The sequence below is a fragment of the Ruegeria sp. AL1 genome (assembly GCF_056540905.1).
This window is the reverse complement of record NZ_JBQFXP010000011.1, coordinates 57,672-114,087: the sequence shown is the minus strand read 5'-3', so window position 1 is coordinate 114,087 and position 56,416 is coordinate 57,672. Positions and strand designations below refer to the sequence as shown.

Annotated in this window: 51 protein-coding genes and 2 tRNA genes (2 of these 53 only partly in view); 25 read left to right on the top strand and 28 right to left on the bottom strand. The window is 58.5% G+C overall.

Annotated elements, in window-relative coordinates; genetic code table 11:
• From ACRZ9X_RS17510 to ACRZ9X_RS17485, 6 genes are all read right to left on the bottom strand, one after another.
• Window positions 1-746, bottom strand: the 5' portion of a protein-coding gene (locus ACRZ9X_RS17510) for a CaiB/BaiF CoA transferase family protein (protein ID WP_480521184.1). Its footprint begins 436 nt before the window's first position; 746 of the gene's 1,182 nt are visible here — the first part of the coding sequence; the start codon lies at window positions 744-746; the stop codon falls past the left edge of the window.
• A gap of 88 nt (window positions 747-834) precedes the next feature.
• The gene (locus tag ACRZ9X_RS17505) at window positions 835-1,740 is read right to left on the bottom strand and encodes a LysR substrate-binding domain-containing protein (RefSeq protein WP_480521182.1); all 906 of its coding nucleotides are present in this window, start codon (window positions 1,738-1,740) and stop codon (window positions 835-837) included.
• Between the two features lie 100 nt (window positions 1,741-1,840).
• Window positions 1,841-3,571 (bottom strand): GMC family oxidoreductase, encoded by a 1,731-nt coding sequence (locus tag ACRZ9X_RS17500; RefSeq protein WP_480521180.1) that lies wholly within the window; start codon window positions 3,569-3,571, stop codon window positions 1,841-1,843.
• Window positions 3,572-3,670: 99 nt separating this feature from the next.
• Window positions 3,671-4,618 (bottom strand): AraC-like ligand-binding domain-containing protein, encoded by a 948-nt coding sequence (locus ACRZ9X_RS17495; protein ID WP_480521178.1) that lies wholly within the window; start codon window positions 4,616-4,618, stop codon window positions 3,671-3,673.
• A gap of 143 nt (window positions 4,619-4,761) precedes the next feature.
• On the bottom strand, window positions 4,762-5,883 hold the full coding sequence (locus tag ACRZ9X_RS17490) for a hypothetical protein (RefSeq protein ID WP_480521177.1): 1,122 nt from the start codon (window positions 5,881-5,883) through the stop codon (window positions 4,762-4,764).
• Between the two features lie 44 nt (window positions 5,884-5,927).
• Window positions 5,928-8,210 carry an adenosylcobalamin-dependent ribonucleoside-diphosphate reductase gene (locus ACRZ9X_RS17485; RefSeq protein WP_480521175.1) on the bottom strand — a complete coding sequence of 761 codons (2,283 nt, stop codon included), beginning with the start codon at window positions 8,208-8,210 and terminating at the stop codon, window positions 5,928-5,930.
• 129 nt (window positions 8,211-8,339) lie between these two features.
• On the opposite strand from ACRZ9X_RS17485, the gene ACRZ9X_RS17480 reads away from it, so the two are divergent.
• Entirely contained in the window at window positions 8,340-8,771 is a 432-nt protein-coding gene (locus ACRZ9X_RS17480; protein WP_480521173.1) for a DUF1489 family protein, read from the top strand.
• Here the strand turns inward: ACRZ9X_RS17480 and hisG are convergent.
• The 3 genes from hisG to hisS are packed head-to-tail and all read right to left on the bottom strand — an operon-like array spanning window position 8,768 to window position 12,033.
• Window positions 8,768-9,457, bottom strand: coding sequence for an ATP phosphoribosyltransferase (gene hisG / locus ACRZ9X_RS17475; protein ID WP_480521171.1), 690 nt, complete (start codon window positions 9,455-9,457; stop codon window positions 8,768-8,770). The two genes, ACRZ9X_RS17480 and hisG, sit on opposite strands and share 4 nt — an antisense overlap.
• Window positions 9,454-10,542: an ATP phosphoribosyltransferase regulatory subunit gene (locus tag ACRZ9X_RS17470; protein ID WP_480521169.1), complete on the bottom strand. Its 1,089-nt coding sequence runs from the start codon at window positions 10,540-10,542 to the stop codon at window positions 9,454-9,456. Before ACRZ9X_RS17470 ends, hisG begins: the two co-directional genes overlap by 4 nt.
• A gap of 3 nt (window positions 10,543-10,545) precedes the next feature.
• Window positions 10,546-12,033 carry a histidine--tRNA ligase gene (gene hisS / locus ACRZ9X_RS17465; protein ID WP_480521167.1) on the bottom strand — a complete coding sequence of 496 codons (1,488 nt, stop codon included), beginning with the start codon at window positions 12,031-12,033 and terminating at the stop codon, window positions 10,546-10,548.
• A 126-nt stretch (window positions 12,034-12,159) separates the two neighbouring features.
• Here hisS and ACRZ9X_RS17460 point away from each other — a divergent pair, with 126 nt between their 5' ends.
• Window positions 12,160-12,354: a SlyX family protein gene (locus ACRZ9X_RS17460; RefSeq protein ID WP_480521165.1), complete on the top strand. Its 195-nt coding sequence runs from the start codon at window positions 12,160-12,162 to the stop codon at window positions 12,352-12,354.
• 4 nt (window positions 12,355-12,358) lie between these two features.
• Here the strand turns inward: ACRZ9X_RS17460 and ACRZ9X_RS17455 are convergent, their stop codons facing one another.
• From ACRZ9X_RS17455 to dnaE, 3 genes are all read right to left on the bottom strand, one after another.
• The gene (locus ACRZ9X_RS17455; protein ID WP_480521163.1) at window positions 12,359-12,727 is read right to left on the bottom strand and encodes a hypothetical protein; all 369 of its coding nucleotides are present in this window, start codon (window positions 12,725-12,727) and stop codon (window positions 12,359-12,361) included.
• 5 nt (window positions 12,728-12,732) lie between these two features.
• Window positions 12,733-12,951, bottom strand: coding sequence for a YMGG-like glycine zipper-containing protein (locus ACRZ9X_RS17450; RefSeq protein WP_480521161.1), 219 nt, complete (start codon window positions 12,949-12,951; stop codon window positions 12,733-12,735).
• A 90-nt stretch (window positions 12,952-13,041) separates the two neighbouring features.
• On the bottom strand, window positions 13,042-16,542 hold the full coding sequence (gene dnaE, locus ACRZ9X_RS17445) for a DNA polymerase III subunit alpha (protein WP_480521159.1): 3,501 nt from the start codon (window positions 16,540-16,542) through the stop codon (window positions 13,042-13,044).
• A gap of 342 nt (window positions 16,543-16,884) precedes the next feature.
• Between dnaE and xdhA the strand changes: the two genes are divergently transcribed.
• The 7 genes from xdhA (at window position 16,885) to ACRZ9X_RS17410 (ending at window position 26,303) form a co-directional block, all read left to right on the top strand.
• Window positions 16,885-18,282, top strand: coding sequence for a xanthine dehydrogenase small subunit (xdhA, locus tag ACRZ9X_RS17440; RefSeq protein WP_480521157.1), 1,398 nt, complete (start codon window positions 16,885-16,887; stop codon window positions 18,280-18,282).
• Window positions 18,279-20,681 (top strand): xanthine dehydrogenase molybdopterin binding subunit, encoded by a 2,403-nt coding sequence (gene xdhB / locus ACRZ9X_RS17435; protein ID WP_480521155.1) that lies wholly within the window; start codon window positions 18,279-18,281, stop codon window positions 20,679-20,681. The genes xdhA and xdhB overlap by 4 nt, the downstream gene beginning before the upstream one ends.
• Window positions 20,681-21,616, top strand: coding sequence for a xanthine dehydrogenase accessory protein XdhC (gene xdhC, locus ACRZ9X_RS17430; RefSeq protein ID WP_480521153.1), 936 nt, complete (start codon window positions 20,681-20,683; stop codon window positions 21,614-21,616). Before xdhB ends, xdhC begins: the two co-directional genes overlap by 1 nt.
• On the top strand, window positions 21,613-23,130 hold the full coding sequence (locus ACRZ9X_RS17425; protein WP_480521151.1) for an ABC transporter ATP-binding protein: 1,518 nt from the start codon (window positions 21,613-21,615) through the stop codon (window positions 23,128-23,130). The genes xdhC and ACRZ9X_RS17425 overlap by 4 nt, the downstream gene beginning before the upstream one ends.
• 63 nt (window positions 23,131-23,193) lie before the next feature.
• On the top strand, window positions 23,194-24,276 hold the full coding sequence (locus ACRZ9X_RS17420; RefSeq protein ID WP_480521149.1) for an ABC transporter permease: 1,083 nt from the start codon (window positions 23,194-23,196) through the stop codon (window positions 24,274-24,276).
• 1 nt (window position 24,277) lies between these two features.
• Window positions 24,278-25,198, top strand: a complete 921-nt coding sequence (locus ACRZ9X_RS17415; protein WP_480521147.1) for an ABC transporter permease — start codon at window positions 24,278-24,280, stop codon at window positions 25,196-25,198.
• 31 nt (window positions 25,199-25,229) lie between these two features.
• Entirely contained in the window at window positions 25,230-26,303 is a 1,074-nt protein-coding gene (locus ACRZ9X_RS17410; RefSeq protein WP_480521145.1) for a BMP family ABC transporter substrate-binding protein, read from the top strand.
• A gap of 101 nt (window positions 26,304-26,404) precedes the next feature.
• Here ACRZ9X_RS17410 and ACRZ9X_RS17405 read toward each other — a convergent pair whose 3' ends face one another.
• The 3 genes from ACRZ9X_RS17405 to ACRZ9X_RS17395 are packed head-to-tail and all read right to left on the bottom strand — an operon-like array spanning window position 26,405 to window position 28,614.
• Window positions 26,405-26,944, bottom strand: a complete 540-nt coding sequence (locus ACRZ9X_RS17405) for a GNAT family N-acetyltransferase (protein WP_480521143.1) — start codon at window positions 26,942-26,944, stop codon at window positions 26,405-26,407.
• Window positions 26,945-26,979: 35 nt separating this feature from the next.
• Entirely contained in the window at window positions 26,980-28,215 is a 1,236-nt protein-coding gene (locus ACRZ9X_RS17400) for an HlyD family secretion protein (protein ID WP_480521141.1), read from the bottom strand.
• Window positions 28,216-28,218: 3 nt separating this feature from the next.
• Complete coding sequence (locus tag ACRZ9X_RS17395) at window positions 28,219-28,614, bottom strand: hypothetical protein (protein ID WP_480521383.1); 396 nt, start codon at window positions 28,612-28,614, stop codon at window positions 28,219-28,221.
• Window positions 28,615-28,815: 201 nt separating this feature from the next.
• On the opposite strand from ACRZ9X_RS17395, the gene ACRZ9X_RS17390 reads away from it, so the two are divergent.
• The 3 genes from ACRZ9X_RS17390 to ACRZ9X_RS17380 all read left to right on the top strand — a co-directional run bounded on the left by ACRZ9X_RS17390 (window position 28,816) and on the right by ACRZ9X_RS17380 (window position 30,947).
• Window positions 28,816-29,883 (top strand): NAD(P)/FAD-dependent oxidoreductase, encoded by a 1,068-nt coding sequence (locus ACRZ9X_RS17390; RefSeq protein ID WP_480521139.1) that lies wholly within the window; start codon window positions 28,816-28,818, stop codon window positions 29,881-29,883.
• Window positions 29,880-30,533 (top strand): DUF938 domain-containing protein, encoded by a 654-nt coding sequence (locus tag ACRZ9X_RS17385; RefSeq protein ID WP_480521137.1) that lies wholly within the window; start codon window positions 29,880-29,882, stop codon window positions 30,531-30,533. Before ACRZ9X_RS17390 ends, ACRZ9X_RS17385 begins: the two co-directional genes overlap by 4 nt.
• A gap of 69 nt (window positions 30,534-30,602) precedes the next feature.
• A complete protein-coding gene (locus tag ACRZ9X_RS17380; protein WP_480521135.1) occupies window positions 30,603-30,947 on the top strand; it encodes a carboxymuconolactone decarboxylase family protein in 345 nt (114 codons plus the stop codon).
• A 272-nt stretch (window positions 30,948-31,219) separates the two neighbouring features.
• Here ACRZ9X_RS17380 and ACRZ9X_RS17375 read toward each other — a convergent pair whose 3' ends face one another.
• From ACRZ9X_RS17375 to ACRZ9X_RS17360, 4 genes are all read right to left on the bottom strand, one after another.
• Window positions 31,220-33,727, bottom strand: a complete 2,508-nt coding sequence (locus tag ACRZ9X_RS17375; RefSeq protein ID WP_480521133.1) for a GcvT family protein — start codon at window positions 33,725-33,727, stop codon at window positions 31,220-31,222.
• A gap of 136 nt (window positions 33,728-33,863) precedes the next feature.
• The gene (locus ACRZ9X_RS17370; protein WP_480521131.1) at window positions 33,864-35,117 is read right to left on the bottom strand and encodes a hypothetical protein; all 1,254 of its coding nucleotides are present in this window, start codon (window positions 35,115-35,117) and stop codon (window positions 33,864-33,866) included.
• A gap of 109 nt (window positions 35,118-35,226) precedes the next feature.
• Complete coding sequence (locus ACRZ9X_RS17365) at window positions 35,227-36,624, bottom strand: FAD-binding oxidoreductase (RefSeq protein ID WP_480521129.1); 1,398 nt, start codon at window positions 36,622-36,624, stop codon at window positions 35,227-35,229.
• 33 nt (window positions 36,625-36,657) lie between these two features.
• Complete coding sequence (locus ACRZ9X_RS17360; RefSeq protein ID WP_480521127.1) at window positions 36,658-37,644, bottom strand: 2-hydroxyacid dehydrogenase; 987 nt, start codon at window positions 37,642-37,644, stop codon at window positions 36,658-36,660.
• A gap of 171 nt (window positions 37,645-37,815) precedes the next feature.
• Between ACRZ9X_RS17360 and ACRZ9X_RS17355 the strand changes: the two genes are divergently transcribed.
• From ACRZ9X_RS17355 to ACRZ9X_RS17345, 3 genes are all read left to right on the top strand, one after another.
• Window positions 37,816-38,304: an SH3 domain-containing protein gene (locus tag ACRZ9X_RS17355; RefSeq protein WP_480521381.1), complete on the top strand. Its 489-nt coding sequence runs from the start codon at window positions 37,816-37,818 to the stop codon at window positions 38,302-38,304.
• A gap of 181 nt (window positions 38,305-38,485) precedes the next feature.
• Window positions 38,486-38,560, top strand: a tRNA-Gln gene (locus ACRZ9X_RS17350).
• A gap of 218 nt (window positions 38,561-38,778) precedes the next feature.
• Window positions 38,779-39,057, top strand: a complete 279-nt coding sequence (locus tag ACRZ9X_RS17345; protein ID WP_480521125.1) for a hypothetical protein — start codon at window positions 38,779-38,781, stop codon at window positions 39,055-39,057.
• A gap of 354 nt (window positions 39,058-39,411) precedes the next feature.
• On the opposite strand, the gene ACRZ9X_RS17340 is transcribed toward ACRZ9X_RS17345, so the two are convergent.
• From ACRZ9X_RS17340 to ACRZ9X_RS17325, 4 genes are all read right to left on the bottom strand, one after another.
• Window positions 39,412-40,530, bottom strand: coding sequence for a linear amide C-N hydrolase (locus ACRZ9X_RS17340; RefSeq protein ID WP_480521123.1), 1,119 nt, complete (start codon window positions 40,528-40,530; stop codon window positions 39,412-39,414).
• A 966-nt stretch (window positions 40,531-41,496) separates the two neighbouring features.
• Window positions 41,497-41,958 carry a site-specific integrase gene (locus ACRZ9X_RS17335; RefSeq protein WP_480521121.1) on the bottom strand — a complete coding sequence of 154 codons (462 nt, stop codon included), beginning with the start codon at window positions 41,956-41,958 and terminating at the stop codon, window positions 41,497-41,499.
• A 116-nt stretch (window positions 41,959-42,074) separates the two neighbouring features.
• A tRNA-Ala gene (locus ACRZ9X_RS17330) sits at window positions 42,075-42,150 on the bottom strand.
• Between the two features lie 138 nt (window positions 42,151-42,288).
• On the bottom strand, window positions 42,289-42,615 hold the full coding sequence (locus ACRZ9X_RS17325) for a TIGR02300 family protein (protein WP_480521119.1): 327 nt from the start codon (window positions 42,613-42,615) through the stop codon (window positions 42,289-42,291).
• Between the two features lie 100 nt (window positions 42,616-42,715).
• Here ACRZ9X_RS17325 and ACRZ9X_RS17320 point away from each other — a divergent pair, with 100 nt between their 5' ends.
• The 3 genes from ACRZ9X_RS17320 (at window position 42,716) to ACRZ9X_RS17310 (ending at window position 45,340) form a co-directional block, all read left to right on the top strand.
• On the top strand, window positions 42,716-43,408 hold the full coding sequence (locus tag ACRZ9X_RS17320; RefSeq protein ID WP_480521117.1) for a M48 family metallopeptidase: 693 nt from the start codon (window positions 42,716-42,718) through the stop codon (window positions 43,406-43,408).
• 30 nt (window positions 43,409-43,438) lie between these two features.
• Window positions 43,439-44,086 carry a GntR family transcriptional regulator gene (locus ACRZ9X_RS17315; protein WP_480521115.1) on the top strand — a complete coding sequence of 216 codons (648 nt, stop codon included), beginning with the start codon at window positions 43,439-43,441 and terminating at the stop codon, window positions 44,084-44,086.
• A gap of 123 nt (window positions 44,087-44,209) precedes the next feature.
• Window positions 44,210-45,340, top strand: coding sequence for a lytic murein transglycosylase (locus tag ACRZ9X_RS17310; protein WP_480521113.1), 1,131 nt, complete (start codon window positions 44,210-44,212; stop codon window positions 45,338-45,340).
• A 4-nt stretch (window positions 45,341-45,344) separates the two neighbouring features.
• Here ACRZ9X_RS17310 and ACRZ9X_RS17305 read toward each other — a convergent pair whose 3' ends face one another.
• Window positions 45,345-46,307: an acetyl-CoA carboxylase carboxyltransferase subunit alpha gene (locus ACRZ9X_RS17305; RefSeq protein ID WP_480521112.1), complete on the bottom strand. Its 963-nt coding sequence runs from the start codon at window positions 46,305-46,307 to the stop codon at window positions 45,345-45,347.
• Between the two features lie 360 nt (window positions 46,308-46,667).
• Here ACRZ9X_RS17305 and ACRZ9X_RS17300 point away from each other — a divergent pair, with 360 nt between their 5' ends.
• Complete coding sequence (locus ACRZ9X_RS17300; protein ID WP_480521110.1) at window positions 46,668-47,246, top strand: PA14 domain-containing protein; 579 nt, start codon at window positions 46,668-46,670, stop codon at window positions 47,244-47,246.
• A gap of 27 nt (window positions 47,247-47,273) precedes the next feature.
• Here ACRZ9X_RS17300 and ACRZ9X_RS17295 read toward each other — a convergent pair whose 3' ends face one another.
• Window positions 47,274-48,236: an L-malyl-CoA/beta-methylmalyl-CoA lyase gene (locus ACRZ9X_RS17295; RefSeq protein ID WP_480521108.1), complete on the bottom strand. Its 963-nt coding sequence runs from the start codon at window positions 48,234-48,236 to the stop codon at window positions 47,274-47,276.
• A 295-nt stretch (window positions 48,237-48,531) separates the two neighbouring features.
• Between ACRZ9X_RS17295 and dgcN the strand changes: the two genes are divergently transcribed.
• The 3 genes from dgcN to ACRZ9X_RS17280 all read left to right on the top strand — a co-directional run bounded on the left by dgcN (window position 48,532) and on the right by ACRZ9X_RS17280 (window position 51,455).
• Window positions 48,532-49,533: an N-acetyltransferase DgcN gene (gene dgcN, locus ACRZ9X_RS17290; protein WP_480521107.1), complete on the top strand. Its 1,002-nt coding sequence runs from the start codon at window positions 48,532-48,534 to the stop codon at window positions 49,531-49,533.
• Window positions 49,534-49,599: 66 nt separating this feature from the next.
• Window positions 49,600-50,565 carry an N-acetyl-D-Glu racemase DgcA gene (dgcA, locus tag ACRZ9X_RS17285; protein WP_480521105.1) on the top strand — a complete coding sequence of 322 codons (966 nt, stop codon included), beginning with the start codon at window positions 49,600-49,602 and terminating at the stop codon, window positions 50,563-50,565.
• Between the two features lie 29 nt (window positions 50,566-50,594).
• A complete protein-coding gene (locus ACRZ9X_RS17280) occupies window positions 50,595-51,455 on the top strand; it encodes a D-amino-acid transaminase (RefSeq protein ID WP_480521103.1) in 861 nt (286 codons plus the stop codon).
• Between the two features lie 41 nt (window positions 51,456-51,496).
• On the opposite strand, the gene ACRZ9X_RS17275 is transcribed toward ACRZ9X_RS17280, so the two are convergent.
• The 3 genes from ACRZ9X_RS17275 to ACRZ9X_RS17265 all read right to left on the bottom strand — a co-directional run bounded on the left by ACRZ9X_RS17275 (window position 51,497) and on the right by ACRZ9X_RS17265 (window position 52,925).
• The gene (locus ACRZ9X_RS17275; protein WP_480521101.1) at window positions 51,497-51,811 is read right to left on the bottom strand and encodes a DUF1244 domain-containing protein; all 315 of its coding nucleotides are present in this window, start codon (window positions 51,809-51,811) and stop codon (window positions 51,497-51,499) included.
• Between the two features lie 77 nt (window positions 51,812-51,888).
• Window positions 51,889-52,128: a DUF6868 family protein gene (locus ACRZ9X_RS17270; RefSeq protein WP_480521099.1), complete on the bottom strand. Its 240-nt coding sequence runs from the start codon at window positions 52,126-52,128 to the stop codon at window positions 51,889-51,891.
• A gap of 59 nt (window positions 52,129-52,187) precedes the next feature.
• Complete coding sequence (locus ACRZ9X_RS17265) at window positions 52,188-52,925, bottom strand: N-formylglutamate amidohydrolase (RefSeq protein ID WP_480521097.1); 738 nt, start codon at window positions 52,923-52,925, stop codon at window positions 52,188-52,190.
• A gap of 143 nt (window positions 52,926-53,068) precedes the next feature.
• Between ACRZ9X_RS17265 and pyk the strand changes: the two genes are divergently transcribed.
• From pyk to ACRZ9X_RS17250, 3 genes are all read left to right on the top strand, one after another.
• The gene (gene pyk, locus ACRZ9X_RS17260; protein ID WP_480521095.1) at window positions 53,069-54,514 is read left to right on the top strand and encodes a pyruvate kinase; all 1,446 of its coding nucleotides are present in this window, start codon (window positions 53,069-53,071) and stop codon (window positions 54,512-54,514) included.
• 231 nt (window positions 54,515-54,745) lie between these two features.
• Window positions 54,746-55,183 (top strand): universal stress protein, encoded by a 438-nt coding sequence (locus ACRZ9X_RS17255; protein WP_480521093.1) that lies wholly within the window; start codon window positions 54,746-54,748, stop codon window positions 55,181-55,183.
• Between the two features lie 14 nt (window positions 55,184-55,197).
• Window positions 55,198-56,416, top strand: partial view of an alanine/glycine:cation symporter family protein gene (locus tag ACRZ9X_RS17250; RefSeq protein ID WP_480521091.1) — the 5' portion only. The gene runs 332 nt beyond the window's last position; 1,219 of the gene's 1,551 nt are visible here — the first part of the coding sequence; the start codon lies at window positions 55,198-55,200; its stop codon lies off the right edge, out of view.

Below are 56,416 nucleotides of genomic sequence, written 5' to 3'. Positions count from 1 at the left end.
TATCCGCCCTTCACTTGATAGATCAGATCGTGAAAGGACTGGCTTTCTTCCTTCTCCATCTCATCGCCCACAAAGGTGTGCCCGTTCATGTCCGACGCCCACAGGAATGCGGCCACGGTATCCAGCATCGACAATGTCACCTTTTGCCCCTTGCCCGTGCGTTCACGTGCAAATAGCGCGGCCGTCACGGCCTGACTGGCCTGAACCGCCGTCAGCTTGTCGGGCAGGATGGTGCGCACCAGCCTTGGGCGTTCTTCATCTGATCCCGCCTGCACGGTTGTCAGCGCCGAGAGCGCCTGAATTAACGGGTCATAAACCGGTTTGCCGGACAGCGGCCCGTCAAACCCAAAACCCGAGATGGACATGTAAACCAAACGAGGGTTCAGCGCGCTCAGCACTTCATAGCTCAGGCCCAGACGGTCCGCGACGCCGGGGCGAAAGTTCTGGATGAACACATCGGCCCCTTCGACCAGTTTCTTGATCATCGCGATGTCGTCAGGGTCTTTCAGGTTCGCCACAACCGAGCGTTTGTTGCGGTTGTTGTTGAGATATGACGCCGAGTGCCCACCGCGCCGGGTGGCCACATGGCGTGTGAAATCGCCGTCAGCGCGTTCAATCTTGATCACATCTGCGCCTTGATCGGCCAGAATCATGGTGCTCATCGGACCGGAAACGACTGCGGTCAGGTCAATGACCCGTACACCTGACAGGGGTCCGCTGCGCTGAAAGCCGCTGTGTTGTGTCATCACCACTCTCCTGTTGCCTGTCTTTGAAAGCTAGGCCGCAGCAGGGAGTTGGGGTAGTGCAAAATTCTCAGGAAGAGTTGAAAAAAATTCAGCTCGCGTGGCCCCTCAACCACTCATAAAAGCGCTTCAGGTCGGACCGGATCGGCCCGTCTGGCCGGACCACGTAATACGCGATATTGTCCGCGTCAGGTACGTCAAACGGAGCCACCAATGCGCCGACCGACAACAGTGTATCCACCAGCGGACGCCGCCCAAGGGCAATTCCCAGCCCGTCCTGAGCCGCCTGAATTGTCAGCTCATAGGTCTCCAGACTGTAGCGTTGTTCTGCCGCTGGGGCCAGCAGGCCGCGCGCGTCACACCAGCGGTTCCATTCATCGTTCACCGTTGTGTTGACAAGAACCCGCTGCGTTTCCAGTGCCTGTGAAATAGGCATCCCCCGGATTTGCGCGGCAAGCGCGGGCGACATCACGGGCACGATGGTCTCGGACAACAACTGGGATGACACCGTTCCCGGCCAATCCCCCATCCCGCGCCGGATCGCAAGGTCGACATTTTCCCGCTCCAGATCGACCACACGTGTCGTGGTCACAAGATTAACCTCTAGATCCGGGTGGGTGCGCTCAAGATCGACCAGACGCGGCAGCAACCAGCCTGCGGCAAAAGATGGCGTCAGTGTCAGCGACACGCGCTTGCGGCCGGGCATGGACCGGATCGCTTCGGTTGCGCTGAGAATCTCGGACATGGGCCCTTTGATGCGGTCAAAAAACTGCCGGCCATCGGTGGTGAGGTACAGGCGGCCTTTTCGGTTTTCGATCAACCGCACACCCAGTTCAGCCTCGAGCGATTTGACCTGATGACTGATTGAGGACGCCGAGACATTCAACCGTTCCGCCGCCTGCACCGCACTTCCGGTCAAGGCAACTTCGTAAAAGGATTTCAACCCGCCGAAGGGCGGGAAATAGTCGTGCTTTCCGGTCAGGCGCGATCTGGACATGTCCTGACCCTAGCGTCGGATGATCACAAATGGCAGTCCCGGATTGAACGGTAGGATGCCACGCCCCCAAGATCGGGATCGGCGACGCGGCACTCAGACCTTATCCGATCAAAATATCTGCCATCCGTTCGCCGATAATAACGGTTGGGGCCATCGTATTACCGGTCGAGACGCGCGGCATAACGGATGCATCCGCGATAGACAGCCCCTCAAGCCCGTGCACGGACAGGTTGCCATCGACGACCGACATGTCATCCTGCCCCATTTTGCAGGTGCAGCTTTGGTGGAAATAGGTGCCTGCCGCGTTCCGCGCAAAATCTTTCAGGCTGGCCCCGTCCAGCGCGCCCGGCATAACCTCGCGCTTGGCATATTCGGCCATCGGCGCGGCGTTCCCGATCTCGCGGCACAGTTCAATACATGTGGTCAGTGCAGTCAGGTCGGCCTCTTCCCGCAGGAACCCGCCATCAATCGACAGTGGAGCGTTCACATCCGCGCTGGTCAATCGCACGCTGCCCCGGCTTTGCGGGCGCACCAAACCCGGCGCGATCGTCCACGACCCTGGCGGAACCTCCGTCTGCGCCCCGGTGACTTCCGAGGCATAAGGCACTTCGATATGGAAAGGTTGCAGATCAGGCGTATCCAGCGCAGCGTCGGACTTCCAGAAGAACGTGGCCTCGGCTGCGCTGTTGGCGGGCGGCAGAGGGGTGTTGTATTCCCAGATACACCCTGCAGCCAGAATGTGATCCTGAAAGTTCTGGCCAACGCCCTGAAGGTTATGCCTGACGTCGATCCCCAGCGGTTCAAGATCCTGTGCCCGGCCGATTCCGGACTGCATCAATATACGTGGTGAGTTGATCGCGCCTGCCGACAAAATGACCCTGGATCCGGCAGCAACCGTTTGCAATTCCCCATCCTTCTCAAACGTGACGCCGGTTACCTTGCTGCCGTCCATCGTCAGATTGTGTACCGTGGCCCCGGTCAGCAGCGTGATGTTGGGCTGCGACAGTGTCTCCCACAGGTAGGATGCGGGCAGGTTCAAACGCTGGCCATCGCGGATGCGTACATTGGCCAGTGCCGCACCGCCGTCGCCTTCCATCATGGCGCCGTTCATGTCGTCATAAGCGGGGATGCCGACAGTTTCACAGGCGTCGACAAAGGACTGCGCCGACGGGTTGAAGCCGCGAACCTGATCCACATAAAGGCGTCCACCGCTTCCGCGCCGGTCTGGGTCAGGCGCGCCGTGCCAGTCTTCGATCCGTTTGTAGATCTCAAGCACCGAGTCATAGCTCCACGCGTCATCCCCGGTCTCGGATGCCCAGAAATCAAAGTCATTCTTGTGGCCGCGCGCCCAGATCATCACGTTGATCGACGACCCCCCGCCTACGACCTTGCCCATCGGCAGGATCAGAGACCGCCCGTTGACGGCCTCATTGGCATCCGCCGAATAGCCCCAATCCCGCTCGGACCGGATGTTGGTGGGCCACAGCAAAGGATTGAGCACCGCGTCAATCTGATCAGTTCCCCCGGCCTCGAGCACCAGAACCGTCGCATCCGTCTCGGCGGCCAACCGACCGGCGACAACAGCCCCACCCGACCCTGATCCAATGACGATATAGTCATACTGCGCGGCCAATGCCTGCGCGTTGTAGCGCTGGGTAATGGCTGCATCGCCCAGAGTTTGCGCCGCAGCCTTGACCGCCAGCGCACTGGCTCCTGTCGCAAGGGCCAACTGAACGAACCTGCGGCGACTGATCCGACCGTGCAGCAATCCCGCCTGCAATGCGTTGAATTTATCTCCGGCCAATAGGTCCAAAGTTGGCTTTAGGTGCATCTTTTTCTTCCTCTTTCCATCAATCTGTCGCAACACACCGATACCGCCTGTCGGTCCGGTTACAGGACCCGGCCCAGAACGGCGCAGGCCAGGTTCGGATCAGGCCCGCCGCTTCCGGTAGTCGCGGGGCGTGGTCCCGTACTGAGATCGGAAGTTCCGTGTCAGGCTTTGGTGATGCCCAAAGCCCCACCGCAGGGCAATTTCGCTGATGGACATACGCGCGTATCGCGGATCTCGCAGGTCGTCGGCTATGCGCGCCAGCCGCATTTTGCGAATGGTGGACGAGATCGACCTGTTATCATTGCCATAGATTTCCGTCAGCCGACGCACGGACATACCCATGCGCGCCGCCAAGGCATTCCGGTCAAAGGCAGGGTCATCCAGATTGGCCTGAATCGCAGAATCCGCACGCAGCAGAATTTGCTGCTCGGGTTTTGACAGCTCAAAAGAGGCATCTCCGACCGAGGCCAACCCGGCCACGAACAAATCGAGGATTGCGGCCTGCATCGCATTCCGTACGGGTTCGGTGGCGTCGTCTATTGTTTGCACCAGTTGAACGACACTCGCGCCGGTCGCACGTCCGATCGCACTGTTGCCGGGCACGGTGATGCCTGTGAACTGATCCGCGTTGGGCAAATGGCCAAGCAGATCGTTGCGGGGAATCTGGACAACCAGTTGCTGAAACCCGTCCTGCAAATCGATGCTGTACCGATCCGTACTGCTGTACAGAGTGAAATCACCTGGCGTTAAATGAGCCACCCGCCCGCATTGGCTGATCGTGCCCTGCCTGGCGGTTTGCAAGCTGATAAGAAAGCTCTCTTCTGTAGCGCGGGATACATCTTTCTGTCGGCGTCGCACCAGTTGCTGGCTACCGGTCACGAATGACGTCGATAGGCGCGACATGCGATTCAACGAGATTTCGCCATTGAAATCGTCGGGTTGGTCGCATTGGCAATCAAGCATCACATAAGCATCGCAAACCGCCTCGCGCCAGAATGCAAACCTGTCTTTTTGCCGGATGCTTTTCGTGCTCAGCAATGAAGTCATCGTAAAAAACCCGCCTCCCGCAGTTTTTCTATCACGAAACTGTTGTTTCAAAAAACCTAGCGGGTGCGTCGCTCAATCTGAACGATCTTTCCGCCCGTATTGAGAAACCGGCTGGGCTGACGACAATGACCGAAATAACTGCGCTAGCCGCGAATGGCTTTCAGGCCTTTGCGAACTTGACGCTTCAGGAATTTTCGGACACCTGCCGTTTCGCACAATTCACGAATGGTTTCGGCGACCAATAGGTCCCTTAGCTTGGGGTCGACATTCAAAAGCTGCTCAAGGTCGGCCTGTTCCAAATCCAGAGATGGTGGCACATCCAAAGCGCCATAATCGATGTCCTGAAACTCCAGACCTTGCTCGTCCCGCACCCAGCGCAGGTCGTCCCGATTGTGATATAGCACAGCCGCGGAAGCCTCTGGTCGCAACGTGGCGCGCGGTAAGCCCAGCTTGGCTGAAGCCTGCGCAAGCGCCACGTTTAATTGTCTGTTCGCACCTTTGAAAACGCCGTCCAGATCACGAAAGGCGCGGCTTCTGATCCAATATTGCGCGGCCGTCAGCTCTGCCGGGCCGGAAACGTTCGCATTTACCTGCTTGACGGCTTTCGCGGCGGCCTCACTCAGGCCGGCAAAATGCAGCATGTCCGCAACCACATCCCCCCGCGCAAGCTGAGCACGGTCGAACAGCCGAATAAATACCGCCTCGCCGAAGACAGCTGAATAGTTGTCATAAACCCGAGAAATCGAACGGGCCGGGTCCCCGAAGCTGCGGGAACTTCCGGATGCTTTCATTTGTTGCTGAATGCGAGCCAGATAGCCTGCGACGGGGTTGCGATAGTAACACAACACCCGAAATTCCGCATCGATGGGTGCAAACAGGGCCTTCAACCGTCCGATCGCTTCCCGATCCAGAAAGCTGAAGGATTCCGATGAAATTATAACGTGTTCAGCTTTGGACCGCTGTATCTTTGCAATGATGCGATCCAGACCGCTTTGCGCGGCTGCTATGGTTTTTGCCGCCTCTGCCGCTTTGTTCTTGAAACGCGTGGATCGGGGCCACTTGTCGCGATCCGGTTCGATCAGAGGCACCAGCCAGCGGTGGTTCTTCTTGAGCCGCACCAGCTGCATCAGCGCGCTGGTCGACGGCGTGTCCAGAGGGTACAGTACGCCACTGCGCTCCAGCATCCGCCGGTTCGCAGCCAGAGTGTCCTGAATCGACGTACTGCCGGTTTTCGGGTTACCGATATGCAGGGTGATGGTTTTCATGATGCCGTGGCTGCGCCTGCGCTGCTATGCATGATCCTCGCGGTTCATCCGCATTTGGAATGCCCGCAACTGCGGCAGGTCATGCATCCTTCGATCATGACCATGTCGAACTGACCGCAGGACGGGCACGCCTTCCCGCGTGGCGCGTCCATGTTCACCACTTGTGCTTGTGGGTCGGATTTCAGCCCCATGCCTTCGCCCTCAAGAAAACCGATATTGACCATGTGCTGTTCGATCACCCCACCAATTGCGGCGAGTATGGACGGGATATACTTGCCCTTGACCCAGGCCCCACCGCGCGGATCAAACACGGCTTTCAACTCTTCGACAACAAAGGACACATCCCCACCCCGACGGAACACCGCCGAAATCATGCGGGTCAAAGCGAGCGTCCAGGCGTAATGCTCCATGTTCTTCGAGTTGATGAACACCTCGAACGGACGCCGCCGCCCGCCGATGACGATATCGTTGATCGTCAGGTAAATCGCATGTTCACTGTCTGGCCATTTCAGCTTGTAGGTTGACCCTTCCAGCGCCTGTGGGCGATCCAGAGGCTCGGACATATAGACCACCTCGCCTCCGTCCACCTCATGCGGGGCAGCAGCGCTTTCGCCGGGGGCGGTATCTGCGCTCTCGGATACAGTCAGGACCGAGCCGGTCACGTCATTCGGGCGATAAGTGGTGCAGCCTTTGCAGCCCTGATCCCAGGCCTGCATGTAGACATCCTTGAAGGCGTCAAAGCTGATATCCTCGGGGCAGTTGATCGTCTTGGAAATCGAGCTGTCGATCCATTTCTGCGCCGCAGCCTGCATCTTGACGTGGTCGGACGGGGTCAGCGTTTGCGCGTTGACGAAATACTCCGGCAACTCGGAGTCACCAAACTTGTCGCGCCACATCTGCACGGCATAGTCCACAACTTCTTCCTCGGTGCGAGAGCCGTCCTTCTGCAGCACTTTGCGCGTGTAGGCATAGGCAAAGACCGGCTCGATCCCGGAAGACACGTTGCCCGCATACAAGGAAATCGTGCCTGTCGGCGCTATCGAGGTCAGCAGCGCGTTGCGGATGCCATGTTCACGGATCGCATCGCGTACATCCTCGTCCATCTGCTGCATAGTCCCGCTGGCCAGATACTTGTCAGCGTCAAACAGGGGAAACGCGCCCTTCTCGCGTGCCAAATCGACCGACGCCAGATACGCGGCGCGGGCGATACTGTGCAACCAGCGCTCGGTCTGACGCGCCGCCTCGTCGGACCCATAGCGCAGACCCAGCATCAGCAGAGCATCGGCCAGACCTGTCACGCCCAGCCCAATACGGCGCTTGTCCTGCGCTTCGGCCTCTTGTTCCGCCAGCGGGAATTTCGACGCGTCCACCACGTTGTCCATCATGCGCACGGCAGTGGCGACCAGCTCTTGCAAGGCCGCCTCGTCCAGATGCGCCGCATCTTCGAACGGGTCCGCGACCAGTCGCGCCAGATTGATCGACCCCAGCAGGCACGCCCCGTAGGGCGGCAGAGGCTGCTCACCACACGGGTTGGTGGCCGCGATGGTTTCCACATAGCTCAGGTTGTTGGCCTTGTTGATCCTGTCGATGAAGATCACGCCGGGCTCGGCATAGTCATAGGTGGCCTGCATGATCTTGTTCCAAAGATCACGGGCCTGAACCGTGTGATAAATCTTGCCGTCGAACACCAACTCCCACGGGCCATCGGCCTTGACCGCCTCCATGAACGGATCTGTCACCAGCACCGACATGTTGAACATGCGCAGCCGCGCCGGGTCGGATTTTGCGGTGATGAACTGTTCGATATCGGGGTGATCGCAGCGCATGGTCGCCATCATCGCCCCGCGTCGTGAGCCTGCGGACATGATCGTGCGACACATGGCGTCCCAGACATCCATAAAGCTCAGCGGTCCGGATGCATCCGCCGCGACCCCTTTTACATCGGCACCGCGTGGACGGATGGTCGAGAAATCATAGCCGATCCCGCCACCCTGCTGCATGGTCAGTGCGGCCTCTTTCAGCATGTCGAAAATGCCGCCCATGCTGTCGGGCACGGTGCCCATGACGAAACAGTTGAACAGCGTCACCTGCCGCGCGGTACCGGCGCCCGCGGTGATGCGCCCGGCGGGCAGGTATTTGAAATCCTCCAGCGCGCTGTAGAATTTTTCTTCCCAATGCGCCGGGTCCTGTTCCACCCGCGCCAGATCGCGGGCGATGCGCCGCCAACTGTCCTCGACCGTCTGATCGATGGGTGTGCCATCCGCCTTTTTAAAGCGGTATTTCATGTCCCAGATCTGCTCGGCGATGGGGGCGGCAAAGCGGCTCATTGGTGATTCCCTGTGCTGAAAGAGATATGAATACTAGACCGGATCACATCTAAACCACAACACCTTGATGACAAGCCGCAGAAGGCTACAATATAGGGACCCGCCATGGGACGACTCTGTGGGAAAGCTGTGGATAAGTACGTAAATCTCATCAAACTGTCCGTCGGATCGGAAAGCGTTGACACGCTGATGGCGTGGCAGGACGGTCGCAGGCCGCTCTATGAGGATGGATGCCCGCGTCACGTCACCCGCATGTGGCCCAAGCGCGAGGCCGAGATTCTGAATGGCGGATCAATCTATTGGGTGATCAAGGGCGTCGTGCAATGCCGTCAGCGCATCCTGCGACTGGACGAAGTACGCGGCGAGGACGGCATCCGCCGCTGCGCCATTGTGCTGGACCCCGAGGTGCATCGCACGCAGAACGCCCTCAAGCGCCCGTTTCAGGGCTGGCGCTATCTGAAACCCGAAGACGCACCCGCCGATCTACCGAAAGGGCGCGAGCAGGACGATGCGTTGCCTGACGATCTGAACCGTGCATTGGCCGATATCGGCGTGCTTTAACCCAGCCGGTCCAGCAGGTCGTTCAAAACTGCTTTTTCACCCATGTCGTATTTCGCCACCCGACTGCGCCACAAAGTCGCCTGTGACTGCAAAATCTGCCCATCCGTCAGGATTTTCAGGTGGTTCGCCCGCAACGTCTCGCCGGTCGAGGTGATATCGGCGATGGCCTCGGCGGTTTCGTTCACCACCGTCCCCTCGGTCGCGCCCTGACTGTCGACCAGCGTATAATCGGCCACGCCTGCATCCGTCAGGAACTCGCGCACCAGCCGGTGGTACTTGGTCGCGATGCGCAGGCGGTGGCCGTGCGACTTACGAAAAGCCGCGGCCGCCGCATCCAGATCATCCAGCGTATCCACATCGACCCAGCAGGCCGGTGTTGCGATGATCAGATCGGCCTTGCCAAACCCCAGCTGTGATACTTCTTCCAACTGCTGTTCCCACCGTGGCAGTTTCTCATGCACCAGATCGATGCCGGTGACGCCCAGATGAATCCGCCCTGCCGCCAGTTCGCGCGGAATTTCCCCGGCAGATAACAGGATCAGCGACACACCGTCGATCCCTTCGACCTTGCCCGCATATTCCCGGTCCGATCCGCTGCGCGAGAGGGTGATACCGCGCTTTTCGAACCACGAGAACGTCTTGTCCATCAACCGGCCCTTCGAGGGCACGCCCAGTTTCAGGCTCATTGCGCGCCCTCCTCGATCTCGAGCATCAGGTCAGGACGCAGCACGCCGCCCACTGCGGGGATTTCTGCGCCGCCACCCAGTTGCCGGGTCAACGCATCATAGCGCCCGCCGGTGGCGATCGGCGGCAGGTCCGCGCGGCCTTCGGCGTAAAAGCCAAAGACAAAACCGTCATAATACTCCATCGACGTACGGCCATAGGAGGCTTCGAAATCCAACCGCTCGACATCGACGCCCCGCGCCTGCAGCGCGGAGATACGGCCTTCCAGCCGATCCAGCGCGGGGGTGATCTGGGGCAGGTCCACTGCGACATCGCGCAGTTGTTCCAAAGCAAAAGGCATGGTTTCGCGCACGTTCAGCAACGTTTCCAGCCCCACCAGTTCACTATCCGAAATGGGCGGGGTATCCCGGTCCTCTCGCAGGGCGGCGATGCGCGCCTCAATCTCAGAGGCGCGGCGCTTGCCGATCATGGGCGCGTCAATTGCCAGAGGGTCCGCTGCGTCCAGCAGGGCGTCACGCCCCTCGGGACCCGGCTTGCGGCCTGCAAAGCGATCCAGCAACACCCGGAACCGGCGAGGACGCCACAGATGCCGCATTAGCGCGGCTTTGCGCCGGTCAGTGGTTTTCAGCCCGGCAACGGCGGCGGTCAGGATGCCAATATCCCCCGTCGCCGCGCGCAACGGTATCCCGCGCAGTTGAAGGGCAAACAACGAGAATACTTCGGCATCGGCCCCGGCGGCATCACTGCGGTCAAAGACTTCATACCCGACCTGAATGTACTCGTTCGAGCGATCCGGGTCATGTTCCTGCCGCCGGAAAACCTCGCCAGAATAGGTGTACCGCGCAGGCTCGGCCCCGTCAGACATGTGCATCTGCACCACCGGCAGGGTGAAATCCGGGCGCAGCATCTGCTCGCCGCGCAGCGCGTCCGAGGTCACATAGGCACGGGCGCGGATATCCTCACCATAGAGGTCCAGAAGAGTGTCAGCAGGTTGCAGCAGCGGCGTATCCACCACCTGCGCGCCCGCTGCCTCGAACCGGACGCGCATCATCGCGGCGCGGGCCTGTATCTGGGAACGGTTGGGCATCGCTCAGTCCTGACTGTCCAGAATTTCGCGCACCTTGGCGACCAGATCGCCCCGAGGAACTTCGAACTGGCTGGGACGTTCTTTCCACTCCTCCAGCGTGGCGCTTTCGGCAATCTTCGCGCCAAGGATCAGGTCCTTGATCTGCACAATCCCGTTGGCCTTCTCGTCACCGCCTTCGATCACCGCAATGGGTGAGTTCCGCTTGTCCGCGTATTTCAGCTGATTGCCAAAATTCTTGGGGTTGCCCAGATAAACTTCTGCCCGGATACCAGCATTGCGCAACTCGGCCACCATCGCCTGATAATCGGCCATCCGGTCACGGTCCATCACCGTGACGACCACGGGGCCTTTGGATTGCGCGCCGATCCGGCCCTTTTCGCGCAGGGCAGCCAGCAGGCGGTCCACACCAATGGAGATGCCTGTTGCAGGCACTTCCTGCCCGGTAAACCGCTTGACCAGATCGTCATAGCGACCACCACCCGAGACCGAGCCGAACTGCCGCTTGCGGCCTTTCTCATCGAAAATTTCAAAGGTCAGTTCGGCCTCATAGACCGGCCCGGTGTAATAGCCGAGGCCACGCACGACCGAGGGGTCAATCTCAATCCGGTCCGAGCCATAGCCGCCCGCATCCAGCAGCGCTCCGATCTGTTCCAATTCGGCGATCCCGTCGGTCCCGATTTTGCTGGCGCCAACAGCTGCACGCAGGTTGGCCAGCGTCCCGGCGGTATCGGCGGCCTTGGAGGTCAGAAAGGCAATCACCGGCTCGGCCTGATCGTCGCTGAGGCCCACGCCATCGATAAACGCGCCCGACGCGTCCAGGCGGCCCTTGGTCAACAACTCGCGCACACCGGTTTCACCTACCTTGTCGAACTTGTCGATGGTGCGCAGGACATTGTCGCGGGCAGCGACGTCATCGCCCAGCCCCATCGCCTCAAGCACGCCGTTCAAAACCTTACGGTTATTCACCCGCACCAGATAGTCGCCGCGTGGAATGCCGACGGTCTCCAGCGTATCCGAAAGCATCGCGCAGATCTCGGCGTCGGCGGCCATCGAGGCTGTTCCCACCGTATCCGCATCACATTGATAAAACTGACGATACCGCCCCGGCCCCGGCTTCTCATTCCGCCAGACCGGGCCCATCGCATAGCGGCGATAGGGCGTGGGCAGGTCGTTGCGGTGCTGCGCATAGACCCGGGCCAGAGGCGCTGTCAGGTCATAGCGCAGGGCCATCCAGTCGCCCTTGTCGTTTTCGTCAACTTCCTGCCACGCAAACACGCCCTCGTTCGGGCGATCCACATCGGGCAGGAACTTGCCCAGCGCCTCGACCGTTTCGACCGCGCTGCTTTCCAACGCGTCGAACCCATAGCGATGATAGACGCCCGCAATCGTCCGCAGCATCTCGGTGCGCTGCGAGACTTCCTGGCCGAAATAATCGCGGAACCCTTTCGGCGTGACGGCCTTGGGGCGGGGCTGTTTCTTTGGCTTGGCCATGTGGGGCGTCCTTGGGGCTTAGTGTTCCGCGCGCGGTCTATCCCATGGCCCGCATCGGGGCAAGGCGGGGTTTCTCTGGCCATGGGCCAATCGCGTCGTTATGACCACCGGCAAAGGAGTTCCCCAATGCAGCATCTGGAAGAACAGATCGCCCATCTGACCCGCACGGTCGAAGACCTGAACGCCGTCGTCACCGCGCAACAATCCGAGATCGACCGCCTGACCCGCCGAGTCGAGATGCTGTTCCAGCGCGAGGCTGAACGCGCGCAGGAAGGATCAGGCGGTATCGTCTACGGAGACGAACGCCCGCCGCATTATTGACCAATCACAGCCCCAGCGTCGATTTCACCGCATTATCGACCACGCCGCCCAAAAGGGCATCCTTGTCCGCAGCGCAGCCATCGGACAGCGCGGCGATGAAGGTTTCTCGCAGTTGGGCTTTTTCCTCGTCAGTGGTCGCGTGTTCTTCGATATTGATCTGACGGTTATACAGCGACAGGGCCGCCATTTTCCTGACGACGGTTACAACAAATTCTTCGTCACCGTCTGCCTCTTCCGCGATCGAGGCGCAGGTATAATGCATAACAGGTAGTGCGTCCTGCACCATCTGATCTGCCGCCTCATCCGCAAGTGCAAGCGAGGGGCCACCAAGAAGCACGGCACACGCCGCCAATTTGAACGCAGTATTTCTCATCACACTCACTTCCAGTTATGCCCGATAACGGCCCCGGCCACACCACCGATTGCCGCGCCTTTGCCGTCGCCGATCAAAGCCCCGACGCCAGCACCTATGAGCGCGCCTTCGATGGTCTTCTTTTTCTTTTTGTCATCCGCCAAACTCACCGATGCGGAAACCAGTACCAGCCCCGCAGTTGCCGCAAAGACCAGCTTTCGCATTGAAAAACATTTCGTTGTCATTTGGATCGCCTCCCAAGGTCTATCCCACTCAAACGGTCTAAGGATCAGCCTAACCGGGCGCATGGGTCGTGGCAACATTCGGGTGCGTGGTCAAAATTCCTCGACCGACATCACCCCATCCAACGACTTGATCGCACCCTTGATCTGAGGATTGATGGGGAAGGACTGGCCAAGGTCCATCTCGACCTCGCCGGGCAGGGACGGGTCCAGCAGGCACAGCTGAACCGGGCCGCGTGACGCGCCCTTGGCAGCTGCTTTGGCGTCCTCCAGAACCTTGGAAATGATCGGCAACACCTCGGCCTCGTCAACGAACACCCGCAGCCCGGACGCACCTGCATCCGCCACAACCGCATCCACCGGACCAACCGACCGACCCAGCAGCTTAAGCTGATCGGCTTCCATCGTGGCCTCGACATTGATGACCACCTGAGCACCCGTTTCCAAAAACTCTCGGCATTTCTCAAGCGTGTCCGAGAACAGCGTCACTTCGTAAGCACCGGTCGGGTCCGATAACTGAGCAAAGGCAAAACGGTTACCGCGCGCTGATTTCCGTTCCTGCCGCCCGGCGACGACACCGGCCATCTGGGCCAAATGCGGACCGGACCGGGCCTTTTCCGTTACCTCATCCAACGTCATCACCTTTTTGCGTTTCAACGCCGGCATGTAGTCGTCCAACGGGTGACCGGACAGATAAAAGCCAATGGCTTTGAATTCCTCGCTCAGCCGTTCGGCAGGCAGCCAGTCTGGTGACAGGGACAAGCGGGGTTCGGGCAGATCATCGCCCGCTTCGCCAAACAACGAGACCTGATTGGAGTTTCTTTGTTCATGGATCGCGGCCGAATACTGCACCAGTGGATCAAGGCTTTCAAAGACGCGGCGGCGGTTGCTGTCCAACTGATCAAACGCCCCGGCCCGCGCCAGCATCTCAAGCGGGCGCTTGCCGACCTTTTTCAGATCGACCCGGCGGGCGAAGTCAAAAAGGTTCACGAATGGTTTGTCACCACGTCCCTCAACCACAAGGTTCATCGCCTCGACACCTACGTTTTTCAACGCACCCAGCGCATAGACCAGTTCACCGTTCACCACATCGAACGTCGCCAGAGACCGGTTCACGCAGGGCGGCACATAGGGTAGCTCCAACCCTTTGCGGACCTCTTCGAAATAAACCGCCAGCTTGTCGGTCAGGTGGATATCGCAGTTCATGACACCGGCCATGAACTCGACCGGATGGTTCGCTTTCAGCCAACCGGTCTGATAGCTGACGACCGCATAGGCCGCCGCGTGGGATTTGTTGAAGCCATAGTTGGCGAATTTGTCCAACAGGTTCCAGACCTCGGTCGCCTTGGCCTCGTCCACATCGTTTTCGGCGGCACCTTTGAGGAATTTGGGCCGCTCGGCGTCCATCGCCTCTTGAATCTTCTTACCCATCGCGCGGCGCAGCAGGTCCGCGCCCCCAAGGCTGTAGCCCGCCATTTCCTGCGCGATCTGCATCACCTGTTCCTGATAGACGATGATGCCCTGGGTCTCGTCCAGAATATGGTCGATGGACGGGTGCAGCGTGTCGCGTTCGCTGAGCTTATTCTTGACCTCGCAGAACTTGGGGATGTTCTCCATAGGGCCGGGACGATACAGCGCGACGAGGGCGATGATATCCTCGATACAGTCCGGCTTCATCCGCTTGAGGGCATCCATCATGCCCGAGCTTTCCACCTGGAACACCGCAACCGTCTTGGCCGCGGAATAGAGCTTGTACGTCGCCTCATCATCCAGCGGGATGGCGTTGATCTCATTCACCGCCCCTTCGGCGGGTTCATAAAGCTCGGTCCCATCGGGTGCGGTGTGAAGATCGCGCCCGGATTTGAAGATCAAATCCATCGCGTTCTGGATCACCGTCAGGGTTTTCAAACCCAGAAAGTCGAACTTCACCAGCCCGGCCTGCTCGACCCATTTCATGTTGAACTGGGTTGCGGGCATGTCCGAGCGCGGGTCCTGATAAATCGGCACCAGCGCATCCAGTGGCCGATCCCCGATCACCACCCCAGCCGCGTGCGTTGAGGCGTTGCGCAACAGCCCCTCGACCTGCTGGCCATAGGTCAGCAACCGGTCGACGACCTCTTCACTGCGCGCCTCTTCCCGCAGGCGGGGTTCGTCTTTCAGCGCCTTTTCGATGGAGACAGGTTTGACCCCCTCAACCGGGATCATCTTCGACAGGCGATCCACCTGCCCGTAGGGCATCTGCAAGACCCGCCCGATATCGCGCACGGCGGCCTTCGACAGCAACGCACCAAAGGTGATGATCTGCCCCACCTTGTCGCGCCCGTACTTCTGCTGCACGTAGCGGATCACCTCTTCCCGGCGGTCCATGCAGAAGTCGATATCGAAGTCGGGCATCGAAACCCGCTCAGGGTTCAAAAACCGTTCGAACAGCAGAGAATAGCGCAGCGGGTCAAGGTCGGTGATCGTCAGCGCATAGGCCACCAGAGAGCCAGCACCCGAGCCCCGCCCCGGCCCCACCGGAATGTCGTGATCCTTGGCCCATTGGATAAAGTCGGCAACGATCAGGAAATAGCCGGGAAACCCCATGCCCTCAATAATGCCAAGTTCGAAATCCAGCCGTTCCTGGTATTCCTCGGGCGTCACTGCATGGGGGATGACCGCAAGACGCTTTTGCAGGCCTTCATTGGCGATGCGCCGCAGTTCGGCAACCTCATCATCGGCAAATTTCGGCAAGATCGGATCGCGGCGATAGGCCATGAAAGCGCAGCGGCGCGCGATTTCAACCGTATTCTCCACAGCCTCAGGCAAGTCAGCGAACAGAGTGACCATTTCCTGCTGTGACTTAAAATAGTGCTGCGCGGTCAGGCGGCGGCGGCCTTCTTGTTGGTCGACATAAGCCCCCTCGGCAATACAGATCAGCGCATCATGCGCTTCATACATATCCGAAGTCGGGAAATAAACGTCGTTAGTGGCGACCAGCGGCAGGTTCTTGGCATAAGCCATCTCAACATGGCCGCGCTCAGTCAGGCGTTCGACCTCAGGCTGGCCATCTTCGCCGGGATGACGCTGCAACTCGATATACAGACGATCCGGGAACATCCCCGCCAACCGATCCACCAGAGCCTCGGCCGCAGGCCACTGTCCCTGCTGCAACAGCATCCCCACCGGCCCATCCGGCCCGCCGGTGAGACAGATCAGACCATCCGACCGCTCCGCCAACTCGTCCAAAGTGACCTGCGGCAACTGCCCGCCCTTGTCCACATAGAGGCACGAGCTGAGCTTCATCAGGTTCTCATACCCGGCCTCGGACTGCGCCAGCAGTACTAGCGGCGCGGGCGCTTTCGGCTTCTCACCGGGCTGCGCCTGCACAAACGCCAAATCAACCTGACATCCCATGATCGGCTGAATACCCGCACCACTGGCGGTCACGGAAAACTCCAACGCCGAGAACATCGAATTGGTGTCCGTCACCGCAACGGCAGGCATCTCGGCCTTCTCGCACAGACCCGGCAGCTTCTTCAGCCGCACAGCGCCTTCCAGCAGAGAATATTCGGTGTGAACGCGGAGGTGAATGAATCGAGGGGTACTGCTCATACCCCTACGCTATCCCAGCCAGAGGCGCTGCAAAAGCGTGAACCGACGCTTTGGGATGCTCAAAAAATCAGCTCTGATTATTCGGCTTTTCCAGAAGGTGCTTCGGAAAGCGACAGACCCGAAAGACAAAAAACACTTTAGTTTCAGACGACTGAATGTCAGACATGCGCGACGATTCATCGCTTGCGCGGTGTAATGGTGCATTCCGCAGGCAGTTTTTCTTGCCAGATCGGCTGCGCTGTTTCTAACATCAACCGGCAAGCACTCCGCCCGCCACTCTTTCTACGTCGCATCGAAGGAGGGCCCGACGGGCACAACAGGGTAACGCGACGGGTTTCTCGAATGGATATCACGTTTCTTCTGAACGGAGAGACAGTGGAACTGGCGGATGTCGATCCGACAGCAACCCTGCTGGACTGGCTGCGCGAGGATCGCGGCCTGACCGGCACCAAGGAAGGCTGCAACGAAGGCGATTGCGGGGCCTGCACGGTCATGGTCACCGAGGAAGGCACGGCCAAAGCGCTGAATTCCTGCATCCTCTTCCTGCCTCAACTGCACGGCAAAGCGGTCCGCACGGTCGAGGGCGCAAGCGGCCCCAATCAAGAACCACATCCGGTGCAACAGGCGATGGTCGATCTGCACGGCTCACAATGCGGCTTCTGCACACCGGGCTTTGTCATGTCGATGGTTGCAGGTCACGCCAATGGCGCAACCGACCATGACACCCAGCTTGCAGGCAACCTGTGCCGCTGCACCGGCTACGCCCCGATCATCCGCGCCGCCAAAGCCGCCGAACCCCACCCGGTCCCTGAATGGGTCACCAACGACCAATCCTTCTCTTGTTCACAAATACCTCGGGGGGAGGCCGAAGGCCGGGGGGCAGAGCCCCCCTTCCTGCCCGAAACCGCCGACGAACTGGCCGCGCTTTATACGCAACACCCCGACGCCACTCTGATTGCCGGAGCGACGGATGTGGGCCTCTGGGTCACCAAGCAACTGCGCGACCTCGACCCGGTGATCTTCCTCAGCCGCTGCGATGACCTCAAGGACATCACGATCACCGACAAAGAAATCCGCTTTGGAGCGATGGCCGACATGAACCGCATGGGCGCGGCGTTAGCGGACCACCACCCCTCCTACGCCGAGATGATCCGCCGCTATGCCAGTGTGCAAGTCCGCCACGCGGCCACCGTGGGCGGCAATATCGCCAATGGCTCACCGATCGGAGACAACCCGCCCGCCCTGATCGCATTGGGCGCAACCCTGCATCTGCGCAAGGGCGACGAACGGCGACAGATTCCGTTGGAGGACTTCTTCATCGACTACGGCAAACAGGACCGCGCGCCCGCTGAATTCGTCGAAGCCGTCAGCTTTCCGCGCCAACCCGACCGGCTGAAGGTCTACAAGCTCAGCAAACGGTTCGATCAGGATATCTCAGCCGTCTGCGGCTGTTTCAATATCACCGTTACGGACGGCACCGTCGCACAGGCGCGGATTGCGTTTGGCGGCATGGCGGGCATTCCGAAACGGGCAAGCAACGTCGAGGTCGCGCTGATCGGCAAAGCATGGACGCGCGAGGCAATCGACGCCGCGCTGCCTGCCTTTGCCGAAGATTACTCACCACTCACGGACATGCGCGCCTCGGCCACCTACCGTATGGAAGCCGCCAAGGCGATGCTGGAACGCTATTACCTTGAAGATCAGGGCGAGGTGACCAACGTGTTGGAGGTCCCGGCATGAGCGTGTCTAAGCCCCTCCCCCACGATGCCGCTCCGCTGCATGTGTCCGGCACCGCGCGTTATGTGGATGACATCCCGACGCCCAAGGGCTCGCTGCATCTCGCATTCGGCCTCAGCCCGATTGCCAAGGGCAGGATCACCGCGATGGACCTATCAGCCGTAAAAGCCGCCGATGGGGTGGTGATGGTGATGACCGCAGACGACCTACCCTTTGCCAATGACGTTTCTCCGTCCATTCATGACGAACCCCTGCTGTCGGACGGCACGATCCACTATATCGGCCAGCCGGTGTTTCTGGTTGTCGCCACCAGCCATCTGGCCGCCCGTAAGGCCGCGCGGCTGGGCAAGATCGACTATGCCGAAGAAACTCCGATCCTGACGGTCGAAGACGCTTTGGCCGCCGACAGCCGGTTCGAAGACGGCCCGCGTATCTATGCCAAGGGAGACGCCGATGCCGCCATCTCCAGCGCGTCCCACGTGATCGAAGGCACGTTCGAACTGGGCGGGCAGGAGCATTTCTATCTGGAAGGTCAGGCCGCTCTGGCCGTGCCGAATGAGGGCGCGGATATGCTGGTGCACAGCTCGACCCAGCACCCGACCGAGATACAGCACAAGGTGGCCGATGCCTTGGGTGTTCCCATGCACGCCGTCCGGGTCGAAACCCGCCGCATGGGCGGTGGGTTCGGCGGCAAGGAAAGTCAGGGCAACGCTCTGGCCGTCGCCTGCGCCGTAGCAGCCCGCGCAACCGGCAAAGCCTGCAAGATGCGCTATGACCGCGACGATGACATGATCATCACCGGCAAGCGCCATGCGTTCCGGATTTCCTACAAGGCCGGGTTCGATGAGAACGGGCACATTCAGGGTGTTTCCTTCCTGCACCACGCGATTTGCGGCTGGGCGCAGGATCTGTCCCTGCCCGTCGCCGACCGCGCGATGCTGCATTCGGACAACGCCTACCTTCTGCCAAACGCGCGGATCGAGAGTCACCGACTGAAGACCAACACCCAATCCGCCACCGCCTATCGTGGGTTCGGAGGCCCTCAGGGTATGGTCGGGATCGAACGCGTTATGGACCACGCCGCACATGAGCTGGGTCTGGACCCTGTCGAACTGCGTCGACGCAACTACTATGAGCCCGCGCATCAAGTGGCTGATCAGCCCCTACACCAGAAACCGCTGGGCCATCCCGACCCGCATGAGGACCTGACCAGCCGGGGCGCAGTGGAAACTGGGGATGCCTCGGTTCGACCTCTGCCCACCGGCGGCAACACCACGCCCTACGGTATGGAGGTTAGCGATTTTGAGCTGCACGGCATGACCGAAGCACTACTGGAATCCAGTGACTATGCCGCGCGGAAAGCAGCGATTGCAAAATGGAATGCCGAGAACAGCGTGATCAAGAAGGGCATCGCTTTCTCTCCGGTCAAATTCGGGATTTCCTTTACGCTGACCCACCTGAACCAGGCAGGCGCGTTGGTGCATGTGTACCAAGACGGCTCGGTCCACCTGAACCATGGCGGCACCGAGATGGGACAGGGCCTGTTCCAGAAGGTCGCCCAAGTCGCGGCCTCGCGGTTCGGCATTCCGCTGGAGATGGTCAAGATCACCGCCACCGACACCGCCAAAGTGCCGAACACCTCGGCCACTGCGGCATCGTCGGGCAGTGACCTGAACGGCATGGCGGTGAAAGCGGCCTGCGACACGATCCGCGACCGGATGGCCGACTATCTGGCCGAACGGCATCAGGCCGATCCATCGGCGGTCACATTCGCGGACGGCCACGTTTCAATTGGTGAAGAGCGCTATACCTTCGCCGAAGCCGCCGCACTGGCCTATCAGGGCCGTATCAGCCTGTCGGCGACCGGGTTCTACAAGACCCCCAAAATCGAATGGGACCGGATCGCAGGCCGGGGCCGCCCGTTCTTCTACTTCGCCTATGGCGCGTCTGTCACCGAAGTGGCGATCGACACCCTAACCGGCGAAAACCGCATTCTGCGCACCGATATCCTCCATGACGCAGGCGCATCGCTGAACCCGGCGCTCGATATCGGACAGGTCGAAGGCGGCTACGTGCAGGGCGCAGGCTGGCTGACGACCGAGGAACTGGTCTGGGACGGTAAGGGCAATCTGCGCACACACGCGCCTTCGACCTACAAAATCCCCGCCTGTTCGGACCGGCCCGATATCTTCAACGTCGCGCTTTGGGATGGCCAGAACCGCGAGGACACGATCTATCGCTCGAAAGCGGTGGGTGAGCCGCCCTTCATGCTGGGCATTTCGGCATGGTTGGCTCTGTCGAATGCGGTTGCCGCCTGTGGGGAAACCTACCCGGCGCTAGACGCGCCTGCGACGGCTGAAGAGGTCTGGCGCGGTGTCCAACGGATGAAGGGAGACCTCTGATGGGATTTGACGTGGAGGCTTTGCGGGAGTCGGTCAGAATCCATGGGCGCGTAGTCCGGATTGTCATCGCAGGGATCAGGGGATCGTCCCCGCGCGAAGTGGGCGCTGCAATGCTGGTCTGGCAGGGTGGTCAAAGCGGCACCATCGGCGGCGGAACGCTCGAGTATCAGGCTGCGGAAGCCGCGATGTCCCAAACGACCCCGGCCCGCCTGACCCATCACGCGCTTGGTCCGGATATGGGCCAATGCTGCGGCGGTGCTGTATCGCTGCTGAGCGAGGTCTATGACTGGGACACCGTCAACGTTCTGGACGACGCCGTGATCGCGCGTGCTCCGTCCGGCGGAGACATGCCCCTGTCGGTCAAACGACTGCTGGCGTCGGCGCGCAGTCAGGGCATCGCGCCCGAGCCGCAACTGGTCGACGGCTGGATGATCGAGCCAGTCCACAAACCGACCCGCGACCTATGGATTTGGGGCGCAGGCCACGTCGGTCGTGCCTTGGTCGATGTTCTGGCACCGCTACCTGATCTCGCGATCACATGGGTCGATACGGGCCCTGAGCGTTTTCCCGATACCGTCCCCGTCGGAGTGACCGTGGTTCCAACCGCCAAACCGGCCGAATTGGTCCGCCATGCACCGGACGAAGCCGAGCATCTTGTGCTGACTTATTCGCACAATCTGGATCTGGAGCTGTGCAACCGGCTGCTTTCGCACGATTTCCGCTTTGCCGGGCTGATCGGCTCGGCTACGAAATGGGCGCGATTCCGGTCGCGGCTGGCAGCCCTTGGGCACTCGCCCGAACGGATCAGCCGGATCACCTGCCCGATCGGCGATCCGGGCCTGGGCAAACACCCGCAAATGATCGCCGTCGGCGTCGCCGCGCAGCTCTTGCGCCCGGCCCGACAGACCGAGTTGAAGAAGGACCTGAGCGCGTGACCACTCCACTTTTGAGTCTTCAAGGGCTGACCAAAGCCTATCCCGGCGTCGTGGCCAATGATCAGGTGTCTTTTGACATCGGCGAAGGCGAGGTGCACGCCTTGCTGGGCGAAAACGGCGCGGGCAAATCCACGTTGGTCAAGATGATCTATGGTCTGGTGAAACCCGACAGCGGCACCATGCTGCTGCGCGGCCAGCCTTTCGCACCGCCCGAACCCCGTGCCGCCCGCGCGGACGGGATTGCGATGGTATTTCAGCATTTCTCGCTGTTTGACGCGTTGAACGTGGCCGAGAACATCGCGTTGGGGATGGAGAACCCGCCCCCGATGGGTGATCTGGCCTCACGTATCCGGGAGGTATCTGAGACCTACGGCCTGCCGCTGGACCCTTATCGCACGGTGGGTGACCTGTCCGCCGGTGAACGACAGCGGGTGGAGATCATTCGTTGCCTTTTGCAGGACCCCAAACTTCTCATTATGGACGAACCGACGAGCGTTCTGACGCCTCAGGAGGTTGATATCCTGTTCGAAACGCTGAACAAATTGCGCTCCGAGGGCACGTCGATCCTGTATATTTCGCACAAGCTGGAAGAGATCCGGACGCTGTGCGATCACGCCACGATCCTGCGTCTGGGCAAGAATGTGGGCGAATGCGTTCCGGCAGAGACCTCGGCCCGCGACATGGCCGAGATGATGGTCGGATCGACTCTGCAGACGCCCGAACGGTCGGGGCGCGCGTTTGGTGAGGTCGCGCTGGATGTCAGTGGATTATCGGTGCCGTCACCGTCAGAGTTCGGAACGGCTCTGAAAAATGTTCATATGACCGTTCGCAAGGGCGAGGTTCTGGGCATTGGCGGCGTCGCCGGGAACGGGCAGGACGAATTGTTGGGCGTGTTGTCGGGTGAAATCACGACGGCTGCCGATGCGATCAAGTTCAACGGCCAGCCGATTGGCAAACTCGGACCTACCGCGCGCCGCAAACTGGGTGTGTTGACCGCGCCCGAAGAACGATTGGGCCATGCCGCCGCGCCGGATATGAGCCTGACCGAAAACGCCTTGCTGACCGGATCGGTCCGGGAAGGGCTGGAGAGCAACGGTTTCCTCAAATGGGCCGATACCAAGAGTTTTGCTGAGAAAATCATCAGCGCCTTCGACGTCCGGACGCCGGGGCCCGAAAACGCAGCGCGCTCGCTGTCGGGTGGGAACCTGCAGAAGTTCGTGATCGGTCGCGAAGTGTTGCAGAACCCCGATGTGCTGGTGGTCAACCAGCCGACATGGGGCGTGGATGCGGCGGCAGCGGCTTCGATCCGGCAGGCCATTCTGGATCTCGCGGCCAAGGGAACGGCCGTCATCTGCATCTCGCAGGACCTTGATGAGTTGATGGAAATCTCGGACAGCTTTGCGGCGTTGAACGAAGGCCGGCTGAGTGCCCCGCGCGAGACCACAGGTCTGACTGTTGATGAGATCGGTCTGATGATGGGTGGTGCCCATGGCATGGAGGTGGCGCATGTGTGAACGGTCGCGTCGCCTTCGGCGAGAGTATTTGGAAAAAGATGAAGACGGGCAGGGGATGAGCAGATGATTGTGTTGGAGAAACGGCCTCAGCCATCCAGGGCCTGGTCTTATGCGACCCCTTTGGTGGCGGTGATTGCCACGATGGTGTTTGGTGGCGTTTTGTTCGCTCTGCTCGGCAAGAACCCGGTGGAGGCCATCGGAACCATCTTCTGGGAGCCATTGTTCGGCGAGTTTGCGTTCTATTACCGCCCGCAACTGTTGGTCAAAGGCGCGCCTTTGGTGCTGATCGCGATTGGCTTGTCGCTGGGGTTTCGCGCTGGCATCTGGAACATCGGTGCCGAAGGGCAGTATATCATGGGCGCCATATTTGGTGCCGGTGCCGGGCTGGCCTTCTACCCTCTGGACGCGTGGTACATCTTTCCGATCATGGTGATTGCCGGAGCCTTTGGTGGTTGGCTTTGGGCGATGATCCCGGCCTTTCTGAAGGTACGTTTTGGAACCAACGAAATCCTCGTGTCACTGATGTTGGTTTATGTGGCCGAGCAGATGCTCGCCTCGGTATCATTGGGCCTGCTGAAGAACCCTGAAGGGTTCGGTTTCCCTGGGTCCCGTAACCTGCAGTCGTATGAAAGTGCGCATAACGCCGAACTGATCGCCGGATCAGGGATGCATTGGGGCGTGGTGACGGCATTTGTCGCAGTTATTTTTGCCTATGTTCTACTGAACCGGCATATGCTGGGCTTTCACATCCGGTTGACCGGCGAGGCCCCGCGTGCGGCGAAATTCGCAGGCGTGAACCCGGCGCGTTTGATCCTGTTTTGTCTGGGTATGTCAGGTGCGTTGGCCGGTCTGGCGGGGATGTTTGAGGTCTCAGGGCCGTCGGGTCAGGTCAGTATCGATTTCAACGTGGGCTACGGATTTACCGCAATCATTGTGGCCTTCCTTGGCCGCCTGCATCCAGTAGGGATCCTGTTGGCCGGGTTTCTGATGGCACTGACTTACATCGGCGGCGAAATCGCACAATCTCAACTGGGCCTGCCTGCCGCCGCGATTCAGGTGTTTCAGGGGATGCTTTTGTTCTTCCTGCTGGCCTTTGATCTCCTGACAAATTTCCGCATCCGTGCGGCCCATAGCGAGGTAGCGTGATATGGACCTTGGTGAAATTAACCCCGTCCTTTTGGTCGCCTCGCTGATGGTGGCCGCAACCCCCCTGCTTTTGGCCGCGATCGGAGAGTTGGTCGTCGAAAAAGCGGGCGTTCTGAACCTTGGCGTCGAGGGCATGATGATCGTCGGCGCAATCAGCGGCTTTGCGATCTCGGTCGAGACGGGTTCGCCCTGGCTGGGCTTTATTGCGTCGGCTGTTGGCGGCGCGGTGCTGTCGCTACTGTTTGTGTTGCTGACGCAGGTGGCGCTGGCCAATCAGGTGGCAAGCGGGCTTGCACTCACCTTGTTTGGCCTCGGCTTCAGCGCCCTTCTGGGGCAAAGCTATGTCGGGATCAAACCGCCCAGCATGGGCGATATTCATATCCCGGTGATCAGTGATATTCCGGTGATCGGTCCCATCCTGTTTCAACATGATCCGATCCTTTATGTCGGAATCGCGCTGACGGCGGCTGTCTGGGCCACGCTGAAATACACCCGTGTCGGCCTGATCCTGCGGGCGGTGGGGGAAAACCACGATGCCGCACACGCGCTTGGCTACAAGGTCATCAAGATCCGCATCATGGCGATCCTGTTTGGCGGAGCCTGTGCTGGTATGGGCGGCGCTTACATCAGCCTGATCCGCGTGCCCCAATGGACCGAGGGCATGACCGCCGGTGTCGGCTGGATCGCGCTGGCGCTGGTGGTGTTCGCCAGCTGGAAACCATGGCGGGCCTTGCTGGGTGCCTATTTGTTCGGCGGCATCACCGTTCTGCAGCTCAATTTGCAGGCAGCGGGCGTTGCCATTCCGGTCGAGTATCTGGCAATGTCGCCCTACATTATCACGATCCTTGTGCTTGTGATCCTTTCGGCCGACAAGAGCAGCGCACCTGCCGCATTGGGCCGGACCTTCCATGCCTCGCACTAGGGGCCAACTGTACCAATTTGGGGAGTAACAAATGAAATTCACCACTCTATTGACAAGCGCCGCCATGGCGCTGGGGCTGGCAACAGGCGCCATGGCCGAAGACAAGACCAAGGTTGGCTTTGTCTATGTTGGGCCCGTCGGCGACGGCGGCTGGACCTATGAACACGACAAGGGTCGCCAGGCAGTCGAAGAACACTTTGGTGACAAGGTCGAGACGGTGTTCGTTGAATCCGTTCCCGAAGGCCCGGATTCCGAGCGTGTGATGACGCAGATGGCGCTGGAAGGGGCCGATCTGATCTTTACCACCTCGTTCGGCTATATGGACCCGACGATCAACGTGGCCAAGAAATTCCCGAACGTGAAGTTCGAACACGCGACCGGTTATAAGACGGCACCAAACGTCTCGGTCTATTCGGCGCGCTTCTACGAAGGTCGCGCCGTTCAGGGCCATATCGCAGGCAAGATGACGGAATCGAACATCATCGGCTATATCGGGTCCTACCCGATCCCCGAAGTTATCCGTGGCATCAACTCAGCCTATATCCACGCCAAGAAGGTAAACCCGGATGTCGAGTTCAAGATCGTCTGGGCCTACACCTGGTTCGACCCGGCGAAAGAGGCTGACGCGGCCACCGTTCTGATCGAACAGGGTGCGGATGTGATCCTGCAGCACACCGACTCAACCGCGCCACAGGCGGCTGCGCAAGAGGCGGGCAATGTTGTCACTTTCGGTCAGGCGTCTGACATGAGCGAATACGCCCCGTTCCCGCGCGTCAGCTCGATCATCGACAACTGGGCCCCCTATTACATCGCACGTACTCAGGCCGTGATCGACGGTTCCTGGGAGACTGTGAACACCTGGGACGGCATCCGCGAAGGTATGGTTGAAATTGGTGAGATTTCCGACCGCGTCCCGGCTGACATTAGGGAAGAAGCACTTGCCATGAAAGCCGCCATGGCCGCGGGTGAATACCATCCGTTCACCGGTCCGCTGAAAAAGCAGGACGGCAGCGATTGGCTGGCCGAAGGCGAGACAGCTGATGACGGCACGCTGGCAGGTATGAACTTCTATGTCGAAGGGCTGGAAGGCGAAATTCCGCAATAACATCTGCTATCTTCAATCAAAGAAAAGGCCCGCACTACCTGCGGGCCTTTTTTCTTTTGCGCGGCCATCACCAGGCCGTCACGGATCAGCGAGTGTAGGCTTCACCAGAACTGCGGGTCGGCGAAGGCCTCGGCGCATGAACAGGCTCCGGTAACTGGCAGCATCCGCTCGGACGACAGCGACTGAGCCAGCCACCCTTCAGGGTATTGCAGCTTGAATGGGGCTTGCGCGAATGCCTCGGGAATCTGTCGGAACCCGACCTGCGCATAGTAGCCGGGGTCGCCGTAGGTAAAGACCAGATCGACCCCCTCTTGTGCAAGCGAGGCCAAACCCTGCGCAATAAGGCGTTGGCCGATACCCTGGCCCTGATGATCTGTCGAGACGGCAACTGGTCCGAGGACAAAAACGTTTCTGTGGTCGTCCTGATATCGCAATCGCGAAAAGACGATACACCCCAAAAGGTCCGAACCTTCATCAGCAGTGAACACAAACAGATCCGACGCGGGCGTCTCAATCATTAACCTCAAAGCCAACGCCCCGATCAACGCGCCCTCGTCAACACCTTCCGATGCGGCGAATACCGACCTGAACAGATCACTTATTGCCTCCGTTCTGGAGCTGAATTCAGTTGAAAACCGCATTGGTCCTCATTGGTTTTGGCGTCGGCGGGGCCCAGTCAATGCCCGCCGCTCAGCACCAGCTCGTTCACGGGCATCAAGATCAGACGCAGGCGCAACCCTGCGGCATGGACCACACCGATCGTATCGATAACGTGAAGCAATGCGCTTTGCCAGAACCCATGCTCCTCATGTTCCAGCTTTTCGTGGTTGTCTGTATAGACATTCGCAAGACAGTTGCTGCCCGGCGGAATGTTATCTGCCATGCCTTTGTAAAGTGGCTCCAGGTACACCAGGATCGAACCCGGGTTAGTGTTGGTCTGCACATCTCGCAGCTCGTCCGAGGGGCGGATTTGCCCGGATGGGATGACATCCTGAACCTGCACGACCACTACCGGTATGACGGTGAAAGGTTTTGTCATACAACCCAGCTCTCCGATCATGCCGGGTTTGATGACTTGCGCCGACAGCTGATTGAAGGCCGCCTGAAACCGGTCATGCCCCGAATTGGACGGCACCAAAATACCCGCAGGACGCAGCAACGGGCTGACGTAATCACCGACCTGAAGGCCGAACTGTTCGACGCGTCCGGTGACTCCGGCGCTGATGACGGTTTTGTCCAACTCGGTCAGAGCCGAGTCGAGCTGCGCATTGGCGCTGGCCAATTGGGCCGGGATCAACTCTTCGATCTGCTGCACGACAGCGGCCCGGTTCGATTGGGCGGCAACCAGTTGTGCCTCGCGTTCGGCCACAAGATTTTCCAGCCGGTCAATCTCGGCCAGCCGCACCGCGCTTGATCCCTCATCCCGCAGGGTGGTGTTGCGGTCGAGGTCCTCCAACGCCTGATCCAATGCGGCCTTGGCTCCGGCAATCCCGGCCTCGGATTCGGCCAGATCCGTTTGCGCCACTTTCAGCGAGGCCTGAACCTGCGCAATTTGCGCATGCGCGGCTTCGACCTGAGCCCTCTGGGTGAAATCCTCGATCCGGAAAATCGGCTGTCCGGCTGTCACCAGCTGGTTGTTGGCCACATATACCTCGGACACCCGCCCACCCAATTGCGGCAGAATCGTCACCGTGCGGAAGAACGATGCTGCGGCGGAACTGGAGGGGTGGAAATAGAACAGGGTCGTGATCACGGTCAGCGCCAGGATCGCGCAGGTCGTCAGGCCCCACCGCAACTCGTACCACATTGTGAACAGAGTAATCTCGTGACCGATCCTTTTGCCCTGCACAAATCGGCGGAACAGATAATCCGGCAGCACCGTTACAAGGGCGCACATCAGTGTTTCCAGCATGTTTCAGTGCCCCTGCGCTTTTGGTTCATTCAACTCTGCGACCGCGGATTCGGCCCTGCCAGCCGGGTCCGCGCGATCCCCCGGAGCAAGCGATCGGATCGCATCCGCGATCGACCGCAACGGGGCCGCAAAATCAGGGAACTGGAAACCGGCGACCAGAACGGCGGCAATCCAGAAAATTCCATTATGGGTGAACAGCGCGAGCAGAGCCAGAATTCCAACAAGTTGAAACTGCGGGTGGTTGGTTTCATGCGCCATTTTCTCGGGGATCGAATGCAACGTAAAATATGCCACGCCGAGCAATACAATCACGCCAACGGTAAAAATTATCATGAATGTAAGAAGAAAATCGCTGCCATCCGCCTGGGTCACATATGACGGAATATGGCCGGTGGCCATGGGGTGAATATCTACGGCGTCCACATCTGTCTCCAAATCCTCTGATGTTGCACTAAAAGCAGGCTGAAGGCGGCCAATCAAGTTCCTTTGATACCATCATGCGTCTTTCCGACGCCTCTGAGGCGTGCGATGGTTTGGCTATGTGCGACACCCGCCGAAATTCAGACAACCCGAGCAACCCTCCCTTCCGAGGTCTTTTTGATGATTGATTTTCTTGTGATAGGAGGTGGCATCGCCGGACTGAGCGCTGGCGCATACTTGTCCAGTCATGGCTCAGTCACGGTATTAGAGGCCGAAACGGCCTTGGGCTATCACACGTCAGGCCGATCCGCTGCGCTGTTTGAAAAAGGCTATGGCCCGCCTTCTGTGATGGCCCTGAACGCAGCGAGTGCTGCATTTTTCGAAGAGGGAGATTACCTGTCCTCTCGTGGATTGATGTTGTTGGCAGACAAGGACCAAAGCGACCTGTTTCACCGCGACGTCGCGGATATGGGTTTACAGCAGATATCCATATCCGACGCCCAGCGTCAGATTCCAATCCTGAACCCCAACACTGTGTGTTTAGCAGCCCTCAGCGAAAACGCATTCGATATCGACACAGATCGCGTTTTACAGAATTTCGCCCGAACCATTCGTGCCAATTCAGGTCAAATTCTGTGCAATCAGCGCGTTCACACGATTGGCAAAACGGACCATTGGACCATCAGCGCCAGCCAAACGTTCGAGGCCCGCCAAATTGTAAATGCGGCCGGAGCCTGGGCCGACGAGGTCGCGTGGCTTTCGGGCATTGAGCCGATTGGAATTACACCATGCCGCCGTTCCATCGCCCGCATTCCCGCACCCGGAGGGCACGACCTGCGCAAATGGCCCGTGATGCTGGGGGCTGGCGAAAGCTGGTATGCCAAACCCGATGCCGGAAAATTGCTGGTCTCTCCGGCTGACGCGGATCCGGTTCCGCCCCATGACGCTTTTGCGGATGATTTTGTGCTGGCAGAAGGGATAGCCAGGTACGAAGCCATGGTCACCGAGCCCGTCACACGGGTCGAAACCAACTGGGCCGGGTTACGCAGCTTTGTTCAGGACGGAACACTGGTTCTGGGACCGGACCCGTTAGATCCGTCGTTCATCTGGGCCGCCGGGCAAGGCGGGTACGGATTCCAGACGGCACCTGCTGCAGGGCAGTTGCTGTCCGATCTTGTAACCGGTGCATCCCCTCAATTGGACGCCGCCGCAACGGTCTCTCTCAGTGCCGAGCGGTTTCGCACATGACCTCTCACAAGCTCCCGAAAACGGCTGGCGGTGCTGTGCACGGTGATGGCCATAAACTGATTGCACCTGCGGCCAGCCGGAATACCGATGCCCTGAGCGCTTTGCTGGAACGGATCGCCCCCGCCACCGGTCGCGCTTTGGAGCTTGCCAGCGGAACAGGCCAGCATGTCGCGGAATTCGCACGACGCTTACCCGATCTTCACTGGCAACCCAGCGAAATCGATCCCGAACGACGCTCAAGTATTGATGCATACGCGCGCGGATTGGAAAATGTCGAAAACGCCATCGACCTGAATGCCACGTCCTCAGGATGGCATGGCGCGTTCACCGGACAAGACCTGATTGTACTGATCAACCTCCTGCATCTGATCCCTTGGCAAGACGCGCAGACACTGGTGCGCGAAGCTGCGCTGACGCTGAGTGTTTCGGGCCGCCTCGTCTTGTACGGCCCATTCAAACGGTCAGGTCGTCTGACCAGCGATGGCGATCTGCGGTTCCATAACGCCTTGGTACAACAGGACCCCGAGATCGGTTACAAGGACGATCAAGACATCCTGAAATTGCTGAGGCAGTGTCAGCTGGATCTGGTCGAATTGACAAAAATGCCCGCCAACAATCTGGCCTTCGTCGCCCAGAAGCCGCCGATCTGATCAAGATCAAGGCTTCAGCCCACGTCCTCCATCACATTCTAACTGCAATATGTGTTAGAGGTCACAAACATGAACTGGCAAGACAAACTGTCAAGCACACGTAAAGGATTACGAAATCTGAATTCCGCCATCCCGGATACTGCCCGTGCTTTTGGCGCATTGGGCAAAACCGTCAAGCAAGATGGGATGTTGGATTACAAAACCAAAGAGTTCATCGCTTTGGGCATGGCAATCGCAATTCGGTGCGAGCCTTGTATTACGCTTCACGCCGAAGCGCTGGTCAAAGCCGGTGCGACCCGGGACGAGGTTGCAGATGTGCTGGCTGTTGCCGTCCAGATGGGCGGAGGCCCATCCATGATGTACGCGGCCAAGGCCATGGAGTGTTTCGACGAGCTCTCTGCCGGATCAGCTTAAGGTCGCAAAAGCCTGCTCGCGCAGGCTTGCCTCCGGCGGAGGTATTTTTGAACAGAAGAAGAAATGGTTTCTTAACTTCTCCGTGCCAAGAACACCTTTGCGGTACAGGCGGAGGCGCCGATGGCCGTAACAGGAGAAGGCCCCCTTGCCAAAAGCAGGGGGGCTGGATCTTGCCACCAGCCCCCGCTTCTTCTGTTCGTAAATACCTCCGCCGGAGGCATGTGTCGCCGCAGGCGACGCATTCACACGCGCCGCCTCGGTCTTTTTCCGTGTCAGCCGTCCTTGCGGATGGTTTCGTTCTTCGGGTCGTAGGGGCTGTCGCAGGTCACGACCGCATCCCACAGTTTGCCCTGAATCTTGACCTTCAGCTTGGTGCCTTCAACTGCAAGTTCGGGCGTCACATAACCCATGCCGATGGATTTTTCGAACGCCACCGAGTAGCCGCCCGAGGTCAGACGACCAACGCGCTGACCTTCGGGCGTGTAGAGCGCCTCGCGGCCCCACGGGTCGGCATCGTCCGGTCCATCGATCAGCAGGGTGCAGCACTTGAAGCGCACACCGGTCTCTTCCAGCTTGGCCTTGCCGTAGAAGTCTTTCGACAGGTCGACAAAACGCGGCAGGTCGGCCTCAAGCGGGGTCGCATCGCGACCCAGTTCAGTGCCGAAGGCGCGATAGGATTTCTCCTGACGCAGCCAGTTCTGGGCGCGCGCGCCGACCAGCTTCATTCCGTGCTTCTCACCGGCTTTTTCCAGCAGGTCGAACAGGTAGTTCTGCATCTCGATCGGGTGGTGCAATTCCCAGCCCAGCTCACCGGTATAAGCCACGCGGATCGCGTTCACCGGGCACATACCCAATTCGATCTGACGGGCCGACAGCCACGGGAAGCGCTTGTTGGACAGCGCGGTGTCCGGGTCGGCGTCTTTGATCACCTCTTTCAGAACGTCGCGCGACTTGGGTCCGGCGATGGCAAAGACGCCCCACTGTGTGGTCACGTCCTGGATTTCGATATAACCGAACTCCTCCATCTTGTCCTCGGCCGCCTTACGCAGGTAGTCGGCGTCATACTCGGTCCAGGCACCGGCGGAGACGATGTAGTAGTTGTTCTCGCCATTGCGGACGATGGTGTATTCGGTGCGGGTGGTGCCGTGCGAGGTCAGCGCATAGGTCAGGTTAATACGACCGACCTTGGGCAGCTTGTTGCAGGTGAACCAATCCAGAAACTGGGTGGCGCCGGGGCCTTTGACGACATGTTTGGTAAAGGCCGACGCGTCGATCAGGCCAACGCCTTCACGGATCGCCTTGGCTTCTTCGACGGCGTGTTTCCACCAGCCGCCGCGGCGGAAGCTGCGGGCGTCATGGTCGAAGTTCTCAGGTGCATCGACCGGGCCAAAGTAGTTGGGACGTTCCCAACCGTTCACCCAGCCGAACTGAGCGCCGCGCGCTTTCTGGCGGTCATAGGCCGGAACAGTGCGCAGCGGACGGCAAGCCGCGCGCTCTTCATCGGGGTGGTGCAGGATGTAGACGTGCTCATAGCACTCTTCGTTCTTGCGCGCCGCGAATTCGGTGGTCATCCAGTTGGACGAATACCGCTTGGGGTCCAGCGAAGCCATGTCGATCTCGGCTTCGCCATCGACCATCATTTGCGCCAGATAGTAGCCGGTGCCGCCTGCAGCGGTGATCCCGAAGCTGAAGCCCTCGGCCAGCCACATGTTGCGCAGCCCCGGCGCGGGGCCAACCAGAGGGTTGCCATCTGGAGTGTAGCAGATCGGGCCGTTGAAATCATCTTTCAGGCCGGAGTCGGCGCAAGACGGCACGCGTTCGGCCATCGCCATGTACTGATCGGCAATCCGGTCGATATCCAGCGGGAACAGGTCAGCGCGGAAGCTGTCCGGAACGCCATGTTCGAAACGCGCAGGCGCACCGTGTTCGTAGATACCCAGAATCCAACCGCCTCGTTCCTCGCGCGCATAGGATTCATTGTCGGCGTCACGCACAACGGGGTGCTCGGGGTTACCGGCTTCACGCCATTTGACCAGCTCAGGGTCTTTGTCCATGACGATGAACGTGTGTTCAACCGGGATCGCGGGCATCTTGATACCCAGCATCTTGGCGGTGCGCTGTGCGTGGTTGCCCGATGCTGTCACGACATGCTCGGCGGTGATGACGACCTGCTCATCCGAGGGGACGAGGTTGCCGCCTTGTTCGACCATCTTGGTGCAGGTGACTTCCCAATGAGTGCCGTTCCAGTGGAAGGCATCCGCCTGCATCTTACGAACGATGTCGACGCCGCGCTGACGGGCACCTTTGGCCATCGCCTGGGTCACGTCGGCGGGGTTAATATAGCCATCTTCGGTGTGATAGATCGCGCCTTTCAGGTCTCCGGTTTCGATCAGCGGCCAGCGTTCCTTGATCTGATCCGGGGTCAGCCATTCATAGGCAACGTCGCAGGTCTCGGCTGTCGAGGCATAGAGCATATATTCGTCCATACGCTCTTGCGTCTGCGCCATGCGCAGGTTGCCGACCACGGCGAAGCCTGCGTTCAGGCCAGTCTCAGCCTCAAGCTGCTTGTAGAAATCGACCGAATACTTGTGGATATGGGTCGTCGCATAGGACATATTGAACAGCGGCAGCAGGCCAGCTGCGTGCCAGGTGGACCCGGAGGTCAGCTCATCGCGTTCGATCAGCATCACATCGTCCCAGCCTGCCTTGGCCAGGTGATAGGCAATCGAGGTGCCGACGGCGCCACCGCCAACGACCAGTGCTTTGACTTGGGTTTTCATAGCCGGGTGTCTCCGCTTGAATTCAGTTGACACCATATGGCGTATTTGAGACGCCCGGCGCGACATTCATCCGACCTGTGATAAGAAAAAAACGACCCGCAGGTTACTGCGGATCATGGTTTCGCAGGCCGCAGCCCTAATTCCCGCCCACGGAACAGCGCTTGATGCTGCCTACCTGTGCGCAGGGCTTGATCCCGCCCCCTTTGTGAACCCGCACCTCGCGCGGTGCCGGGGTTTCTTGTACCGGAGCCTTTTGCGCGGTCTCAACCGTTCCGGAGCCAACGGCAGGCAGCTTGGCCATCAAGCGCCCCAAAAGTCCACGCCCCTCGGATTTCGGTTCAGCGCTGGCCTGACGTTGATCGGATGTAAGCAACAGCTCTTGCGCCCGCCCGTACCCGATCTGCATAACCTGCTGGTTTTCAAATACCTTGCCACCGGTTACGTCCATCAGCCCGTCACTATTAAACCCCGAGGCCGTCAGCGTGTTGACCATCAATGCCGTCATATCCATGTTCTGAATTTTTTCAGCCGATACCTTGTCCTGCATCCGCTGCATCTGACCGTAAAGATCATCCATCTTGCTTGCCATTTCCGGCTGCTGATCGTCGGGTACGAAAATACCCGCCCCAACAACAGGTGACGGATAGGCCAGCAACTCATTCAGGCCCGCGTAGTCGATTCGCTCGAGTATATCCCGGATCGCGGTGTCATCAGCCCGGGTCTGCAGTCGGATCACGACCTCTTCGTCAAATCCGATACGACCTTCTATGCTGCGATATTCCCTGTTCGAATTCTGTATGGCTGCGTTTTCCAGAACCTCAACGAAACCGACACCGTCGATCACTGCGAAGCCTTGCTTGACAGACATCGCATTCAGAAAAGCCGCCTGCCGCCCCAGCGCCAAGTTCGCAAGCGAGTTCCGTGCAGATTTTGGCTTGAGCGAGATGTCGAGCCAAAAGGTCTGGCCTTCACTGGAATAGACGGCACCTGTTTCCGCCAGCTTACGAACCAAACCCTCGCGCCCCGAACTGCGCAGGGCCGCAAGTTCCTGCGGGGTGGAAATTGAGCTGATCAAAGGCGTGGGCGCAAACTGGGTCAGGACATTTGTCACAGGCGCAGTCTGTTCGTCCGATAGCTCATGTCTTACCCAACTTTCAGTTGCCGTGGGCAAAAACGACTTCGTCCCCGCTTTCCAGCGGTCCTTACGATCACTTTCCGCCTGTTTGGCCACGCGTTCTGTCTGATACACGTTGAAGCGATCGTTGACCGTGTCGAGATAGCCGCTCAGCGACAAGAGACCTTCGTGCTTTTTGTCTTGCTGATAGTAGTCAAGACCGATCACAACACTTATTGCAATCAGCAGAAATCCAACAAAACGTACGGCGTCCATCTCTTGCCCCAAAGAGTCTCAATCTGCTTTGGCGCTGATACTGATTGCGGATTGGGGCGCGGGTGTGACCGCAACAAGGAGACTGGTGGGTATTCCAACATCCAATCCGCTATAATATCTTACCCGGATTCATGATGTTATCCGGATCGATGACCGATTTGATCGCAGCCATGTAATGAGTGGCCTGTCCGAGTTCCTTCACCAGATAGGGGCGTTTGCCCTGTCCGATCCCGTGCTCGCCGGTACAGGTTCCCTCCATCGAAATCGCCAGCTCGTTCAACCACCCGACAAAAACATCGGCATTGGCCACTTCTTCGGCGTCTTCCATGTCTATCAACAGCAGAGTGTGAAAGTTGCCATCCCCCACATGCCCGACCATCGGCGCCATCAGAGCCATCGCTTCGGCCTTTTCCTGAGTTGCAGTGACGCATTCCGCCAACCGCGAGATCGGGACGCAGACATCCGTTGATATCCCGCGTGCGCCCGGTCGCAGTTGCAGACTGGCCCAATACATATCGTGCCGCGCCTGCCAAAGCTTGTTCCGCTCTTCCGTGGTCGAGGTCGCCGCAAAATCGCCACCTCCGAATTCTTCCGCGATCTGGCCAAACGTCTCGGCCTGTTCCGCAGCACCGCTGTCAGAGCCGTGGAATTCCAGCAGCAACAAAGGTGTCTCAGGCAAGCTCAGACCGGAATAAGCATTTGCCGCTTTGACTGACATTTCGTCCAGAAGCTCAATCCGGGCCACAGGAATACCGTACTGGATCGTTGTCATCACGGCGCGACAGGCCGCGTCGACGGTCGGGAATGAACACCGGGCCGACGTGATCGCCTCGGGGATACCCTGAAGGCGCAGCGTGATCTCGGTGATGATCCCCAGCGTCCCCTCGGACCCGACCAGCAGGCGCGTCAGGTCATACCCCGCCGATGACTTCTTGGCGCGGTGGCCTGTGCGAATGATCTGGCCGTCAGGCATCACCGCTTCGAGGCTGAGGATGTTATCCTTCATCGTGCCATATCGCACCGCATTCGTTCCCGAAGCCCGCGTTGCTGCCATCCCGCCCAGCGAAGCATCGGCACCCGGATCGATTGGAAAGAACAACCCTTGATCACGCAGATGGGCGTTCAACCGTGTGCGGGTCACACCTGGCTGCACGACGCAATCCAGATCATCCGCATGCACGGCCAGAACCTGATCCATCTGCGCCAAATCGACGGAAATCCCGCCGGCAGGAGCGTTTACATGGCCCTCAAGCGAGGTTCCGGTGCCAAACGGGATAACCGGAACCTTGTGCGCGGCGCAGGTCTTTACGATATCGGCGACCTCTGCGGTGCTTTTGGGGAACACAACAGCGTCAGGGCTTTGGTTCTCGATCCAGGTCGTCGTGTGACCATGCTGTTCGCGGATCGCCGCGCCGGTTTGCAGACGGTCACCAAAACGTTGCTTCAGAATACCCAAAACAGTATCGATCCCGGCCTCGTTCCGGGGCAAAGCCGTTGCCTTCACCATTTGTCTTCCTCCTTTACCGCAGCGGGCTGCGGATCACAGCATCGCGGGCACAACCTGATCCGGCGGCCTGTGACCATCTTCAAATGTCTTGATATTGATGATCACCTTTTCGCCCATCTCGATCCGGCCCTCCAACGTGGCCGATCCCATATGCGGCAGCAGCACAACATTCGGCAACTGCCTGAGACGCGGATTCACGTCCGTACCGTGTTCATAGACATCCAGACCCGCGCCCGCGATCTCTCCTCCGCGGATCATACGGGTCAGGGCGTTTTCATCGATCACCTCGCCGCGAGATGTATTCACAATCACTGCCGAAGGCTTCATCAGCTTCAGCCGCCGCGCGTTCATCAGATGAAAGGTCGAAGGCGTTGAGGGGCAATGGACCGATATCACATCCATCCGCGCCACCATCTGATCGAGGCTTTCCCAATAGGTTGCCTCAAGCTCCTGTTCGACCTCAGGACGCAAGCGACGGCGATTGTGGTAATGCACCTGCATGCCAAAGGCGCTGGCGCGGCAGGCAACAGCCTGACCTATACGCCCCATGCCAAGAATCCCCAGACGTCGACCGCCTACGCGCCCGCCCAACAAAGCGGTCGGAGCCCACCCTGCCCAATCGCCCTTTTGCATCTGGCTCAGCCCCTCGGGAATGCGGCGGGTCACGGCCAGAATCAGTGCCATGGTCATATCGGCTGTGTCATCGGTCAGAACACCGGGCGTATTTGACACCAGGATGCCGCGCTGCCGGGCCGTGGCAACGTCAATATTGTCCACCCCGGCGCCGTAATTGGCAATCAGGCGCAGCCGCTCTCCGGCCTGCCCGAGAAGGCCGCCATCAATTGTGTCGGTGATGGTCGGAACCAGCACATCGGCCTCTTTCACAGCCGCCGTCAATTCCTCTCGGGACATTGGCATATCACTGTCGCGCAAACGCACGTCGAACAGTTCGCTCAACCGCGTTTCCACCGCCTCGGGCAACCGTCGCGTAACGACAACACTCAGACGTTCTTTCGGCACCTCAGCTCTCCTACTGCTTTGCAATCAGTCACGCGCCATGGCATCGTGGCGCAGGATCACACCGGGCACAAGAACCCGCCGAGCGCAGACTCGACCTTTTTTTGACATACGAACACTGAACGTAAGAGCAGGCAGGCAGTGAGTTCGATTTTTTTCGTAAAACGCCCGATTGTGGCGCTGGTGATTGTATTTTTGGTGGCGATCAGTGCGGTTACGGCCAGCGCACAGGAAAAACGCGGCCAAGTCACCAACCTGCCGCTGCCCCGTTATGTCTCGATGAAAGCAGCGGAAGGCAACGTACGGCGCGGTCCGTCTCTGACCCATCGAATCGACTGGGTCTTCAAGCGCCGGGGAATGCCATTGCAGATCACGGCAGAATACGGCAACTGGAGAAGGGTGCAGGATCACGATGGCGCCGGGGGCTGGGTTCACTATGCGCTGTTGTCCGGAGTACGCACGGTTTTGGTCGAATCCGACATGTTGCCTGTCTATGCAAATCCCGATCCGGCGTCTCAGGTCAACGCGCAATTCGAAACAGGCGTGGTCGCAAGACTGGGCACCTGCACGCTGGACTGGTGCCGCATCTCAGCAGGCGGCCATCGCGGATGGACCTTGAAGGCCAACCTATGGGGTGTCGACCCGTCTGAACTCCGCGAGTAAGACTTCAAGTCAACCGCAATCCGCGCACTGCGTTTGCCTGTCAAAACAGCCTGATCCGGCGGCATTCATAAGGTCACCACGTGCCGTGATCCTTCAAAAAACTATTTTCCGGCTGGCAAAGTTTTTTTGTCGAAAAGCTCTTGAACCCTGAAACCAACAGTCGTAGATAGCCGCTCACCGTTGGGGTGTAGCCAAGTGGTAAGGCAGCGGTTTTTGGTACCGTGTATCGTAGGTTCGAATCCTACCACCCCAGCCATCTTTCACTTTTGTATCGTCCGGTTTGAAACGCAACTTTTTTCAAATTCGGCGAATATAGCTTTCGATTGTCATCTCAGTTGCCTCATTTTCAAGTTACCAAGAACTGCCTCGACACATGAGGTCTGATCGCTCTGGATTCGGCATCCAGGGCTGAACGCTGCAGTTTCGCTGCGTCCAATTCTGTGCTCTCTACAGCCCACCAAGCAGCTTTTGGCGATGGCACGGGCGATGTTCACCGATCTGCGGGAGACGCGTGCCCTAGAGGCCAAGAGCGCCAAGGAAACGCTGAACAAACAGTTCGCGTTTTTGGATGCCGAAGTAAAATCGCTGCTTGGACGTATCGTGCAAACATTTAGTCCGACGGTCATCAGCGCATATGAGACCCTTATCGAAGAACTGGAACATCAACGCCTGAAACTGGCAGACAGTTCGATTCCGCGCCTCCTTCTAAAAGACACCGGTCGGAATTTATTGATCCGACCCTCCAGCTTCTGACAAACTCGTGGAATCTTTGCAGGAAAGGCGGATTTGCAATGCAGCAAACAGTGCTACTGTTTGACCTTGGCAGAGCCCCTTCTCTATAGCCGGAATGATGGTTATCGAACCGCTAAAAACACCTTCCTATTCAAGGTGTTAGCGGAAATTTCAACCCAAAAAGTGAGATGGTGGAGCCTAGGGGAAACGCCGCCGAACGCCTAATGCACTGATAGTAAACACTATTGTAGTGTGGTGGTTTGTACTGTGTCTCACCTTAGTGTCACACCCGAACATAGGCAACCAGTACGTTTGGGTTGATGTCTTGGGCCACGTTCCCACTCTGTTGCTTCCGTGGCCCAAGTGCGCATGTGACTAGTTGGTCGGTGTCATATCGACGATTGTGGGTTCGCGATTGCCACTTGTTGGAAATACTATCATCTCGTCACCCATCGCTTCGAAGTCGATTTGTTTGAGATCGACCATGTGCACAGTGCGGTCATACATCGTGTGATAGTAGTACGTCAGGTCTTGTGAGTTGCTTGCAGTCGTTACCTGTGTCGCGCTGTATAGCAGGTCCTCAGACTGTACATCGTCCTGAGCACCCTCTGCTGCGTCGGCTGGTATGTTGAAGTTGTCGAGTATCCGGAACGCCTCGCGTACAGTGTCATATCCGCCTTCTGTCTCACGTGCCGTTTGAGAGAATGCGACCGCACGGACAAACCGCGAAGGAGGTGTGAAATCACCGGGTAGACCAATCATTCCGCTTCCTGCGCCCAGCGGAGCAAAGGTGACGCCGCTGGCTTCGACTTCGGGAAGGCCGATAGCCGTCAGATTTACATAGTTGTTGAGGTTGGTCATGTGCCAGTCGTAATTAGGCGAGTTGGTGATGACACCAAGCGGAGCCTCAAAGACGGTCAGTTCACCGTCAATGTACTCTACAACGATCCGGCCACCAAAGCGGTCTGCGACCAACATGTGGAACGGAAACGGGAAGCCGAGCGTCTCGTCAACAACTCCTACAACACGTATGCCCTCAAGACCGGCCTGTGCCTCCTCAACTGTCTCGAACATAGACAGGACGTAAGCAGCTAGAAGGTCGCCGGGTATAGTGTTGTCAGCAAGATCGGGCAGATATTCTTGGTATTCTGTAAACCCCGGCAAATAGAACAGTCCGGCGGTCAATCCAGCCTCATTGATACCATCAGCAGGTGCTCCGTGGTCCAGCATACTAATGCCAACCATCCCAAAGCGTCCTGTCCAAGCGGCCCCTTCTTGTCCATCGGGCATCTCCCCTGCGCTGTAAGCGAAGCCCCTTGGTATGACGTTGATCTTGGTCTCAAGATCGAATGGGCCCCATTCCGCTGTTCTTGCGCGAACGATGCTCCCGTCCGTTCCTGTCAGCATGATCCCTGTGCAGGCCCAAGCCATTGAAACGGATGCAACCAAGGCGACCCCAGCGCGCGCGCCGAGCTTTATCAATCTGTGCACCATCTTCGTAAGTCTCCTGCTGCTAAATTGGGTAACAATAAGGAAAGCCTACATGCGTGACACTGACATGTCTGCCTGCTACGTCGCAGTTGCTTACATAATTTAGGGAATGTAGCGGCTGGATTTGGCCAATCCCTTAGCCTGTTTAGTACTCTAGTCATTGGATCGGCCACGGTCGCTCATCGGTCAGGAAGGCGTTCACCAGCATATAGAACAAGTTGGTGTCAGCAGTGCTTTTCTGTACCCGGTGCAGTCTCTTCGATTTGGTTGGTAGACTACTTATGCTGGCACGTCTTTCACCGCAATATTCAACCGGATGCAATGATAAAAAGTAATATAAAACAGATAGATATGTTGTGCTGGTTGGTTGTATATACCAAGGATACTAATCTTCATGCTGATACTGGCTAACCATCCAGCGCACTTAGCATATCGGTGCATAGTATTACTTTTAGTGTGATATATTATGTATATACACATGATATATACTATTAGGTATCTTCTAATGATGAATACCTAGTGTACATACACATAGTGTGCATTCTAAGTGAAGCCATTAGTATATTATATGCATATACACAATAACTCGACTATGTAGGTATAGTGCAGTGTATATACTATGGATATTATCTATAGATGTATATACAATAAATATACTATTCGGACATTCCTACTATCATCGGATCAATACTGAACATTGACCTTGCAGAGGCAGACAGATGAGGCATTCAAAAAGCCTAATCTGTTCGCAGTCTTGCAATAATCCAACTGGGGCAAACGGATCGAACATTCGGTAAATGCTACGCATCCGTTTCTTACCTCATTAGAGGAAGGGTTAAGCAAAGCATGATCGCATCCGGCTCTTCCCTCATTAGACGGAGGGTTTAGCATTCTCGGGTCCGAAGCCGATCAAATTACCGAATTGCAAAGAAGATAGATGACCCGGCACAAGCGTATATCTTTTGAGGTTCAGATACCGGGCAGGGCATGACCCAAGAGGATGTCATTGATGTCAGGCTGTACACCAGCATGTCGGCACGCATCCTTGAAGTTGTGGCGGAAAGAGTGGAATGAGGTCTTGACTGTCTTCGCACCAATGCTGTCGATGTAGCGGCTAAAGTCTTTGCTGGCTTGTTCTGAGTGGTAGCCCATGGCCCCCACTTTTGGGTCCGGGAATACTCTTTTCTGACCTGCATCCTGCTGGGCCTGAACGAAGCGCAAGAAGCCAAGGCGGACTAATTCAGGATGAATAGGAACTAGCCTGCTCTTGCCGAATTTGACACGTTGGTCCTCATCACCTTCGCGGACCTTGATAAAGGGTATGCCATCTTCTTGGTCTATATCGTCAACGCGCAACTGGCACAATTCGTTTAGTCGTGCGCCTGTCCAAAGCCCCAGTAGTGGAAGCCAATACCAACGGGTATGGGCCAACGGAAGTAATAAATGCCATGTCTAGACAGTGAGAGATACGCATGCAGCTTCATTTTGTGTCACACCTGTGTGTCACACCGCTCTAATGCTTGCTATCTAGTTGTATTGTTAGGTTTTGGTGGAGCCTAGGGGAGTCGAACCCCTGACCTCTTGCATGCCATGCAAGCGCTCTCCCAACTGAGCTAAGGCCCCATGCAGGTACCGCCGCAGCGGTGGTCGGACGTTTATGAGACGCCGCAGGTGAGTTCAAGCCCAAAAAGCCGAAACGGTGAAAAAGTTTGCCGCCGACCCGGGCAGGAAACGAGGCGGCGCGGGCCGCCTCTGGTCCGGTCAGTTTTCGTCTTCCGACGACATATCCTTGATGTCGTCCAGCGAGACGTTGTCGCCGTCATCGTCATCGTCGTCCAGCAGATCATCGTCCAGTTCGACATCGACATTGTCGTCATCGTCCAGCACGATATCCTCGTCCGAGGACGCCTCGCGCGCTTTGACCGAGGCCGCGTCTTCCGCATCAGCAGCGATCATCCGGCTTTTGCCGGTTTCCAGTTCCACGATCTCACCCGTGTAGGGGCTGATGATCGGGTCCTTGTTCAGGTCGTAAAAGCGTTTGCCGGTGGTCGGGCAGACACGCTTTACGCCCCATTCTTCCTTGGGCATATCAAATCCCCTTGATATCAGGTGAATCTCAACAATGATTCAGGTCACCTGCCACATGCGGCAGGCACTGTCAAAGCCTTTGCGCGAAGGAGATCGGCCCATGGGGCAGCATGCATTGCCGGGACGGCCTCAGGTGCCGCTGACATTGCGCAAATCGGCGCGCGCGCGGCGGATCAGTTTGCGGATTTCCCAGTTAGATGGGCGCGTTACGCTCACCTACCCACAAGGCATTGCCGAATCCGAGGCGTTGAAATTCGCACATCAGAAAGAAGAGTGGATTCGGCAACATCTGGATGACCAGCCAGACCCATCTGTCGTGCAGATCGGCCAGACCATTCCGGTTGAAGGTCAGATGCGCCGAATCGTCCACGCCCCAGGGCGACGGGTCCTGATGCGCAGAGATGAGATTGGCGTGCCCGCGGGGGCCGAAGGGCGCCGACTTGCCCGCTTTCTCAAGGAGCTGGCGCGGGACCGGCTGACCGGGGCCAGCGATGATTATGCGGCGATGCTGGGCCTGCCCTACAGCACCCTGACACTGCGCGACACGCGTTCACGCTGGGGGTCTTGCACCTCTGCAGGTGGGTTGATGTTCTCGTGGCGCCTGATCATGGCACCGACCGATGTACTGCACTATGTTGCGGCGCATGAGGTGGCGCATTTGGCCGAGATGAACCACTCACCCGCTTTCTGGGCGCAGGTCGAAAAGATCTATGGACCTTACAAGGCACCGCGTCGCTGGTTGCGGGACAACGGTGCTGCGCTGCATCGGTATCGGTTTGAAGCCACAGATTGACTGGATTGAAATTTGTGATCACATAAGCGGATGATGAATCCACGCACGGCCGAATCCCAGGCGCCCACCCATGATCAAGTTTACCGGGCTTTGCGATCCCGTATTATGCATGGCGAAATTGCACCAGGTCAGGCGTTGACGTTGCGAGGGATTGGCAAGGAGTTTGGCGTCTCAATGACCCCTGCACGCGAAGCTGTACGCCGGTTGGCGGCCGAGGGTGCATTGTTCCTGTCCACCTCGGGGCGGGTCTCGACCCCGGAACTGACCAACGACCGGATAGAAGAACTTGCCGCGCTGCGCGCGCTTTTGGAGGTCGAACTGGCCAGCCGCGCCCTGCCCCGCGCGCATATCGCACTGATCGATCGATTGCAGAGCATCAATATGACCGTTGCTGAAATGGTCACGAAACGGGACGCGGTGGGCTATATTCGCGCCAATCTGGAGTTTCACCGCACACTCTATTTGCGGGCGCAGGCCCCGGCCATGTTGGCGATCGCCGAAACCGTCTGGTTGCAGATGGGGCCGACAATGCGAGCCCTCTATGGTCGGTTGCGGCGTACAGACCCACCGCATTATCACCGTCTGATCATTGCCGCGCTCAAGGCCGGGGATGAGCCTGGCTTGCGTCTGGCAGTCCGCTCGGACGTGACCCAGGGGTTGCGGCTGCTGGTCAGTTAGGCGGCATACCGCTCAGGGGTGTGGATTACCGGACCTTCAGGCTTTTGAAGGGCGCGTATTTCTGGTGCGAAGCCCCTGTCTGCGCTATTGTGAGGTCAATCACAACAAGAGCAGATTTCAGTCATGATCACCCGCAGGACATTCTCAGTTTTACTTGGTTCAGGCCTGCTTGCGGCCTGTTCGGGCGGTGGCGCCCCAAGCAACGCGCCCGCGTCCCGAATGCGGACCGTTCCGAACGCGGGATGGGATGCGTGGGTCGCAGGATTCAAAGGCCGCGCCGCCGCGCAAGGCATTTCACAGACAACGATCAACCGCGCCTTTCAAGGGGCTGGCTATCTGCCCGATGTGATTGAGCGCGACCGCAATCAGGTGGAGTTCAAACGCTCGCTTGAGGATTATCTGGCCATCGCCGCTTCGGACGAACGGATCAGCACCGGGCAACAGATGCTGCAGCGTCACAACAGCACCCTGTCCCAGATCGAGGCAAAATATGGTGTCGAGAAAGAGGTGATCGTTGCCGTCTGGGGGCTGGAAAGCCGCTATGGTGCGCGGCGCGGTGACGTACCGGTCATCTCAGCCACGTCTACGCTGGCCTATGACGGGCGGCGCGGTGCCTTCTTTGAAAAACAGCTGGTGGCTGCGCTGAAGATCATTCAGGAGGGCGACACCACGCCTGCCAACATGACCGGCAGTTGGGCCGGAGCGATGGGGCATACGCAGTTTATTCCCACATCGTATCAGGCATTTGCGGTGGATTTCACTGGTGACGGACGGCGCGATATCTGGTCGGATGATCCGGCGGACGCATTGGCCTCAACAGCGGCTTATCTTGCGCGATCCGGATGGGAGCGGGGTCGGCCCTGGGGAGGCGAGGTTGGGACCGTCAGCGGCACGCCAGTCTCCGTATTGCAACCGCAGAACCCGGGACCCCGCATTGCCGTATTCCGGAATTTTCAGGTCATCAAACGCTATAACAACTCGGACAGCTATGCCATTGGTGTTGGGCATCTGTCAGACCGGATCGCAGGCGGCGCGCCGTTTCAGACGTCGTTTGGGCCGGATGAAAATGGCCTGACGTTGCAGGACCGCAAAGAGTTGCAGCGGCGCTTGACATCCGCAGGCTACGATACGCAAGGCGCAGATGGTGTGATCGGCAAGAACACCACATCCGCGATCAGCGCGTATCAGCGCGCAAACGGCCTGCCTGCGACAGGAGAGCCCTCGGTGGACTTACTGCGCAGGCTCGGCGGTTGACGGCTCAGGCCGCCAGCCCTTTTGAGCCGATATCAAGGAATTTCTGGCGGCGGTCGCGGATCAGCGTTGCGGCATCCTTGCCGTCCAGATCTTTCAGCATCGCCGTGATCGCAGCCCGGACCGATTCAAAGGTTGTTAAACGGTCACGGTGGGCACCGCCTTTGGGCTCGGTGATGATCCGGTCGCAGATGCCCAGTTTATAGAGGTCTTGCGCCGTCAGACGCAGTGCCTCGGCCGCTTCGCGCATCTTCTCGGAGTCTTTCCACAGGATCGAAGCACAACCTTCAGGTGAGATCACCGAATAGACCGAATGCTCCAGCATTGCCACACGGTTCGCCGTTGCAAACGCCACGGCACCACCAGAACCGCCTTCGCCAATGATCACGGAAACCAGCGGCACACCGATTTTCAGACACATCTCGGTCGAGCGGGCGATGGCTTCGGATTGGCCGCGTTCTTCGGCACCCTTTCCGGGATAAGCCCCTGCGGTGTCGATCAAAGTAATCACCGGCAGACCAAACCGCCCTGCCATTTCCATCAGGCGCACGGCTTTGCGATAGCCTTCGGGGCGCGCCATGCCGAAATTGCGCTCGATCCGCGATTTGGTGTCGCTGCCCTTTTCATGTCCGATCACCATCACCGGCTGATCATCGAACCGCGCAAGGCCGCCAATCACTGCCAGATCGTCCGCGAAATTCCGATCTCCGGCCAAGGGCGTGAATTCGGTGAACAGCTCGGCAACATAGTCCTGACAATGGGGTCGTTCAGGATGCCGTGCCACCTGACATTTCCGCCAGGGCGTCAGATCGGCATACAGCTCTTCCAGCAGTTTCGCAGCCTTGGCATCCAGCGCCGAGGCTTCTTCGGCCACGTCCATCTCTTCATTGGCACGCGCCAGCGCACGCAGCTCTTCGGCTTTGCCTTCGATTTCGGCCAGGGGTTTTTCGAAATCCAGATACTGGGTCATGACGCCTCTCAACGCGGAAATTCTCTGCTATATGACCTGTGGTGAACCGGGATGCAACTCGGCATGAGTTCGCGAACATGAATTGGGACGGATCCGACGGGTTTTGCAATACTCAGAAAGCCCATACGATTCCGGCGCCGGAAAAAGAAACCTCCTCTCGAAACCCGTTTGACGCGGGGCCGCGTGTAACACCACTTACAAAAACTCTGATGGATCAACATGAGATATAAGCGAAGGTTTACCTGCACAATTGTGAAGTTTAACTCACTTGCGGGTGCAATTCTCACGTCCTAGTGTCCAATAAACGTCTCAACCAAAATGGGGAGAAACCTCAGCGAGACTACACTCAGGGAGAAGACCATGAACCTATTTCGGACCGGAGCGCTGGCCGCGGTCCTGGCGATGACAGCCGGGGCCGTAATGTCGGAACCACTAAAACTGCAGCCCGCTGACCCTCAGCCCAACCCGAAATCGGGTCTGAACGTAAAATACGCATGGGAAGGCAATCCTCCGCGTAAGATCCAGAATCTGGCCAAGGCAGAACACCTGCTGAAAAAAGCGAAGCCCGGGCCTCCGCTAAGGGGGCTGGATTACCGGGAAACGAACGACGGTGATCCGGTTTTGACCTTTGACAAGGCTTACAACGTTGCAGCCGAAATCACCGGGTACATCCACTTTGACTCACCCGGCATCTATGAGCTTGAAACCTGGTCCAATGATGGCATCGATGCCTGGGTCGGCGGTCAACAAATAGGATACCTCAATAACCGTCAGCCATGCGATGCGAACCAGAGAACCGAAGTCGAAGTTCCTAAGGCAGGATGGTATCCACTGCACATAAAGTATTTTCAGAAATACGTGGCATCTTGCCTGATGATGAAATGGGGCAAACAAGGCGAGCGGATTACCTGGACGCCAAATGACGTGTTTGGGCGCTGAAGTAAGGCACCTGCAAAGGTGCCGTTCTTAGTTGTTCGAGGCAATCAACTCCGCCTGCGCCACAATCACTTCGGCTTGTTTGATCGAGGCGATATCAACCAGCCGCCCCTTATAGACCGTCGCGCCTTCGCCATTTGCCTTGGCCTGCTCCATCGCGGCCAGGATGTCGCGCGCCTCAGACACTGCTTCGTCTGACGGTGTAAAGACCTGATTGGCCAAGGCGATCTGTTTGGGATGGATCGCCCACTTGCCAACCATGCCCAACGTCGCCGAGCGCTTGGCCTGCGCGATATACCCGTCGTCGTCCGAGAAATCTCCGAAGGGACCATCCACCGGTAGAACGCCATGAGTTCGGCAAGCCGCGACAATCGCGGCTTGTGCCCAGTGCCACGGGTCGGACCAATGCTTGTCGCCTTCGTGCAGCATGTAGTAGTTTTCCTGTGTACCTCCGATGCCGGTGGTCTGCATCCCCATCGATGCTGCAAAATCCGCCGCCCCCAGGCTCATGGCCTGCAGTCTGGGTGATGAGGCCGCGATCTCTTCGACATGCGCAAGACCGGCGGCCGACTCGATGATGACCTCGAAGCTGATCGGTTTGGAGCGGCCCTTGGCGTGTTCAATCGCGGTAACCAACGCGTCGACCGCGTAGACATCCGCCGCACACCCGACTTTGGGGATCATGATCTGGTCGAGGCGATCGCTGGCCTGTTCCATCAGATCGACCACGTCACGATACCAGTATGGTGTGTCCAACCCGTTGATGCGCACCGAAAGGTATTTGTTCCCCCAGTCGACGGTGTTCAGCGCCTCGATGACATTGGCACGCGCTGCGTCCTTGTCGGTTGGCGCAACCGAGTCCTCGAGATCAAGGTTGATAACATCCGCAGCCGATGCCGCCATCTTCGCAAACAACTTGGTATTGGACCCCGGCCCGAACAACTGGCAGCGGTTCGGGCGCGCTGGGGCGGCGGGTTGAATGCGGAAACTCATCGGGACCTCACGTAAGAAAGGAAATTACGATTTTATTCCCCTTCGGGATATTAAATTGCGCAGCGCTGCGCAAGCATGTTTATGCACTTGCGGCATTGCAATTGCAGCATTCACTGGCAATCCGTTTGTTTTCGGCGCTTATGGATTAATCACTTAAGAAACTTGCAATAATTTTGCAATTTTGAGCTATTCTACACAATAAACTCTCGCGATCCCTCTCTTTGCTGGAGCGAATCGAGAAACCCTCGTCTGACCGCTCCCTTAGCCTGCTTCGGAATCAAAGGAGTGCACCGCAATGATCGAAACACCGTATCTGCTGTTTTTGGGTGATGCCCCCGACCAACTGGCCGCCAAAGTTGCTATCGGAATCCGGGATTGGCGACCGGAAAACGCCGTAGGCCAGTTCCGGATGGAAGGCTGCAAGGCCGATCTGGGCATGACCGATATGACCCTGGCCGAGGCCAAGGCTGCCGGAGCCAAGACGCTGGTGATCGGTGTAGCAAATCGCGGTGGCGTTATCAGCCAGGCCTGGAAGAAGGTGCTGATCGAAGCGCTGGAAATGGGGTACGATCTGGCATCGGGGCTGCACAACCTGTTGCGGGACGAAGGCGATCTGGTTGCTGCTGCCCAAACCCATGGGGGCACCCTGCACGACGTGCGTGTGCCGACTGACGGGTATCCGATTGCCAATGGCCGCAAGCGCAGTGGAAAGCGATGCCTGGCCGTCGGCACCGATTGCTCTGCGGGCAAAATGTATACGGCAATGTCGATGGATGCCGAGATGCGCAAGCGGGGTTTGAAATCCACGTTCCGCGCCACCGGGCAAACGGGAATTCTGATCACCGGGCAAGGTGTGCCCCTCGATGCGGTCGTTGCGGATTTCATGGCGGGCGCGGTCGAGTATCTGACCCCAGATAACGATGAGGATCACTGGGATCACATCGAAGGTCAGGGGTCCTTGTTCCACGTGTCATATTCAGGGGTGACAATGGCACTGGTTCATGGCGGACAACCTGATGCGCTGATCCTGTGTCATGAACCGACCCGCACTCATATGCGTGGCCTGCCGGAATACGGCCTGCCAACATTGTCTGAACTTCGTGACACCGCCTTACCAATCGCTCGCATCGCAAACCCGGACTGTCAGGTGGTTGGGGTTTCAATCAACACCCAAAACCTGAACGAAAACGCGGCGCGGGAGTATATTACAGAGGTGGAGGCTGAGATGGGGTTACCTGCCACTGATCCTTATCGTTTTGGTGCGGGGAAACTTGTGGATGCGCTCATGGCGCTGTGATCTATCTGTCCTGTCGGAGGACCGCCTCCGGCGGGAGTATTTTTGAAAAGATGAAGGAGGGGGCGCGTGCAGATCCAAGTCTCTCGTGATGTTTTTCGCTTGGCGCAGGTTTTTACGATCTCACGCGGATCGCGGACCGAGGCGCAGGTGCTGACCGTTCGTGTATCTGAAGATGGGATCGGCGGATGGGGAGAGTGCGTGCCTTATGCCCGGTATGGCGAGACGCTGGATTCTGTTGAAGCGGAAATCGCAGGCCTTCCGGACAGGTTTGATCGGGCGGAGTTGATGGGTTTGTTGCCAGCGGGCGCGGCGCGAAACGCGGTGGATTGCGCACTTTGGGATCTGGAGTGCAAACGTGCGGGTCGTCGAGTGTGGGATCTGGCCGGGTTAGCCGTGCCGCAGCCGGAAATCACCGCCTATACGCTTTCACTGGATGCACCTGAGGCGATGCGGGTGCAGGCTGCGGCAAACGCGCATCGACCCTTGCTCAAGATCAAACTGGGGACACCGGACGACATGCCGCGGCTTGAAGCCGTGCGTGCGGGGGCTCCGGACGCCCGGATCATCGTGGACGCCAACGAAGGCTGGTCCGCCGAGGTTTATGCAGATCTTGCGCCGCATCTGGTGCGGTTGGGGGTCGCTTTGGTCGAACAGCCTCTGCCTGCTGACGATGACGAAGCCTTGATCGGGATGCAACGCCCGGTGCCGGTTTGCGCTGACGAATCCTGTCATGATCGCGACAGCTTGCCCAACCTCAAAGGCAAGTATGATGTCATCAATATCAAACTGGACAAAACCGGCGGCCTGACGGAAGCGCTGGAATTGCGCAAAGCGGCGATTGCAGAAGGCTATGACATCATGGTCGGTTGCATGGTCGGCAGCTCTCTGGCCATGGCCCCGGCAACTTTGTTGGCGCAAGGTGCGATGGTGACAGACCTTGACGGCCCGCTTCTGTTGGCCGAAGACCGCGATACCCCGCTGGTTTTTGACGATACCGGGGTCCACCCGCCCCAAGCCGCGCTCTGGGGCTGAGGACGGCCGTGAAACGAAAAGGATATAAAATGACCCGCACCGTTTATGTGAACGGAGAGTATCTGCCCGAAACCGAGGCGAAGGTCTCGATCTTTGACCGGGGATTTCTGATGGCGGATGCTGTCTATGAGGTCACCAGCGTTCTGGACGGCAAGCTGATTGATTTCGAAGGCCACGCTGTTCGGCTGAAACGGTCTTTGGACGAGTTGCAGATGTCCTCGCCCTGCAGCCAGGACGAGTTGCTGGAGATACACCGCAAACTGGTTGAGTTGAACGATATTGATGAGGGTCTGGTATATCTGCAGGTCTCGCGCGGTAGTGACGGAGATCGGGATTTTGTGTTCCCATCCGCTGACACCAAACCAACGCTTGTTCTGTTTACCCAGAACAAGCCGGGGCTGGCCGACAGTCCGGCCGCGAAGACCGGGGCAAAGATCATCTCCATCGATGATATCCGCTGGGGACGCAGGGACATCAAGACGGTTCAGCTGCTCTATCCGTCAATGGGCAAGATGATGGCTAAGGCCGCAGGGTGCGACGACGCCTGGATGGTGGAAGACGGCTATGTGACCGAGGGCACGAGCAACAACGCCTATTTTGTCAAAGGCGGAAAAATCGTCACACGTCCGCTGTCCAACGACATCCTGCACGGGATCACCCGCAAGGCGGTGTTGCGCATGGCTGCCGAGGCGCAAATGGTTGTCGAGGAGCGTCTTTTCACCATTGCGGAAGCACAGGCGGCGGATGAAGCATTTACCACTTCGGCCAGCGCGTTTGTGATGCCTGTGGTCGAGATCGACGGCGTTGCGCTGGGTGATGGCACTCCGGGTCCTTTCGCAACGCGGTTGCGCGAAATTTATATCGACGAAAGCCGCAAGGCCGCAGTTTAAAGCAAAAGGCCCGTCAAACTGGCGGGCCTTTCCTTTTCGGGTCAGCCCTTTTTGCCAACATTTTCTTCAAAAGCGACCTCGAACGCGGCTTGCTTTTCCGGGCTGGCCTCGGTCTGGTAGTTCGCTTTCCATTCCTCCATGGTCATGCCGTAGAAAATCTGACGCGCCTCGTCCTTGCCCATTTCGATACCCTTTTCATTGGCCGCTTCCTGATACCAACGAGACAGGCAGTTCCGGCAGAACCCGGCCAGATTCATCATGTCGATGTTCTGAACGTCAGTGCGGTCCTGCATCAGGTGCTGCTGCAGGCGGCGGAATGCGGCGGCTTGAAGTTCGATTTCGGTTTGAGTGTCCATGGTCAGGCTCCGAATGACAGAATTGCGTGCTGTATCTGACCTAGCGGTCCGATGGCGATGTTTCAACAAACGGCGCGTCAAGTCAGCTTCAAGGCCAGCCACGGGATGATGCAAAAGATCAGCGTCAGTATCTTGTAATTGGCCAGATACCGGAAATATGCCCGCTTCACATCCGAATGCGCCATCTGGAACATCTTGCTGTGGATACCTGCGATCCGGTCCTGCAACACGAAAACCATCGCTGTGGTGAACAGCAAGACGGCGATGTTCAACACAGCCATCCAGCCAAAGACGTCCATCAGAAATTCCTGAGTCATCATCGCCTCCTTTCCCCGAATATATGGGGATCAGGGCCAGTGCTCACAATAATGTGTGCTCAAAGGTCGCTGGCGTCCAGCGCATCATGCAAAACGGTGGCCAGACGCTCGGCCCAACCCCGTTGACCCGCGTGATCCCCGATCAGGTCATTGCGCAGCTCGATCAGCGCGTTGGGGCGTCCAAATGCCGTGCAATGTTTATCAATCGCATCTCCGGGCAGCACGCCTGTATAAGGCTCGTTCACCCCGACACACAGGTCGCCTTCTGCCTCAAGCCGGTCAATCAGCGGCCGCGAGAACCTTTCGTCTGGTGTGTGCAGCACCCCTATATGCCAGGGGCGCGGATCACGTCCGCGCAGCTGGCGCGTAAAGGAATGCATCGATACGATGACCGCGTGCGGCAGAGCCGCCAGTTCCGCCAGCGCCTTGTGATAGGGGCGATAGCACATGTTCAGACGTCGCTCGCGCTCGACTGTGTCGGCGTGACGATTCCCGGGAATGATGGAGCCATCATAAAGCTTCATCAACAGGGTCGGATCATCCTCACCCCGGTTCGGATCGATCACAAGACGCGAGAAGTTGGCAGCAATGACCGGCGCGTTCAGAATCTCGCCCAGGTGCTTTGACACCTCGTAGGCGCCAACGTCATAGGCAATGTGGCGCTCCATATCCTCACGGGGCAGGCCAAGATCGCCGCCGTTCACCTCGGGCGGTACCATGTTGGTTGCGTGGTCACATGTGATCAGCCAGCGCGATGGCCGATCCGCGCCGTGGATAAAAAACGGAGAATACGTCATAAGCCTGTCATCTTGTTCATCGCAGGTGTAGGGCAGTTGCTTCGGAAAGGGAATTGCGCAATAAGCAGCGTGACCGATGTTTGCGGTAACATCTTTATCGGATGACCGACAAAGCCAACGAAGACGTGAAGGGGGCAAGAACAATGCGACGCCTGAGAAATGTAAAAATCGTGGCGACGCTGGGACCGGCGTCAAATGACTATGACATGATCCGCGCGCTGCACGAGGCCGGAGCGGATGTGTTCCGCCTGAATATGAGCCACGGTAGCCATGATGAGATTCGCGAACGGCACCGGATCATTAGGCAGGTTGAGAAGGATCTGGAAAGCCCCATTGCCATTCTGGCCGACCTTCAGGGTCCGAAACTGCGTGTCGGCGTATTCGCCAACGAAGCCGAAGAGCTGGAAGAAGGCGCTGCGTTTCGGTTGGATCTTGATCCGGCGGCCGGTGACATCAACCGCGTCTGCCTGCCCCACCCCGAGATTTTTGCCGCGTTGGAACCCGGCGCGCGTCTTCTGGTCAATGACGGGAAAATTCGCCTGAACGTGCAGGATTGCGGTCAGGACTATGCCAACTGTTCGGTTGAGGTCGGAGGGACGATCTCGAACCGCAAGGGCGTCAACGTGCCCGACGTGGTGCTGCCGTTGGCGGCTTTGTCCGCCAAAGACCGGGACGATCTGGAATTTGTCTGCCAACTGGGTGTCGACTGGCTGGCGCTGAGTTTTGTGCAACGCGCCAAGGACGTATTCGAGGCCCGCGCGCTGGCGGATGGGCGCGCCTCGATCCTCTCCAAGATCGAAAAGCCTGCGGCCGTCGAAGCGTTTGACGATATCCTCGATGCATCCGATGGCATCATGGTTGCCCGGGGCGATCTGGGTGTTGAATTGCCGGTTTCTGCCGTACCGCCGATCCAGAAACGGCTGGTTCGCAAATGTCGGACCGCGGCAAAACCCGTGATCGTCGCCACCCAGATGCTGGAAAGCATGATCGAAAGCCCGATGCCGACCCGCGCCGAAGTCTCGGATGTGGCCACGGCGATCTACGAGGGTACGGATGCCATCATGCTCAGCGCGGAATCGGCTGCCGGGTCGTATCCGGTTGAGGCGGTGCAGACCATGAACAAGGTCGCTATCGAGGTCGAGGCCGACCCGACCTACACTCAGATCATTGCCGCCTCGCGCACCGCCAAGGGCACAACGATCGCGGACGGTATCGTCGCTGCTGCGCGTGAGATTGCGGAAAAGACCGATATCAAGGCAATATGCTGCTTTACCCAAAGCGGCACCACCGCCCTGCTGACCGCGCGGGAACGCCCCGGCGTGCCGATTATCGCCATGACGCCTGCGACCGGAACCGCACGCCGGCTGTGCCTCAGCTGGGGGTGCCACTGCGTGATGACCCCGGAACTCGAGCGATTCAAAGGCGCAGTCGTCAACGCAGCCCGCGCAGCGCGTGCCGGAGGGTTCGCATCGGAAAGCGATCAGATCGTCGTCACTGCCGGTGTTCCGTTCAACGTGCCCGGCACGACGAACATCTTGCGCATCGCGCCTTGTGATGAGCGTCTGATCTACAACACTGATCCTGGCTAAGCCTGTTCGGGCAACCTGCCCAATCAAGTTTTGCTCGAAAATTAGGCATAAAAACTACTATTAGAACAAATAGTTACGGCATTATTGGGTGAAAAACTCAGTTTCCCCTCTGTTTTTCCGTGTTTTTCCCCGATACTGATCGGCAGGGGCAGTCATCTATTTTAGTTCCAAGTTCCGGCTGCCCTGCCGGGGGCACGGGCCCCGGTACAATCACAATAACGGAGGAACGTCATGACAACGAAAATTGTCATTGGGCTGGACGGGACAGAAACCGGCGAGCGTGCGATCGCCTTTGCCAGGGATTTGGCCGAAAGGATCGGTACGTGCGAATTGTTGGTGGTCTATGTCATCGAATGGTCCCCTTTCACTTTCCAGACACCCGAGGAAAACGCACTGCGTCACAAACGGCGTGAGGAAGAGGTTGAACTGGCCACCACGCGCATCATCGCGCCTGCGGTCGAGGCGCTGAAAGCCGCCGGATTCCAGGCGCATGGCATCGTGCGTCATGGAGACGTGGCGGAAACGCTGAACAAGATCACCGTTGAAAATGGCGGATCGCAGATCGTTGTTGGTCGAGCCTCGGCGGACGGGTTCAAGAAGCGCCTGTTCGGCAGCTCGACCCAGAATCTGGTCATGCACGCCGATGTGCCGGTCACTGTCGTGAACTGAGGGGAGGGACAAGAATGAGAATGCTCAAACAATTTGGCGCTACAGCCGCTGCGGCCTTTGCCGCAGGCCCTGCTCTTGCGCAAGAGGCTCCGGGTCTTGACGAAAAGATCAATCAGGCCTTCGCCGATTTCACCGGGCCTTTCGTCAGCTTTATCTTCGCGCCGTTTCCGGGAACCGGGTTCCCATGGATCGTGGGGTGGCTGGTCATCGCGGCCACCGTGTTTACGCTGTATTTTGCCTTCGTGCAGCTGCGGTTCTTCAGCCATGCAATCAGCCTTGTGAAAGGCGACTATTCCGACCCCAACGACGCGGGTGAGGTCAGCCACTTTCAGGCGCTGGCCACGGCGCTGTCGGGCACGGTTGGTCTTGGCAACATCGCCGGTGTCGCGGTGGCCGTCGGCATCGGAGGACCGGGTGCTACGTTCTGGATGATCGTCGCGGGCCTGCTGGGTATGGCGTCGAAATTCACCGAATGTACGCTGGGCGTGAAATACCGCAACGAATACGAAGACGGCACCGTTTCCGGTGGCCCGATGTATTATATGTCCAAAGGGTTCAACGAGCTGGGCCTGCCGGGCGGTAAGATTCTGGCTGTTCTGTTCTCGATCTTCTGTATTCTCGGCGCGTTGGGCGGGGGCAATATGTTCCAGGCCAATCAGGCGCATCAACAGATCGCAGGCATTGTCGGAGACTATCCGGGCTGGATCACAGGTCTGGTCTTTGCGGGCATCGTATTCGCGGTGATCGTGGGTGGCCTGAAATCCATCGCCAGCGTGACCGAGAAAGTCGTGCCTTTCATGGGTGTGATGTATGTGCTGGCCGCGCTGGTCATCATCATCATGCATGCCGATCAGATTGGCTGGGCCTTTGGTCAGATCTTCGCAGGCGCCTTCACCGGTCTGGGCGTTGCTGGCGGCATGGTCGGTGCGCTGATTCAGGGCTTCCGCCGTGCGGCGTTCTCGAACGAAGCGGGCGTTGGTTCTGCGGCGATTGCACACTCGGCGGTGCGGACCAAGGAACCGATCACCGAGGGCTTTGTCTCGCTGCTTGAACCGTTCATCGATACGGTCGTGATCTGTACCATGACCGCGCTGGTGATCATCATCACCCAGCAGCTGATCATCGACCCCGAAACCGGCAAGTACATGCTGAACGAAGCGGGCAACGCGATTGCGACCGTAGACGGCAATTCGGGCGTCAGCCTGACCTCGGCGGCCTTCGGTAGCGCGTTCA

What these genes read in the sequence shown, in the direction of transcription:
- ACRZ9X_RS17505 (WP_480521182.1), bottom strand. Translation starts at nt 1,740, where the DNA reads ATGTCCAGATCGCGCCTGACCGGAAAGCACGACTATTTCCCGCCCTTC.
- ACRZ9X_RS17500 (WP_480521180.1), bottom strand. Translation starts at nt 3,571, where the DNA reads ATGCACCTAAAGCCAACTTTGGACCTATTGGCCGGAGATAAATTCAAC.
- ACRZ9X_RS17495 (WP_480521178.1), bottom strand. Translation starts at nt 4,618, where the DNA reads ATGACTTCATTGCTGAGCACGAAAAGCATCCGGCAAAAAGACAGGTTT.
- ACRZ9X_RS17490 (WP_480521177.1), bottom strand. Translation starts at nt 5,883, where the DNA reads ATGAAAACCATCACCCTGCATATCGGTAACCCGAAAACCGGCAGTACG.
- ACRZ9X_RS17485 (WP_480521175.1), bottom strand. Translation starts at nt 8,210, where the DNA reads ATGAGCCGCTTTGCCGCCCCCATCGCCGAGCAGATCTGGGACATGAAA.
- hisG (WP_480521171.1), bottom strand. Translation starts at nt 9,457, where the DNA reads ATGAGCCTGAAACTGGGCGTGCCCTCGAAGGGCCGGTTGATGGACAAG.
- ACRZ9X_RS17470 (WP_480521169.1), bottom strand. Translation starts at nt 10,542, where the DNA reads ATGCCCAACCGTTCCCAGATACAGGCCCGCGCCGCGATGATGCGCGTC.
- hisS (WP_480521167.1), bottom strand. Translation starts at nt 12,033, where the DNA reads ATGGCCAAGCCAAAGAAACAGCCCCGCCCCAAGGCCGTCACGCCGAAA.
- ACRZ9X_RS17460 (WP_480521165.1), top strand. Translation starts at nt 12,160, where the DNA reads ATGCAGCATCTGGAAGAACAGATCGCCCATCTGACCCGCACGGTCGAA.
- ACRZ9X_RS17455 (WP_480521163.1), bottom strand. Translation starts at nt 12,727, where the DNA reads ATGAGAAATACTGCGTTCAAATTGGCGGCGTGTGCCGTGCTTCTTGGT.
- ACRZ9X_RS17450 (WP_480521161.1), bottom strand. Translation starts at nt 12,951, where the DNA reads ATGACAACGAAATGTTTTTCAATGCGAAAGCTGGTCTTTGCGGCAACT.
- dnaE (WP_480521159.1), bottom strand. Translation starts at nt 16,542, where the DNA reads ATGAGCAGTACCCCTCGATTCATTCACCTCCGCGTTCACACCGAATAT.
- xdhA (WP_480521157.1), top strand. Translation starts at nt 16,885, where the DNA reads ATGGATATCACGTTTCTTCTGAACGGAGAGACAGTGGAACTGGCGGAT.
- xdhB (WP_480521155.1), top strand. Translation starts at nt 18,279, where the DNA reads ATGAGCGTGTCTAAGCCCCTCCCCCACGATGCCGCTCCGCTGCATGTG.
- xdhC (WP_480521153.1), top strand. Translation starts at nt 20,681, where the DNA reads ATGGGATTTGACGTGGAGGCTTTGCGGGAGTCGGTCAGAATCCATGGG.
- ACRZ9X_RS17420 (WP_480521149.1), top strand. Translation starts at nt 23,194, where the DNA reads ATGATTGTGTTGGAGAAACGGCCTCAGCCATCCAGGGCCTGGTCTTAT.
- ACRZ9X_RS17415 (WP_480521147.1), top strand. Translation starts at nt 24,278, where the DNA reads ATGGACCTTGGTGAAATTAACCCCGTCCTTTTGGTCGCCTCGCTGATG.
- ACRZ9X_RS17410 (WP_480521145.1), top strand. Translation starts at nt 25,230, where the DNA reads ATGAAATTCACCACTCTATTGACAAGCGCCGCCATGGCGCTGGGGCTG.
- ACRZ9X_RS17405 (WP_480521143.1), bottom strand. Translation starts at nt 26,944, where the DNA reads ATGCGGTTTTCAACTGAATTCAGCTCCAGAACGGAGGCAATAAGTGAT.
- ACRZ9X_RS17400 (WP_480521141.1), bottom strand. Translation starts at nt 28,215, where the DNA reads ATGCTGGAAACACTGATGTGCGCCCTTGTAACGGTGCTGCCGGATTAT.
- ACRZ9X_RS17395 (WP_480521383.1), bottom strand. Translation starts at nt 28,614, where the DNA reads ATGGCCACCGGCCATATTCCGTCATATGTGACCCAGGCGGATGGCAGC.
- ACRZ9X_RS17390 (WP_480521139.1), top strand. Translation starts at nt 28,816, where the DNA reads ATGATTGATTTTCTTGTGATAGGAGGTGGCATCGCCGGACTGAGCGCT.
- ACRZ9X_RS17385 (WP_480521137.1), top strand. Translation starts at nt 29,880, where the DNA reads ATGACCTCTCACAAGCTCCCGAAAACGGCTGGCGGTGCTGTGCACGGT.
- ACRZ9X_RS17380 (WP_480521135.1), top strand. Translation starts at nt 30,603, where the DNA reads ATGAACTGGCAAGACAAACTGTCAAGCACACGTAAAGGATTACGAAAT.
- ACRZ9X_RS17375 (WP_480521133.1), bottom strand. Translation starts at nt 33,727, where the DNA reads ATGAAAACCCAAGTCAAAGCACTGGTCGTTGGCGGTGGCGCCGTCGGC.
- ACRZ9X_RS17370 (WP_480521131.1), bottom strand. Translation starts at nt 35,117, where the DNA reads ATGGACGCCGTACGTTTTGTTGGATTTCTGCTGATTGCAATAAGTGTT.
- ACRZ9X_RS17365 (WP_480521129.1), bottom strand. Translation starts at nt 36,624, where the DNA reads ATGGTGAAGGCAACGGCTTTGCCCCGGAACGAGGCCGGGATCGATACT.
- ACRZ9X_RS17345 (WP_480521125.1), top strand. Translation starts at nt 38,779, where the DNA reads ATGGCACGGGCGATGTTCACCGATCTGCGGGAGACGCGTGCCCTAGAG.
- ACRZ9X_RS17340 (WP_480521123.1), bottom strand. Translation starts at nt 40,530, where the DNA reads ATGGTGCACAGATTGATAAAGCTCGGCGCGCGCGCTGGGGTCGCCTTG.
- ACRZ9X_RS17325 (WP_480521119.1), bottom strand. Translation starts at nt 42,615, where the DNA reads ATGCCCAAGGAAGAATGGGGCGTAAAGCGTGTCTGCCCGACCACCGGC.
- ACRZ9X_RS17320 (WP_480521117.1), top strand. Translation starts at nt 42,716, where the DNA reads ATGGGGCAGCATGCATTGCCGGGACGGCCTCAGGTGCCGCTGACATTG.
- ACRZ9X_RS17315 (WP_480521115.1), top strand. Translation starts at nt 43,439, where the DNA reads ATGATGAATCCACGCACGGCCGAATCCCAGGCGCCCACCCATGATCAA.
- ACRZ9X_RS17310 (WP_480521113.1), top strand. Translation starts at nt 44,210, where the DNA reads ATGATCACCCGCAGGACATTCTCAGTTTTACTTGGTTCAGGCCTGCTT.
- ACRZ9X_RS17305 (WP_480521112.1), bottom strand. Translation starts at nt 46,307, where the DNA reads ATGACCCAGTATCTGGATTTCGAAAAACCCCTGGCCGAAATCGAAGGC.
- ACRZ9X_RS17300 (WP_480521110.1), top strand. Translation starts at nt 46,668, where the DNA reads ATGAACCTATTTCGGACCGGAGCGCTGGCCGCGGTCCTGGCGATGACA.
- ACRZ9X_RS17295 (WP_480521108.1), bottom strand. Translation starts at nt 48,236, where the DNA reads ATGAGTTTCCGCATTCAACCCGCCGCCCCAGCGCGCCCGAACCGCTGC.
- dgcN (WP_480521107.1), top strand. Translation starts at nt 48,532, where the DNA reads ATGATCGAAACACCGTATCTGCTGTTTTTGGGTGATGCCCCCGACCAA.
- ACRZ9X_RS17280 (WP_480521103.1), top strand. Translation starts at nt 50,595, where the DNA reads ATGACCCGCACCGTTTATGTGAACGGAGAGTATCTGCCCGAAACCGAG.
- ACRZ9X_RS17275 (WP_480521101.1), bottom strand. Translation starts at nt 51,811, where the DNA reads ATGGACACTCAAACCGAAATCGAACTTCAAGCCGCCGCATTCCGCCGC.
- ACRZ9X_RS17270 (WP_480521099.1), bottom strand. Translation starts at nt 52,128, where the DNA reads ATGACTCAGGAATTTCTGATGGACGTCTTTGGCTGGATGGCTGTGTTG.
- ACRZ9X_RS17265 (WP_480521097.1), bottom strand. Translation starts at nt 52,925, where the DNA reads ATGACGTATTCTCCGTTTTTTATCCACGGCGCGGATCGGCCATCGCGC.
- pyk (WP_480521095.1), top strand. Translation starts at nt 53,069, where the DNA reads ATGCGACGCCTGAGAAATGTAAAAATCGTGGCGACGCTGGGACCGGCG.
- ACRZ9X_RS17255 (WP_480521093.1), top strand. Translation starts at nt 54,746, where the DNA reads ATGACAACGAAAATTGTCATTGGGCTGGACGGGACAGAAACCGGCGAG.